50 protein-coding genes (1 of these 50 only partly in view) are annotated in these 57,671 nt (G+C 59.0%); 22 read left to right on the top strand and 28 right to left on the bottom strand.

The annotated features are described in order from the left end of the window. Window positions 1-2,563, top strand: partial view of an nSTAND1 domain-containing NTPase gene (locus BH682_RS28725; RefSeq protein WP_075834977.1) — the 3' portion only. Its footprint begins 1,277 nt before the window's first position; the window shows 2,563 of its 3,840 coding nt (coding positions 1,278-3,840); the start codon falls outside the window, past its left edge; the stop codon is at window positions 2,561-2,563. A 6-nt stretch (window positions 2,564-2,569) separates the two neighbouring features. Here BH682_RS28725 and BH682_RS28720 read toward each other — a convergent pair whose 3' ends face one another. The 3 genes from BH682_RS28720 to BH682_RS28710 are packed head-to-tail and all read right to left on the bottom strand — an operon-like array spanning window position 2,570 to window position 5,334. Then, window positions 2,570-3,349, bottom strand: a complete 780-nt coding sequence (locus tag BH682_RS28720) for a DUF4190 domain-containing protein (protein WP_050656539.1) — start codon at window positions 3,347-3,349, stop codon at window positions 2,570-2,572. A 45-nt stretch (window positions 3,350-3,394) separates the two neighbouring features. Continuing rightward, complete coding sequence (locus tag BH682_RS28715; RefSeq protein ID WP_075834975.1) at window positions 3,395-3,979, bottom strand: GNAT family N-acetyltransferase; 585 nt, start codon at window positions 3,977-3,979, stop codon at window positions 3,395-3,397. Beyond that, window positions 3,979-5,334, bottom strand: a complete 1,356-nt coding sequence (locus tag BH682_RS28710) for a glycosyltransferase family 87 protein (RefSeq protein WP_029256727.1) — start codon at window positions 5,332-5,334, stop codon at window positions 3,979-3,981. Before BH682_RS28710 ends, BH682_RS28715 begins: the two co-directional genes overlap by 1 nt. Before the next feature lie 210 nt (window positions 5,335-5,544). Between BH682_RS28710 and rpsF the strand changes: the two genes are divergently transcribed. The 10 genes from rpsF (at window position 5,545) to BH682_RS37355 (ending at window position 17,495) form a co-directional block, all read left to right on the top strand. Next, window positions 5,545-5,832: a 30S ribosomal protein S6 gene (gene rpsF, locus BH682_RS28705; RefSeq protein WP_003941237.1), complete on the top strand. Its 288-nt coding sequence runs from the start codon at window positions 5,545-5,547 to the stop codon at window positions 5,830-5,832. Window positions 5,833-5,896: 64 nt separating this feature from the next. Further along, complete coding sequence (locus tag BH682_RS28700) at window positions 5,897-6,421, top strand: single-stranded DNA-binding protein (RefSeq protein WP_003941248.1); 525 nt, start codon at window positions 5,897-5,899, stop codon at window positions 6,419-6,421. Window positions 6,422-6,460: 39 nt separating this feature from the next. Next, a complete protein-coding gene (rpsR, locus tag BH682_RS28695) occupies window positions 6,461-6,703 on the top strand; it encodes a 30S ribosomal protein S18 (protein WP_003941245.1) in 243 nt (80 codons plus the stop codon). A gap of 18 nt (window positions 6,704-6,721) precedes the next feature. Next, window positions 6,722-7,177, top strand: coding sequence for a 50S ribosomal protein L9 (gene rplI / locus BH682_RS28690; RefSeq protein WP_007735531.1), 456 nt, complete (start codon window positions 6,722-6,724; stop codon window positions 7,175-7,177). Between the two features lie 507 nt (window positions 7,178-7,684). After that, window positions 7,685-10,342, top strand: coding sequence for a replicative DNA helicase (dnaB, locus tag BH682_RS28685; protein ID WP_075834973.1), 2,658 nt, complete (start codon window positions 7,685-7,687; stop codon window positions 10,340-10,342). Window positions 10,343-10,936: 594 nt separating this feature from the next. Further along, window positions 10,937-11,656 (top strand): TnsA-like heteromeric transposase endonuclease subunit, encoded by a 720-nt coding sequence (locus tag BH682_RS28680; RefSeq protein WP_050656542.1) that lies wholly within the window; start codon window positions 10,937-10,939, stop codon window positions 11,654-11,656. A 176-nt stretch (window positions 11,657-11,832) separates the two neighbouring features. After that, window positions 11,833-13,722 carry a Mu transposase C-terminal domain-containing protein gene (locus tag BH682_RS28675; protein WP_232354226.1) on the top strand — a complete coding sequence of 630 codons (1,890 nt, stop codon included), beginning with the start codon at window positions 11,833-11,835 and terminating at the stop codon, window positions 13,720-13,722. A gap of 110 nt (window positions 13,723-13,832) precedes the next feature. Continuing rightward, entirely contained in the window at window positions 13,833-14,879 is a 1,047-nt protein-coding gene (locus BH682_RS28670) for an AAA family ATPase (RefSeq protein WP_223304567.1), read from the top strand. A 19-nt stretch (window positions 14,880-14,898) separates the two neighbouring features. Continuing rightward, on the top strand, window positions 14,899-17,220 hold the full coding sequence (locus tag BH682_RS28665; RefSeq protein WP_075834967.1) for a TniQ family protein: 2,322 nt from the start codon (window positions 14,899-14,901) through the stop codon (window positions 17,218-17,220). A gap of 32 nt (window positions 17,221-17,252) precedes the next feature. Further along, window positions 17,253-17,495 carry a LysR family transcriptional regulator gene (locus tag BH682_RS37355; RefSeq protein WP_075834965.1) on the top strand — a complete coding sequence of 81 codons (243 nt, stop codon included), beginning with the start codon at window positions 17,253-17,255 and terminating at the stop codon, window positions 17,493-17,495. A 244-nt stretch (window positions 17,496-17,739) separates the two neighbouring features. Here the strand turns inward: BH682_RS37355 and BH682_RS37350 are convergent, their stop codons facing one another. The 6 genes from BH682_RS37350 to BH682_RS28630 all read right to left on the bottom strand — a co-directional run bounded on the left by BH682_RS37350 (window position 17,740) and on the right by BH682_RS28630 (window position 20,938). After that, a complete protein-coding gene (locus BH682_RS37350) occupies window positions 17,740-18,054 on the bottom strand; it encodes a helix-turn-helix domain-containing protein (protein WP_442971968.1) in 315 nt (104 codons plus the stop codon). An 88-nt stretch (window positions 18,055-18,142) separates the two neighbouring features. Next, entirely contained in the window at window positions 18,143-18,436 is a 294-nt protein-coding gene (locus BH682_RS36815) for a DUF3089 domain-containing protein (RefSeq protein ID WP_223304569.1), read from the bottom strand. Between the two features lie 8 nt (window positions 18,437-18,444). Continuing rightward, entirely contained in the window at window positions 18,445-18,786 is a 342-nt protein-coding gene (locus BH682_RS37345; protein WP_075834960.1) for a helix-turn-helix domain-containing protein, read from the bottom strand. Between the two features lie 225 nt (window positions 18,787-19,011). Then, on the bottom strand, window positions 19,012-19,905 hold the full coding sequence (locus BH682_RS28640) for a haloalkane dehalogenase (protein WP_223304568.1): 894 nt from the start codon (window positions 19,903-19,905) through the stop codon (window positions 19,012-19,014). Between the two features lie 81 nt (window positions 19,906-19,986). Beyond that, entirely contained in the window at window positions 19,987-20,442 is a 456-nt protein-coding gene (locus BH682_RS28635; protein ID WP_075834957.1) for a nuclear transport factor 2 family protein, read from the bottom strand. 28 nt (window positions 20,443-20,470) lie between these two features. Beyond that, the gene (locus BH682_RS28630; protein WP_190287629.1) at window positions 20,471-20,938 is read right to left on the bottom strand and encodes a nuclear transport factor 2 family protein; all 468 of its coding nucleotides are present in this window, start codon (window positions 20,936-20,938) and stop codon (window positions 20,471-20,473) included. 587 nt (window positions 20,939-21,525) lie between these two features. On the opposite strand from BH682_RS28630, the gene BH682_RS28625 reads away from it, so the two are divergent. Both BH682_RS28625 and BH682_RS28620 read left to right on the top strand, forming a co-directional pair. Beyond that, window positions 21,526-22,569: an alcohol dehydrogenase catalytic domain-containing protein gene (locus tag BH682_RS28625; RefSeq protein ID WP_083954736.1), complete on the top strand. Its 1,044-nt coding sequence runs from the start codon at window positions 21,526-21,528 to the stop codon at window positions 22,567-22,569. A gap of 91 nt (window positions 22,570-22,660) precedes the next feature. Beyond that, window positions 22,661-23,545, top strand: a complete 885-nt coding sequence (locus tag BH682_RS28620; protein ID WP_190287630.1) for an MBL fold metallo-hydrolase — start codon at window positions 22,661-22,663, stop codon at window positions 23,543-23,545. Window positions 23,546-23,926: 381 nt separating this feature from the next. Here the strand turns inward: BH682_RS28620 and BH682_RS28615 are convergent, their stop codons facing one another. From BH682_RS28615 to BH682_RS28605, 3 genes are all read right to left on the bottom strand, one after another. Beyond that, entirely contained in the window at window positions 23,927-25,378 is a 1,452-nt protein-coding gene (locus BH682_RS28615) for an aldehyde dehydrogenase (protein ID WP_075834949.1), read from the bottom strand. 35 nt (window positions 25,379-25,413) lie between these two features. Beyond that, window positions 25,414-26,238, bottom strand: coding sequence for a mycofactocin-coupled SDR family oxidoreductase (locus BH682_RS28610; protein ID WP_075834947.1), 825 nt, complete (start codon window positions 26,236-26,238; stop codon window positions 25,414-25,416). A gap of 69 nt (window positions 26,239-26,307) precedes the next feature. Next, entirely contained in the window at window positions 26,308-27,066 is a 759-nt protein-coding gene (locus tag BH682_RS28605; RefSeq protein ID WP_075834945.1) for an SDR family NAD(P)-dependent oxidoreductase, read from the bottom strand. 226 nt (window positions 27,067-27,292) lie between these two features. On the opposite strand from BH682_RS28605, the gene BH682_RS28600 reads away from it, so the two are divergent. Next, window positions 27,293-27,982: a GntR family transcriptional regulator gene (locus BH682_RS28600; protein WP_075834943.1), complete on the top strand. Its 690-nt coding sequence runs from the start codon at window positions 27,293-27,295 to the stop codon at window positions 27,980-27,982. 52 nt (window positions 27,983-28,034) lie between these two features. On the opposite strand, the gene BH682_RS28595 is transcribed toward BH682_RS28600, so the two are convergent. Continuing rightward, window positions 28,035-29,000: a PDR/VanB family oxidoreductase gene (locus BH682_RS28595; RefSeq protein WP_075834941.1), complete on the bottom strand. Its 966-nt coding sequence runs from the start codon at window positions 28,998-29,000 to the stop codon at window positions 28,035-28,037. A 238-nt stretch (window positions 29,001-29,238) separates the two neighbouring features. On the opposite strand from BH682_RS28595, the gene BH682_RS28590 reads away from it, so the two are divergent. Continuing rightward, window positions 29,239-30,447 (top strand): cytochrome P450, encoded by a 1,209-nt coding sequence (locus tag BH682_RS28590; RefSeq protein WP_075834939.1) that lies wholly within the window; start codon window positions 29,239-29,241, stop codon window positions 30,445-30,447. Window positions 30,448-30,510: 63 nt separating this feature from the next. Continuing rightward, window positions 30,511-31,977, top strand: a complete 1,467-nt coding sequence (locus BH682_RS28585; protein WP_075834936.1) for an aldehyde dehydrogenase family protein — start codon at window positions 30,511-30,513, stop codon at window positions 31,975-31,977. Window positions 31,978-32,011: 34 nt separating this feature from the next. Here the strand turns inward: BH682_RS28585 and BH682_RS28580 are convergent, their stop codons facing one another. Next, window positions 32,012-34,336, bottom strand: coding sequence for a LuxR C-terminal-related transcriptional regulator (locus BH682_RS28580; protein ID WP_075835543.1), 2,325 nt, complete (start codon window positions 34,334-34,336; stop codon window positions 32,012-32,014). 192 nt (window positions 34,337-34,528) lie between these two features. On the opposite strand from BH682_RS28580, the gene BH682_RS28575 reads away from it, so the two are divergent. Beyond that, window positions 34,529-35,170 carry an aldehyde dehydrogenase family protein gene (locus BH682_RS28575; RefSeq protein WP_075834934.1) on the top strand — a complete coding sequence of 214 codons (642 nt, stop codon included), beginning with the start codon at window positions 34,529-34,531 and terminating at the stop codon, window positions 35,168-35,170. Window positions 35,171-35,292: 122 nt separating this feature from the next. On the opposite strand, the gene BH682_RS28570 is transcribed toward BH682_RS28575, so the two are convergent. From BH682_RS28570 to BH682_RS36020, 8 genes are all read right to left on the bottom strand, one after another. Then, window positions 35,293-36,087: an enoyl-CoA hydratase-related protein gene (locus BH682_RS28570; protein WP_075834932.1), complete on the bottom strand. Its 795-nt coding sequence runs from the start codon at window positions 36,085-36,087 to the stop codon at window positions 35,293-35,295. Next, window positions 36,080-37,351, bottom strand: coding sequence for a CaiB/BaiF CoA transferase family protein (locus BH682_RS28565; protein WP_075834930.1), 1,272 nt, complete (start codon window positions 37,349-37,351; stop codon window positions 36,080-36,082). The genes BH682_RS28570 and BH682_RS28565 overlap by 8 nt, the downstream gene beginning before the upstream one ends. Then, entirely contained in the window at window positions 37,348-38,412 is a 1,065-nt protein-coding gene (locus BH682_RS28560; protein ID WP_075834928.1) for an acyl-CoA dehydrogenase family protein, read from the bottom strand. Before BH682_RS28560 ends, BH682_RS28565 begins: the two co-directional genes overlap by 4 nt. Continuing rightward, window positions 38,412-39,551 (bottom strand): acyl-CoA dehydrogenase family protein, encoded by a 1,140-nt coding sequence (locus tag BH682_RS28555; protein ID WP_075834926.1) that lies wholly within the window; start codon window positions 39,549-39,551, stop codon window positions 38,412-38,414. The genes BH682_RS28560 and BH682_RS28555 overlap by 1 nt, the downstream gene beginning before the upstream one ends. A gap of 79 nt (window positions 39,552-39,630) precedes the next feature. Beyond that, complete coding sequence (locus tag BH682_RS28550; protein ID WP_075834924.1) at window positions 39,631-40,536, bottom strand: isocitrate lyase/PEP mutase family protein; 906 nt, start codon at window positions 40,534-40,536, stop codon at window positions 39,631-39,633. Beyond that, window positions 40,529-41,143, bottom strand: a complete 615-nt coding sequence (locus BH682_RS28545) for a VOC family protein (RefSeq protein WP_075834922.1) — start codon at window positions 41,141-41,143, stop codon at window positions 40,529-40,531. The genes BH682_RS28550 and BH682_RS28545 overlap by 8 nt, the downstream gene beginning before the upstream one ends. 41 nt (window positions 41,144-41,184) lie before the next feature. Then, window positions 41,185-41,787 (bottom strand): carboxymuconolactone decarboxylase family protein, encoded by a 603-nt coding sequence (locus tag BH682_RS28540; RefSeq protein WP_075834920.1) that lies wholly within the window; start codon window positions 41,785-41,787, stop codon window positions 41,185-41,187. Between the two features lie 55 nt (window positions 41,788-41,842). Beyond that, a complete protein-coding gene (locus BH682_RS36020) occupies window positions 41,843-42,547 on the bottom strand; it encodes a GntR family transcriptional regulator (protein ID WP_075834918.1) in 705 nt (234 codons plus the stop codon). Window positions 42,548-42,671: 124 nt separating this feature from the next. Between BH682_RS36020 and BH682_RS28530 the strand changes: the two genes are divergently transcribed. The 3 genes from BH682_RS28530 to BH682_RS28520 all read left to right on the top strand — a co-directional run bounded on the left by BH682_RS28530 (window position 42,672) and on the right by BH682_RS28520 (window position 45,386). After that, window positions 42,672-44,279 carry an FAD-dependent oxidoreductase gene (locus BH682_RS28530; RefSeq protein WP_075834916.1) on the top strand — a complete coding sequence of 536 codons (1,608 nt, stop codon included), beginning with the start codon at window positions 42,672-42,674 and terminating at the stop codon, window positions 44,277-44,279. A 64-nt stretch (window positions 44,280-44,343) separates the two neighbouring features. Continuing rightward, window positions 44,344-44,943 carry a cysteine hydrolase gene (locus tag BH682_RS28525; protein ID WP_075834914.1) on the top strand — a complete coding sequence of 200 codons (600 nt, stop codon included), beginning with the start codon at window positions 44,344-44,346 and terminating at the stop codon, window positions 44,941-44,943. Continuing rightward, on the top strand, window positions 44,940-45,386 hold the full coding sequence (locus tag BH682_RS28520; protein ID WP_075834912.1) for a nuclear transport factor 2 family protein: 447 nt from the start codon (window positions 44,940-44,942) through the stop codon (window positions 45,384-45,386). Before BH682_RS28525 ends, BH682_RS28520 begins: the two co-directional genes overlap by 4 nt. A 195-nt stretch (window positions 45,387-45,581) precedes the next feature. Here the strand turns inward: BH682_RS28520 and BH682_RS28515 are convergent, their stop codons facing one another. Together BH682_RS28515 and BH682_RS28510 are read right to left on the bottom strand one after the other, a co-directional pair. Further along, window positions 45,582-47,171 (bottom strand): aldehyde dehydrogenase family protein, encoded by a 1,590-nt coding sequence (locus tag BH682_RS28515; RefSeq protein WP_083954733.1) that lies wholly within the window; start codon window positions 47,169-47,171, stop codon window positions 45,582-45,584. Continuing rightward, window positions 47,116-48,558 (bottom strand): aldehyde dehydrogenase family protein, encoded by a 1,443-nt coding sequence (locus BH682_RS28510; protein WP_075834908.1) that lies wholly within the window; start codon window positions 48,556-48,558, stop codon window positions 47,116-47,118. Before BH682_RS28510 ends, BH682_RS28515 begins: the two co-directional genes overlap by 56 nt. A 296-nt stretch (window positions 48,559-48,854) precedes the next feature. Between BH682_RS28510 and BH682_RS28505 the strand changes: the two genes are divergently transcribed. Both BH682_RS28505 and BH682_RS28500 read left to right on the top strand, forming a co-directional pair. Beyond that, window positions 48,855-50,663 carry a flavin-containing monooxygenase gene (locus tag BH682_RS28505; RefSeq protein WP_075834906.1) on the top strand — a complete coding sequence of 603 codons (1,809 nt, stop codon included), beginning with the start codon at window positions 48,855-48,857 and terminating at the stop codon, window positions 50,661-50,663. A gap of 63 nt (window positions 50,664-50,726) precedes the next feature. Further along, on the top strand, window positions 50,727-51,518 hold the full coding sequence (locus tag BH682_RS28500; RefSeq protein ID WP_075834904.1) for an alpha/beta fold hydrolase: 792 nt from the start codon (window positions 50,727-50,729) through the stop codon (window positions 51,516-51,518). 814 nt (window positions 51,519-52,332) lie between these two features. Here BH682_RS28500 and BH682_RS28495 read toward each other — a convergent pair. From BH682_RS28495 to BH682_RS28480, 4 genes are all read right to left on the bottom strand, one after another. Further along, the gene (locus tag BH682_RS28495) at window positions 52,333-52,902 is read right to left on the bottom strand and encodes a carboxymuconolactone decarboxylase family protein (RefSeq protein ID WP_075834901.1); all 570 of its coding nucleotides are present in this window, start codon (window positions 52,900-52,902) and stop codon (window positions 52,333-52,335) included. 559 nt (window positions 52,903-53,461) lie between these two features. After that, window positions 53,462-54,253, bottom strand: coding sequence for an IS21-like element IS1415 family helper ATPase IstB (gene istB, locus BH682_RS28490; protein WP_003944771.1), 792 nt, complete (start codon window positions 54,251-54,253; stop codon window positions 53,462-53,464). After that, window positions 54,253-55,794 carry an IS21-like element IS1415 family transposase gene (gene istA, locus BH682_RS28485; RefSeq protein WP_030538069.1) on the bottom strand — a complete coding sequence of 514 codons (1,542 nt, stop codon included), beginning with the start codon at window positions 55,792-55,794 and terminating at the stop codon, window positions 54,253-54,255. The genes istB and istA overlap by 1 nt, the downstream gene beginning before the upstream one ends. 229 nt (window positions 55,795-56,023) lie before the next feature. After that, window positions 56,024-57,463 carry an MFS transporter gene (locus tag BH682_RS28480; RefSeq protein WP_075834899.1) on the bottom strand — a complete coding sequence of 480 codons (1,440 nt, stop codon included), beginning with the start codon at window positions 57,461-57,463 and terminating at the stop codon, window positions 56,024-56,026. Between the last annotated feature and the right edge of the window lie 208 nt (window positions 57,464-57,671).

Raw genomic sequence — 57,671 nt, 5'->3', positions numbered from 1 at the left:
TTCGCACGAGGTCTTGCTGTCCGCGTGGAGTCGGCTTCGCGATTGGATCGACTCGGACCGCGCCGGTCTGGCGGTGCATCGCAGGTTCACCTACGCGGCGCAGGTGTGGGAAGACAGTGGACGCGACCCCGGCGCGCTGCTCGGACCCGCACGTCTTCATCTGACGGAAGAATGGCTGCGTTCGGGCGAACTCGGGCTCCCACTGGAACCGAGTCGGACCCGCGCCGCCGACCTCAATGCCACCGAGCGGGAGTACCTCGCCGCGAGCATCGAGCATCGTGATCAGCAGGAATTTGCCGATCGCCGACGTACACGCGTGCTACGACGGCTCGTGACTGCGTTGGCAGCCGCGTCGGTGATCGCTCTGGTGTTGGCGGTGGTTGCGACCGTCGCCGGTATCGGAGCCAATCGTCAACGTGTCCAAGCAGATACCGCGCGAGACGAGGCGATGTCGCGTCAGGTGGCCACCGAGTCGATCAGGATGCGCGAGCGGGATCCGTCGCTGGCGTCGCAGCTTGCTCTGGCGGCATTTGCGGTCAACGAAACGACCGAAGCCCGCTCGGCATTGCTGGATGCGTCGGGCGTTCATTCGGCTACTCGCATCATCGGGCCGCCCGGCGCGATGAAGGCCCGGATCAACCCAGCCGGAACTGTTGTGGCGGTGGGTGGTTCGGACGGGAAGGTCAGGCTTTATCCGATGGTGGACGGTGTTGCCTCAGCCGTTCCGCAGGCGGAGTTCCTCGGAGTCTCGGAGGGCACGGCGCTCTTTGCCGTCGCCTACAGCCCGGACGGACGGCTGCTTGCGACCGGTGGCGCCGGCGGCGCTGCGCTTTGGGACGTGTCGGATCCCGAGAATCCGGTTCGTGGAACTCTTCCCGTCGACGGTGAACGGGTAGTGCAGGACATGGAGTTCAGTCCAGACGGAACCAAGCTGGTCGCCGGTACCTCGACGCCCGACGTCCTGCGATGGAACATCGACACCTCCACGAATGCCGTTGCTTTGCCTGCTCTTCCGCATCCAGCTGACGGCATTGTCACCGCGACGTTCAGCCCCGACGGACGTTTCCTCGTGGCGGGCGGGCGTCAAGCGACTCTGCGCGTGTGGGACGTCGCGAAGTGGGGTGAGGAATCGGCGCCGATCTTCGCGACCGAGCCGAACGGCACCACCGTCCACCACCTCGGCGTTGCCTTCAGCCCGGACGGACGTGAGCTCGCGGCGGGAACCACTGGCAGGGAGGTGGTTCGGTGGGACATGAGCGATCCGGCGCGCCCCACTCCCCTGCAGGCACTGACGGGATTTTCCAGCTACGTCAACGAACTGAACTACGGCAAAGACGGAACACGTCTTGCCGCAGGAAGTTCCGACAACTCCGTGCGCGTGTGGGACCCCCGAACCGGGGCATTGATCGAAACACTTCCGGACAGTGGGGCGGTGACCACAGTCGACTACAGCGATGACGGCCGCAATCTGGTCACCGGGGGACTCAACGGTGTGACTCGCGTGTGGGCTCTTCCGGGTCCGGTCTGGGCGGGAGCTCGGGACACGATCTTCACCAGTCCCTTTGCCGCGGACGGCTCGCGTCTGGTGGCCGGCGTCGGTGCCAGGGGTGGCGCGATGTTGGCGTGGAACACCGAGGATCTCGATCGCCCCGCGGTGATGCCGGAGTTGAAACCGCAAGGGGCCGACTCTTTCAGCGGTGCGTCGGCGGTGTCGGCAGACGGGAACCTGGCTGTGAGCGGCACCGGCGGCGGTGCATATCTTTGGGACCTGAGTGATCCGGCGTCGCCACGTATCTACGGCGAGCCTGCGGTATATGTGAAGGGCATCGTGGCGGTTGTCGCGCTGAATCCCGCCGGAGATCTGCTGGCGGTGTCCTCGCAGGACGACAACAGTATTGCGTTGGTCGACGTTTCCGACCCGTCGGCTCCGAAACTGTTGTCGTTGACCGATGTCGGCTCCTACCCGCAGATGATGGCCTTTCAGCCAGGTACCGACATCTTGGCGATCGCGAACGCCAAGAACGAAGTGGATCTGTGGGACGTGTCGAACGCAGCGTCGCCCCGGGTGGCCGCGACGGTGGGTGGATTCGAAAGCTACGCATTAGCAGTGTCTTTCAGCGCCGACGGAACGCTGTTGGCCGCCGGAAGTGCGGATCACGGTGTCGCCGTGTGGGACGTACGCACACCGTCGGCACCCGAGGAACTCGCTCGTCTCGTCGGCCCCGAGGGCGCAATCTATTCGATCTCGTTCAACCGCGCCGGTGATCGGCTCGCTGCCGGTGTCGGCGACGGAACCGTCTGGCTCTGGGACATCGAGACTCCCTCGCGGTCAACACGATTTGCGACGCTGTCCGCCTACCCGGGTCGCGTCAACGACGCTCAGTTCGCCGGCGAGAGTGACATGATCGCGGGTAGCGGGTCGGACAAGACCGTTCGATTGTGGGGAATCGACCCCGACGGCGTCGTTGATCGATTGTGCCGCACCGCAGGATCTCCCATCACGGAAGCCGAATGGGAGCGGTACCTGCCCGGTGTTCCCTACCAGGATCCGTGTGCCGGCTGACGCGCTTCAGTTCATCCAGAACTCGAGCGCCGCTTCCCGACCCAGCTCGCCTCCGCTGCCGGTGATCACCAGTCCGGCGGAGGTGAGCTTGTACGTCACGTCCTTGTTGGTGACGGTGAATCCGTTGCCCGTGGGCGTCGGATCGTCGAGTTCGATGGTGGCGCCGTCGCTCAGCCGTTGACCCTTGTAGTAGTAACGCCCGACTCCGGTTTCGCAGATGACGATTCGTGATCCGGTCGTGACGGCGATGGCGACGGCAGGATTGGTGGAGTTGCAGCTGGGGCCGCCGGAGATGAAGCCCTGACGGTTGGTGCCCGAGACGGTCGGCGCTGGTCCGATCGAGGTTGTGACGCGTGGGGGCGTCGTCGTTTTCGGCGCTGTGGTGGGTGCACTCGGTGCCCGAGTCGTGGTCGTGGAGTACGAGTACGGCGTCGTATAGGTGAGACTCCGCGAACTCGCCTCGTTCGCGGCGTTGCCGAAAGCGGCGGCGAGCAGCCCGAAGAACGCGATCCACACGATCACGGCCAGGATGCCGAGTGCGGTGAAGATGTAGCCGATGATCAGTCCGGCAAGGGCGAGTCCGTCGCCTTCTTCGCCGGTCCGTTTGATCTGGCCGCGAGCGATGTGCCCGAAGACGATCCCCAACGGCGCGATGAGGAACGCGAAGACGAGGGCGAGCACCGCGAGTGTGTTCGTCGGCCGCCTGCCGTACGGATCGGGCTGCCCGTACGGAGACGGTTGCCAATTCTGATTGCCCTGGTACCCGTACCCACCCTGATCGCTCATGAGGTGAATCTTGGCATGGACTTGGCCGAAGAGTGCAGGTGATCGCTAGTTTCGGGTACGTGTCTCGAGCTGAGGTGCGATGGTCGGCCAATCGTCGTCGGTCATCGCGAACAGCGCTGTTGTACGCCAACTGCCATCGGCGCGGCGTCGGTGCTTGCGCAGCAGGCCCTCGAACTGAGCGCCGAGCTTTGCGATCGCGGCCCTGGACTGTTCGTTGAACTCGTCCGTGTGCCACTCGACGCGTGCGGCTTCGAGCTGGTCGAAGGCGTGACGAAGCAGGAGCAGCTTCGATTCGGGATTGATCCCGGTTCCCTGAACCGATCGCGACAACCACGTGTATCCGATTGCAAGACTGCGGTTTACCGGGTCGATCTGGTACATGGACGTGGTGCCGACCACGGCGTTCGTCGCGATGTTCACCTGCGCGAAGGCGATCCGATTAGGGTCGTCGGTTGCTGCAGCGATGTACTTCTGTGCCTGTTCCCGATCGGTGATGGGCGATGCGGTCCAACGAAAGATCGCCGGGTCGTCGGCAGCAGCGAGCAGAGCGTCGGTGTGCGCGACGCCCAGGGGTTCGAGTCGGACACGATCACCGGTCAGCGTCGGTGATTCGAACCATGATGCAGTCATCAGGCGTGCTCCCGTGAGTGAGTCGGAAGGTTGTTGTCGGAGTTCGCAATCTGATCGGTCCCACCGGCAAGCGGATACCGCAACGGGACTCGCAGGAACAGGAAGAAGAACACGGCGAGCAGGACGACGTGGCCCCACACGCTCGCCTGGACGACGGCTTCGTACTTGCTCGGATCGAGATTCATGTCCAGTTGGTAGAAGTACCGGAAGATGCCGATACCCAACGCTGCGTCGGCGATCAGATAGGCGACGATCCAGAACCACCGGATCTTGAACAGTACGAGGAAAGGCAGGATCCACAGTGTGTACTGCGGTGAATTGACCTTGTGCAGCAACACGAATCCGCACAGCATCGCGGCACTGACTGCAATCCACGGAAAGTAGCCGTCGCGGACGTAGCGGCGCCAACCCAGATACATCGCGAGCGCGAACGACAACAGGATCATCACCGGAGACAGGATGCTCACCAGTGCGTCGTAGTCGGCGTTGAGTTCGCGAACTCCGAAACCGTAGAAGGGGCGCAAACCCCAGAACCACACCGAGTTGGTGGTGATGTCCGCGCTTCGCTTCTCCTGGAAGCTGAACGACGCGCGCCAGCCTTCGTAGGAAATGAGGGCGAACGGCAGGTTGACGAGGACGACGGTGACGATCGCCGCGCCCGCCGTCATCAGCGCTCCACGAACGTCGTAGCGCTTGCCTTCGGTGCCGCGTAGAAGCACGTAGGCCATGAGCGGCAGCACGAACATTCCCGGGTACAGCTTCAAACAGAAACCGATCGCCAGGATGACGGCCGCCAGAACCGCGCGAGTTCGCAGCGGGATCCGCTCGAACGTCATCAGGAAGATCGCGCCGACGCTGGTGGCCACCACCGGGAGCTCCCAGTTGTGGAATGCGTACAGAACCAGGGGCGGAGTCGCCGACCACACGAGCGCGTACGCGCCGCTCATCTTGCCGAGCATCCACGCCGTGAGCAGTCCGAAAGGAGCCAGGATGAGGGCCGAGTGCAGAAGGAAATCGGTGTCGGTGTGTGAGCCGATACCGCCCAGCCACATCAGAATTCCGCTGAGCACCGGGTATTCGACGGTTCCGCCGGTCAGGAATCCTTCGGGCGTTATCCCTCCGGTGACGAAGGGGAACAGATGCTGATCGATACCTCGTCCGAGCCAGAGCAACTGAATGTCGGAGTAGCAGACGTCGATGTTCTTGTTGACGTCGAAGTTCAGGCTTCGACCGTCGGGCGCGAACGGTGCACCGCCGCATCTGGCCTTGTTGAAATAGCCCAGCGCCATCGTCAGCCCGCACAATCCGACGACCAACGCCAGGATCGACGCCGGGGTCTTGCGGTCTGTTCGCATGATTCTCACCCTAGGGGGCGCAGTGGCTCGCGGGGTGATGCGTCTGCACCACGCGTCGCGCATCGACCTGGCGGTCTTCCCGGAGGGCCGGGACGATTTCCCTGGTCAAGGCCCCTCGTGTAACCTACGAGGGTTGCTGACGCAACGACCCTCCTGCCACGGATAGTCCGTGGCCGTTTTCACTTAGTCCACAGGAGGTGATGAGGTCTTATGCGTCATTACGAATTGATGGTCATCCTTGACCCCAGCCTGGACGAGCGCACTGTCGCTCCTTCACTGGATACGTTCCTCAATGTTGTGCGCCAGCACGGCGGCACGATCGACAAGGTCGATGTCTGGGGTAAGCGTCGTCTCGCCTACGAGATCCTGAAGCATGCTGAAGGTATCTACGCGGTGATCGACATCAACGCCACTCCCGCCACCGTCGCTGAGCTCGATCGTCAGCTCGGTCTGAACGAGTCGGTTCTGCGCACGAAGGTTCTGCGCCACAACAAGTAATTACTGTCGGTAGCGAGCTCTACTCTCGCGCCCAACGGTCTTACATCAATGCAGGAGGAACCACATGGCTGGCGACACCATCATCACCGTCATCGGAAACCTGACGGCTGATCCTGAACTTCGTTTCACCCCGGCGGGTGCCGCGGTTGCAAACTTCACGGTTGCTTCCACGCCCCGCACCTTCGACCGTAATTCCAATGAATGGAAAGACGGCGATGCGCTGTTCATGCGTTGCAACATCTGGCGCGAAGCAGCCGAGAACGTCGCGGAGAGCTTGACCCGTGGTTCACGAGTAATCGTGAGCGGCCGGCTCAAGCAGCGTTCGTACGAAACTCGCGAGGGCGAAAAGCGAACTGTCGTCGAGCTCGAAGTCGATGAAATCGGTCCTTCACTGAAGTACGCCACGGCAAAGGTCAACAAGGCCAACCGTGGTGGCGGCGGTGGAGGCGGCAACTTCGGCGGTTCCTCCGGCGGATCGGGTGGCGGACGTCCGAGCGCTGCACCTTCGGGTGGAGACGATCCTTGGGGCAGTGCGCCTCAGGCTTCGGGCTCCTTCGGTGGTGCGGGCAGCGACGAACCGCCCTTCTGATCCGTACCTGATCAGGAACATCCAGAAAAGAGCAAAGACATGCCGAAGCCGCCCTTGCGCGACAAGGTTATGAAGAAGAAGGTCTGCACCTTCTGCAAAGAGAAGAACACGCAGATCAACTACAAGGACACGACGTTGCTTCGTAAGTACGTCAGCGATCGCGGAAAGATCCGTGCTCGCCGTGTCACCGGCAATTGCGTCCAGCACCAGCGCGACGTTGCCATTGCCGTCAAGAACTCACGTGAGGTAGCACTGCTGCCTTACGCCACCGTGGCTCGCTAAGGAAAGGGAGGAAAGAACATGAAGCTCATCCTCACCGCTGACGTGGACAACCTCGGTGCGCCTGGCGACACCGTGGAGGTCAAGGACGGCTACGGCCGTAACTACCTGCTCCCCCGCGGACTGGCAATCGTCGCCACCCGTGGCGCCGAGAAGCAGGTCGAGGGCATCCGTCGTGCACAGGAAGCGCGCGCTGTGCGCGGCCTGGATCACGCCAAGGAGCTCAAGGCAGCTATCGAGGGCCTCGAGTCCGTAACGCTGACGGTCAAGACCGCCGGTGGCTCGGGCAAGCTCTTCGGTTCGGTTACCGTCGCTGACGTCGCTGCTGCGATCAAGGCTGCCGGTGGACCGGTTGTCGACAAGCGCTCCATCGTGTTGCCGAAGGCTCACATCAAGAACACGGGCAAGCACGCCGTGGTCGTGAACCTGCACCCCGATGTGGTTGCCAAGTTCAACCTGAACGTCGTCGGCGCATAGTCGACTGTTCGTCTCGCCGGGCCCCGCACACTTCGGTGTGCGGGGCCCGACGTTTGTTTCGGGGTGCGGTGTGCCGCCTGTCAGCGTCCCGAATCGGACCTGGGGATAACTCTCACACTGTGATGTTCGACTTGGTGATCAGTGACGAATCGGGCGAGGCAACACGCCCGACACGCCGACGCGCCGACTGTGGAAAAACTATTTTCATCAACAGGCCTGTGAAATTGTGGATAGCCATCTACCTGGTCTTTTGTAGCTACTAGGCAAAGTAGTCCCCAAATGCTCCACAGGCGGTGCACACCGTGGGGCGGGAGTTTCCACAAAGCATCCACAGGTTTATCCACAGTCCGGTTTGTATGCGGACCTACTAGTCCCTAACGTCATCTCGGCGTCTATCTACAGCCCGGCCGAATGCGGCTAGGGGATGTCGGTGGGGGCAGGTACAAATGATGAGGGCGCTGCGGTTTCTGGCAGTGTCGTCGAGTGTTTTACGGGAAGGTCTCGCTTGTGGCTGTTGTAGATGATCGAGGACCTTCCGACTTCTCAGGGCCGGACTACCCGGGCCCTCCCGAGGCCGAGCCCGACCAGGAGTTCGGACGCCAGCCACCTCAGGACATGACTGCCGAGCAGTCGGTGCTCGGCGGCATGCTGCTGAGCAAGGACGCCATCGCTGACGTCCTCGAGGTACTGCGTCCGGGTGACTTCTACCGGCCCGCCCACCAGTCCGTCTACGACGTGATCCTGGACCTCTACAGCCGTGGCGAGCCCGCCGACCCGGTGACGGTCTCCGCCGAGCTCGACCGTCGAGGTGAGCTCCGCCGTATCGGTGGTGCTGCCTACCTGGTGACGCTGACCCAGACAGTGCCCACAGCCGCCAACGCCGCCTTCTATGCCGAGATCGTGGCCGAGAAGTCCGTGCTGCGTCGTCTGGTCGACGCCGGTACTCGCATCGTCCAGTACGGCTACGCCGGCACCGAGGGCCAGGACGTGGCCGAGGTTGTCGACCGCGCGCAGGCCGAGATCTTCGAGGTCACCGAGCGTCGAACCACCGAGGACTTCGTACCCCTCACCGAGCTCCTCCAGCCCACGATGGACGAGATCGACTCCATCGCCAGCCGCGGCGGAATTTCCCTCGGTGTGCCCACCGGATTCAAGGATCTCGACGAGATCACCAACGGCCTTCACGCTGGTCAGATGATTATCGTCGCGGCCCGTCCTGGTGTGGGCAAGGCGCTTGCCCTCGATACTCCCCTCGCGACGCCTAGTGGCTGGACCACGATGGGTGACGTTGCTGTCGGCGATCTGTTGATCGACAACCACGGCAAGCCGACGCGGGTTGTTGCCGCTACCGACGTGATGGTTGACCGTCCTTGCTACGAGGTCGAGTTTTCCGATGGAACAGTGTTGGTGGCCGACGAGCAGCATCAGTGGTTGACGGAGACGCGTGCTTCGCGCCGTTCAGCGCAGAACGCCAAGACAGGTTACAACCGCTATAAGAATCAAAAGACATTCGCCGAGGTCCGAACCACGGCGGAGATCGCATCGACGGTGCGATGCGCAACGGCGGATGGCCGCGTTAATCACTCTGTCGTGAATGCCAAGCCGCTCGACCTACCAACGCAGGATCTCCTTGTCCCGCCCTACACACTTGGCGCTTGGCTAGGTGACGGTTCTACTGCCTGTGCACAATTCACCACTGCTGATCCCGAGATCATCATGTTGATCGAGGCCGAAGGCCTGGTTGCAGTTCCGTCCAAGTCGGCGCATTTGCGCTACAGCCTTAAATTAGCCCCGGAAGATCCCGTCGCTCCGCGCGATTGCGTTGTGTGCGGAAAGAGCTTCGTGCCGTTCACCAGTCAGGTGCGAACGTGCGGTCAATCATGCGGCGGCAAAGCACGTTTCATGTCTGACCCTGTACCTGCGCCAACCTGTTCACACTGTGGTGGACCTTCGATCGGGCTGCGACTGTGCCAGAAGTGCCGCAATGAGTACGGCACGGTTCAAGGACGCCTACGTACGGTCGGTGTTCTGGGCAACAAGCACATCCCTGTCCAGTATCTCCGTGGGTCCGAGGCACAGCGTCGTGCGGTTCTTGCCGGGCTTCTCGACACTGATGGAACTGTGACTGCCGGTGGCTCCGTTCAGTTTTCGGTAACCAACGAGCGCCTCGTCCGCGATGCCCAGGAATTAGTGGTCAGTCTTGGCTATCGCTGCCAAATGAGCACAAAGCGAGTCAACGGTCGCACCGAGGCTTCGTCGACTGCATTCACCTTGACCTTCTCGACTGATGACGAAGTGTTCGGTCTTACGCGGAAAGCGATGCTGCACAAGGAGCGTCGAGCGAGTAAAGGCATTGCGCGCAGCGGGTCGCGCTACATTGTCGATGTTCGACCAATTGCGAGTGTTCCGGTTCGCTGCGTCGAGGTCGACAACGCCGACCACATGTACCTGGCCGGTCATTCGATGGTCCCGACGCACAATTCCACGCTCGGAATGGATTTCCTGCGTTCCTGCTCCATCACGCACGGCATGGCCAGCGTCATGTTCTCCCTGGAAATGAGCAAAACCGAGATCGTCATGCGTCTGCTGTCCGCAGAGGCAAAGATCAAGCTCGGCGACATGCGCTCCGGAAAGATGACCGACGACGACTGGACCAAGCTCGCGCGTCGCATGAGTGAGATCAGTGAGGCGCCGCTATTCATCGACGACTCCCCCAACCTCACCATGATGGAAATTCGCGCAAAAGCGCGGCGACTCAAGCAGAAACACGACATTCGCCTGATCGTGATCGACTACCTCCAGCTGATGAGCTCGGGTAAAAAGGTCGAGTCCCGTCAGCAGGAAGTCTCCGAATTCTCCCGTAGCCTAAAGCTTTTGGCGAAGGAGCTCGAAGTTCCGGTTGTCGCGATCTGTCAGCTCAACCGTGGTCCCGAGCAGCGAACCGACAAGCGTCCCCAGGTCGCCGACCTTCGTGAGTCCGGTTCACTCGAGCAGGACGCCGACATGGTGATTCTGCTGTACCGCCCCGACGCGACCGAGCGAGACGATCCCCGTGGCGGTGAAGCCGACCTGATTCTGGGTAAGCACCGTAACGGCCCGACCGCGACAATCACTGTGGCGCACCAACTTCACCTGTCCAAGTTTGTGGACATGGCCCGGGGATAGTGGCTGCCTGTAGATTCCGGATCTAAATGACAGATTCCGGACCTATATATTCCGTATTTGGCATAGTTACGTCCTATATGTCATTTTTGGACTTGTTTTGGTAACGGTCGCGAAGCTCTTGCGGGCATGCAGTGCCGTTGTGTAGCGATAAACATCAGGTGGCTCGGTTGCCTTGGTTTTGCATCCGTGATTGGGGATGTCCGGTTGGGTGTGTTTAATCATCGGTGGTCGCATGCATGCCAGTGTCTGGAGAACTCAATACAGACTGGATCGGCGACCGTCAGGTTCTGTGGGCGACGCAGTGACCTCGAATGGCGATGGATGAACCTCCAGGCTTGCGCCGAATTAGCTCGCTGTGCCGAAGCAAGTTTAGAGCAAATTTCGAATCAATTTGTTGCGCATACTTGTCAATTACTTGCTTCTGCAACGCAATAAAGTCTATCGACAAGTGAAATGTCCCTTCTATCATAGGGATTGCTGCGTTGGGGTCGTGAATTTTGTTGGCCGGCTTGCTGAGTCGGCAGTATCCGGCATGATGATTTTTCTGGTTTAGGCCCAGATGGTGTGCTGTAATTGATTACAGCGAGGCTAGTCATGGACGGGTACGGCGGCGATCCAATCATTCGGATCTTGGATGGCGATTCGATAATTGAGTCGCCGTTGAGTTGTGTGTCGGTAGACGAGATTGCCGCCGCGCGCCCCATCCGCGCCTTGTCGTGGTACTCCGGTCAGCGGAGTTTCCCGGGGTGGTATTGGTCATCGACGGTGGGGGAGCATGTTCCGTACGACTCGCGTTTAGAGCTCGCACGGCTTTTGCTAGCCGACTTCGATTGCTCTGTGGAAATCATTGTTGCGCAGCCCTTTCAGCTTGTCGGGGAAATTGGGTGCAAGCTGTGTCGGCATGTCCCTGATTTTCTGCTGGTACGTGGGGATCGGACTGTCACGGTAGTGAACGTCAAGACTGCGATGGCACTTGAAAAAGCAAAAGTACGAAGAACATTCGAGTGGGTTACGAGAGTCTTGTCCGGACGGGGTTGGGATCACGAGGTGTGGACGGGAAGCAATTCGACGTTCCTCGCGAATGTGCGGTTTCTCGCAGGGTTTCGCCGCGAGCACTACCCGGTTGCCCTATTGGAGGCTATCGAAGGCGGAGCCCCAGGCCACAATTTTCCTGAAGCCGAACTGGCGGTCGCCCCTCGCTGGGATCGGAGAGAAGTGCGTGCAGCGATCCTGCACCTTCTTTGGTTGCACAGGCTCGTAGCCGATCTGGATGTGCCCTTGTCGACCCGCACTGTTCTGGAGGCGCCGCCATGATGGTCAGTACAGCTGCCTTGAGGATCGGAACGAGGATTCAACGGGATGGCCAGTTGTGGACTGTGGGAGAGTTGCATGCGAATCGTGTGCAGCTTCGATCCGGGTCTGCGGCGATTGTGGTCTCGGTCGATGAGTTGGTTGATGATCCGCATACCGGATTTGTTGATTGCCAGTCATTGGGGAGCAACGATATTGGCGCAACAATCGATGACCTGACCGCCGCGCAGAGGCAGCAGTGGCTCGAGGTGGTCGGTCACGTACACGAGGTGCTCACTGGATTTCGATCGGGCGAGGCCGCGGATGCCCGCGCTGGTGAACCCCGCAGTTGCTACCTCCCCGACGTCGAAATGGATGTCCGATACCGGGCGAAGGCCGAAGAGATCGGAAAATCAGTCAGGACGATAGCTCGCTGGGTGCACAAATATCGGTGCGAAGGTTCCGGCGCACTCGTCGATCACCGTCGCACCCGAACGAAGGGGGTGCTCGACTCCTGCGATCGGCGCTGGGTAGAGATGTGCTCGACTGTCAGCGCGGAGTTGATCTCCGAAGCCAGTCATTCGAAATCCTACGTTCTGCGTATTGTCCAGGGCCGCTTGATCGACGAGTTCGGACCCGGAGTCGTGACGGTCCCGAAGAAGACAGCCGCATATCGCGCTCTTGATGAAATAACTAAGGGCACCAACATGTTCCGCGGAAGCGCGAAGGGTCGACGAGAGATCGCCACCCGCCCTGACGGGGTATACGGTCAGCTTCGAGCAACTAGGCTCGGTGAGTACGTCATTCTCGATACGACTCGTTTGGACGTATACGCCATGGAGAAGGTCACCTATCGCTGGGTGAATACCGAACTCACGGTTGCGATCGACCTGTACGGGCGGATCGTGTGCGGACTTCGGCTCGCGCCCATATCCACTCGCAGTATAGATGTCGCATCCGTGCTCTACGAGGTGATCTGTCCGCGCTCCGAGTCGGATCCGAAGGTCATGCCGTACATAGGGTTCCCCGAGTCTCTGCTGGTGCCGACTAGTTCCGAACCCGATCCTCCCGGCGCTGCGTCGATACCGATCGAGTGCGTCGTCATCGACCATGGCCGCGTCTACATGTCCCAGCACGTCAGGTCGGTCTTGGAGCGATTCGGTATTTCGATTCAACCGGTTCGTCTCTACCAGGGGTCGGACAAAGGACCATTGGAACGGTGGTTCCGCACATTGAGGGAAGGCTTGCTCGAACACCTCGACGGATACAAGGGCCCGGATGTGTACTCGCGAGGTAAGGACGCCGAAGTGGGTGCCTTCTACTTCGTCGATGAACTTGAGCAGATCATCCGGAACTGGATCCGTACCGTTTATCACCGACGCCCTCACAAAGGGCTGGTCCTTCCCTCGGCTCCGCGGCTGGAGCTTTCCCCCGAGATGATGTACGAGATCGCGATATCCACCACCGGGTTCCGCCGAATACCGACCAGTCCCGACGCCGTGTACGACCTACTTCCCATTTCATGGCGCAAGATCCATCACTACGGAATCGACTTCCACAAACTTATCTACAACGACGCTGTTCTCGTCGACTTCGCTAACGCGACAAGCCCATTTCGGGGTTCACATCCCGGCAAATATCCCATCCGATACGACCCCGGCGACATCAGCGCTATCTACTTCCAACATCCGCATCACCGAACTTGGCATCGAATCGAATGGATACACGCCGCCTCTGTACGGGCGCCGTTCAGTCTCGATGCGCTCGACATCGCACGCAAGTTAGCTACCCGCCGCCATCCCGACAGGTTTCCCGACGACAAGTTGGCGCTCACGGAACTACTGAGACGGTGGAGTCGATCGACAACGACAGATCGACGTGAACGCAAAGTTGCTCTGCAACAGTACGACGACTACGCGAGCCTACTGCGTCGTGATCTGGACACCCGCGACGCCGCCGCGTCGCCCATGCCCACAATCGCCGAGCAGATGGACGAGCAGGTCTCAGACGATGACGATGCCGCAGACCTCGACGAAGAGAAGCTAAGCGAGGACGACTACTACCTCGACGCGATGGAGATCCTGGAATGAAAACCCAACGCAGACAGCAGCAAATAGAGCCACAAGCAGACCCGTCACCATTGTGCAGGAAAGAAGGATGGTCCCGCTGGGCCGAGGCACCGGCCCCGAAGAAGCCACCGGTGTTGACGACCTCGGAGCTCAAAAGCCTGAGCAGCGACGAATTGTTCGAGTACGACGAGCGACGAAGAAATTGGCACGCGAATATCGGACCTCTGGCCACACCGCAAATGATCGAGGCCCATGAGTCTTTATGGGAGATCGTCGACAGTAACAGGCAAAGCGCTGGCCATCCGCGAGGCGCAGTCGCTATCGACGCGTATCCAGGTCTCGGTAAGACCACGATCGCTGACAGCTTCGGCTTCGAGTTCCACCGCATCCTCAAACGCCGCCATGGACCCCGCACGGATGCAGGGCACGACCGCATTCCGGTCTGCTGTATCGGTCTGACTTCGAACACGACCATGCGCCAGCTCAACGTCAAGCTGTGCAGATTCTATGGACACCCTGGAAAGACTGGGAGTGCATACGCTTTCGCCGATCAAGCATTGGACTGCATCCTCTCGTGTGACACTCGACTGGTCATCGTCGACGACGTCCATTTCCTCAACATGCGAAACAAGGACGGACTGGCGATCGTCAACCACTTCAAGTCGCTCGCCAACGAATTCCCGGTTACGTTCTTGTTCGTCGGAGTGGACCTGCGCGGCCGCGGGCTGATGACCGAAGGTCTCAGCGCTGCCGGGACTTCTCGCGCGCAAACCGCGCGCCGTTGGACACGCATCCCCGTGCTGCCCTTCGAGATATCGAGCCAGGTGGGCCGCAAGAACTGGCATCGTCTGCTCTTGGGGATCGAGAAGAACATCGTTCTGTCGAATTCGCACCCCGGAATGATCGCGGACGAGTTGTCCAACTACCTCTTCGCTCGGAGCACCGGACACATCGGATCATTGATGACCCTCATCACCAGAGGCTGCTACCGGGCCATGCAGAGCGGGGAGGAAAAGTTGACCGCCGATCTCATGGACCATGTCAAGAATGACGAGGCATCGGAGCAGGCGCGCCTTCAACTCCAATCGTCCTTCGATCTGGGGTTCTTGACTACGAACCCAGTTCAGCGCGGTCGTACACACCGACCTCGCCGCGGACAGCGAGGTAACGCAGCGTAAGTGCCGAAACGAAAAGCTCATGACTGCAATACCGCGCACGATCCCCATCCGATTCCAGCCCGTAGTAGGGGAGTCCCTCGAGAGCTGGTTGTGGGCCTACGCCCATCGACTGCGGGTCAAGCCAATCGAGTTGCTCGACGCACTACAACTCGTACACTCTCGCTTGAATACGTTCCCCGACTGCACAGTGCGGTTGCTCCCTTCTGAGCTCAACGACCTGTCGACGATTACCGATATCGATGCCGGCATCTTCCGCGCAATGACTCTCGATCGATTCCACAAGCGGGTGCTGTTCGTGCGAGATGACAAACCGCGATCCATCGACCGCTACCACCTCTGGGCTCGTCCCACCGGATCTCGATTCTGTCCGTACTGTCTGGCCGACTCGGGTGGAAGGTGGCAACTCGCTTGGCGACTTTCCTGGACATTCGCCTGCGCCGAGCATCGGTGCCTGCTCCTCGACCGGTGCCCGTCGTGCGGGGCCATCCCGCGTGGCTACCAGGGGGTCGGGTATCTCGTCGCGCCCGGTTGCTGCACTGCCAGGCTTGCCGGACAACATCGCTCGGCACGGTGCCGAACAAATCTGAAGAAAGTGAAGGCGCCGATCCTTCGCAGCGGGAGAGTGCTTCGCGCACAGGACTGGATCAACACACGAATTGACGGATCAGAGCCAGACTCCGCGGTTCGCGACGCACTTGTCGATCTCAGTTCGATAGTGGGAAGGATCTTCAACCAGCATCGCGCGGACCTGCTGTACGGCATCGGGAAACGGTTCGGTGACGCGTTCACCAATGCCGAGAAGTCCGGGAATATCAAGCTCCATCGGTCCACCTTTCCCATAGTCGATTCGACCCTGACAGCCGGTGCCCTCACCGTCGCCGTCGAGGCGCTTGACGTGATCGATCGAGGAGAGACGTCGCGCGCGGTCAAGTCGATCGTCGCACGCGACCACGAGAGCCGGTGGGGCACCGCTCCGAGCAACTACTTCACGGAATGGAACTTCGGATCAGAGCGCTTGCGTACAGCAGTGATACAAGCCCACTCGGCGCGATTCACCAACGTGGACGGACTGCGCTATCGCATCGCAACTCCCACGCCACGCGTTCCCCGAAGTACCCGAGAATTCGCTGCCCGGCACATCAAGATCCCGCAGATGTGTTGGCGTAATACAGCACTCGCACTCAATCCAGGCGTGAATCCGAAAGTGTTCCGGCCCGCGCTGAGCGTTGCGCTGTTGCTCCCGGGTAGTCCTGGGCGCGATATCGCGCCGTCGTCGGCGAAACTAGAGAATCCTTTCGCCAGACGTGTCAGCCAAGTGCTCCGACAATTGAAGAAATGCACAGGCGCCGCCGGTGTGCAAGCGATCTGCGCGTTGGCCGACTACTTGGATTCGATCGAACCGATCATCGACTATCAACGTCGACGTCGACTAATCGGACCGAACTTGCTCCCACCAGGGAGGTGGAAACGATTGTGTGGCCGAGTCGGTTTCGAGTCAGGCCGTGACAGGCGAGACAAACTCGCCCGCTCCTACCTCTACTCGCTACTGAGCGGCAACGCTCTGGATGCCGCTCCAGAGCCGTTCGGGTTAGCGAGACCCTACGAACGGGCGGGATACAACACCTTCCTCTATTGCATGACGTCGGAAATCTATGCAGCACTCAATGAATACGCACACGAGTACCTTGTTGATCGCGGAATCGACGGCGAACCCCTCACATGGGAGCCGCCTATCGAGATTTTCTCCGGTCTCGCACTTCCCGGCCCCGGACCCGACTCGATCGACTGGCACACGGTGCACGAGCAGATCGACAACGGCGACCCAACCTGCTCGGTGCTCGCACACCGTCTCGGTACCAGCGAAGAGCACGTCTGCTGTCTCCTGGCCGATCATCCGCGTCCCCCGAAGCCTCCGTCGCCGAGGACAGTCGCATCTGCCTCCGCCCGCTACATCGAGGTACAGAACGCGCTACCGCCTCGAACGTTTGCCGACCTCGCACAAGACGGATACACGTCCGTTCGCGGGATCTCGGCGCGCACAGGTATTAGCCGCCAACTAGTCGCGCGCAGGATGCGTGAGATCGGAATCGCAGTTCCTGAACCAGGAGGCCGCGCCAGAGTGATCGTCAACCGAGAGTGGTTGTGGCGGAGATACATCGACAATCACCGCACCACCGGGCAGATCGCGACTGAACTTGGCACCACGCCACCGACGGTACAAAGGCTCCTCGCCTCGCATGAGGTCCCCCACGGCCGCGCGGAGGGGCGAGCCACATCGCGCATCTCCGAATCCGCGACGATGCACCCCGGGGCTATCCGGAACCACTCAAGCTCACCCTGACCGGGCAAGGCGCGTGGACCCGACTCGCACGGTTGGATGCCATTGTGCGCTGTCGCTCATTCAGAGGCGCAGCAGCAGCCCTCAAGGCCGATCAAAATGTGTTGTCGACGCAAGTAGCGCGACTTGAAAAGGAGACAGGGTGCAAACTCCTCGAGCGCAACAACGGAATACACTCCGTGGTTCCGACGCAGAATGGGCGGAAACTGATTGCGCAGCTTCACCAATTTCGGCGCAATGGAAGCAGGCAATTAGGATCTATCACGCAAAGTGTGTAAGCGCCGTCATCAACCAGTTGCTAACAGGTTCGTCAACATCTGTGAAACAGATGAAGCAATGCGATGCCTATGTCGCTGACACGGGACGTTGTCAAGAAGTATCGAATGAAGACCGCACCATGACGATGCAGGCACGCACCGCGATCGTCCACCTGTCCGCGCCGATTTTCTCGACGAAGACGTTGGTGAGCGTGGTTTAGGTGGGCAGGCCTGCGGTCGCGTCGGCATCGCTAACTTCGGAGCTTTACGGGCGGAGGCCGATGCCTTGCTCCTCCAGATAGGAGTCCAGTTCAAGGAACTGGAGTACTTGCTTGCGGATTTGCTCAATGTTCTTGCCATTGTCGGGCCGGGCCGCACATTCGACTCGGTCCGCCATCGTGGAGGCGCCTGTCAGGTCGGCCAAGTTGCAACCGGTGGCCATCGCGACGGCGAGTAGCTCGTTCGCCTTCGCGGGCCGCGTGCCGTCGATGATGCGGGAGAGAGTGGCGTTGGAGATGCCGGCCCTGGCAGCGAGTTGCCGTTGGCTCGTGAAATGAGCGGCGCGCCTTGCCTCCTCGATCCGCCCGCCGATCGAGAGTGTCGTTATGTCGGTAGCCTCCTTGCTTAACTAGTCGGCAATCGAGTTCAGGGTAAGTCCAACGATGTCATCACGGCAAGAAACGTGCGCTTTCCCTCTCGCGACTGTCTGAGTACGCGAGATCGAGCGGCCCGTCCAAACCGCCCAAGGCGGGAACCATTCCGGGGAGGGAGACCTGTCGGTACACCGGTGCGAACACCCTGCAGATGTCAGAGAACCGGGCTGCTTGGAATCTCGCGATCGACTGCACTTCCGGCGATGCTGCAGGATCGGCACTGATCGCAACCTGATTGCTGACTGTCGGATAGAGGTAGAAGCAGTCGACGGGTCTGTCGGTTGCACTGTCTGCCGTCGGCGGTTGGATCTCACCGGTCAGGAGATCGGTGGCGTCGGAGGGGAGATCGCACGGGTCGGAAGTGAGGCCGGGGCTGCAACCCAGCCGAGAATCATCGCCGCAATTTCATTTCTGTTACTCGCTTCGAGCTTACGCAGCGTGTTTCGCACATGGAAACGCACGGTATTTACCGAAATGAAAAGATCATCTGCAATGGCTACATTAGACTTACCCTTACTGACAGCGAATGCTATTTCTCGTTCTCGTCTTGTGAGTCGGCTGCCAATATTGCTGCCCGAGAAGGAAGTCGGCCGATCGTTGACCAAAGTGAGCGCTTCGCTAAGGAGTGTACGACACCGGTTTCTTCTTTCCTCGTCCATCGGGGATTGGAGATGAATTTGTAGTGCCAGTAGGATTCCCCTAACTGCCTCTAGGTTTACGTGCGTGGAGTTTTTGTTTGATTCTGAGGGCGGGTGACGTTCCTCTGCGGTTCTTGTCGACATTCCAGAAGATATATCACGAGAATTTAAAGTACCGGGCATGCTATCTCAGTTACAGGGAAGTGAACTATCAAAATTTTCGTTTTGGCCTCGAATCATTTCAAGTTACTTTGAATTACAAATACTCTTTCTGGTTCGTGAGTACCAGTCAGCAATTGCGCGTCCGACTTCCTCGGGGGCGTCTTCTCGAACAAAGTGCTTGGCTTTGACTGTCACAACTTCCTGGTTGCTCCATTGTCTCACCCATTTCCGAATCTTCCCGGTAACTATGAATCCTGGATCCGCGTCGATGAAAAGTTTCGGAATATCGGTGTCGGGGAGCCAATCCGCATAGCTGGCGATAATCTTGTCTACGTCAGCTGGGTGACCTTCGAATGGGATTTCGCGTGGCCAGCTGAGTGTGGCTCTCCTTGCTTCGCCAGAGTCAAGGAAGGGACGTCGATACTCATCCATTTCTTCCTCTGAGTATTCCCTAAGTGTGCCGTTTGGCATTGTATATTCTACGAAGAAGTTGCTGTTCAGAATCATAGCTTCGCCCTCATTGGTACGAAGCGCAAGAAAATTGGCCAATCCGTCGTCGGGGATCGGGAATTCGTCGCGGGTCCAGGCGCACGGTATCGATTCGGTGTGTACTATTCCTGCTGTTCGTGCCTGATTTCGGTAGGCCCAATCAAACGCCAGTGCAGAACCCCAGTCTTGCCCTACTACGACTACTCGATCGCCGATATCGATTTTTTCGTACAACGCGTCTAGGTATCTTCGGTGATCGACGAATCTGTAACTGCTCGGGCCGGTGTTAGGCAGCTTCCCTGAATCTCCCATTCCGATCAAATCTGGAGCGATGCACCTTGCGTGAGGAGTAAGGTAAGGAATTATATTCCGCCAGATGAACGACGATGCAGGGTTGCCGTGGAGTAAGAGAATTGTGTCCCCGACGCCTTCGTCGATGTAGCTCATCTGTGTTCCGAGTACGTCAACGCTTTTCTTTTCGTACTGCAAATCAACCGCCTATATGTTCGTATCATCTCGGTAGATTAGTTTTCGGAAAATTTGTGAAGAGGTGCCGTCGTTCGATCGGTCCTATATCGCGGCGACGACCGTAGGGGAGGCAGTCTTGGCTGCTCCCTGTGGCGGGGAGTCGAACAGGGCTTCTTTTGTGTGCAGGAAGTCGAGGTACTCGTGAATCAGCACAATTTTTCCATCCCGTACCTCGATAAGGAAATGAAATAGATTGTTGTAACTACGGCCGTTGGCTAGTGGTCCGAAGCATTCCGTCTCCACAGCGACAAAATCACCTTCGGCGATCATCGATCTGACCTCGTGTCGGATTCCGTTTGGCAAGAGCGACGCCATGGCAGGGAATAACGCCAAGTATTCGTACTTGCCCATGACCTTTGGAAGAGGAAGACTCTCGTTTCTACTCATGAGGTGGATTTGGGCATCCTCTGCGAGCATGGGTTGTGAGCTGGCGCCACTCATATCCGAGTAGGCAATTATGTAGTTGCGTACGATCTCTTTATTTTCGGTCGTCGACATTTGCTTCCAACTCTCATCAGGCGTTGAATTATTGAGCAGGCAAGGGCTGGAATTCGGAAGTTAGAATTACTTCGCCGGTGCTCAGATTTGTTGGAACCGAGAGGTGTTGATGGGTGACCTGCCACTGGCCGTCAGTTTTGACGAAAACATCCGTCGCTCTGATGATGAAGTTGAGTGGTCCTCCTGTGGAGTCCGAAATGTAATTCTGGATACTGAAGGCGTACGCGACAGTCTCTCCTGCAACAACGTCGAGTTCAAGTATGCGTGTCCTGATGTTGGATACGTTCTTGAATTGTTCTCCGATTTCTTCGGTTGCTGCTGTGCGTCCGCGGAATCGCCCGGGTCCAAAGTCGTAGTAGACGGCATCGGCAGACCAGAGTTGGGTGATGGCGTGTACATCTTGCGCTGCTGCCATCTGGATTTCGAGGTCAACGATCGTCTTTTCGTCATCTGACAGGTTGCTGGCGTCGATGGGGTTGGTGGGGACGGTGGTCACTTCTGATCTCCTTGGGGGTTTCGTGGTTTTGATGCTTACGAGTTGTGCTGCCTCGTTGGCAGTTTGCGAATCGTCATGGCATCCCATGAGGTCATGGACAGGAAGGTCCTCGACGGGTTGCGGCGAGTTGACGTCCGGCCGTAGTAGGACGGCAGGGTGAGGTCGTACTAGTCGAAGTGCAGGCGAGCGGCTCGACCAACTATTTGGAATCGCGTGTTACTTCTCTGACTATGACGTAGACCACTCAAAGTGTCAACAGCTGACTTTTTGGACGGCAGACGGCGATCTGCCGGCGAAGGGCGGGCTAGCCTGTCTAACAATGGATTTAGTCGACTCGTGTACCAACCTGCGATGGTGGTTTTTGCCCAGCCATTGGGAGCGTGAACGTGAATGGCTGCATGCAACCAACTGTTGACAGTACTCTGAAACCTGTGTGAATCTTTCTGAACCCGGTCCTCATCACGCGGGGATGGTGTCCGCAGACCTAGCGGGCGCGAGGCATCCAATGTCCGCCCGTGATTCCTTCGCTGGGGGCTTGTGGAAAGACTCGCGGAGGCCGAACTCGACATGCCCGACGAAGGGATGAAATGCCAGAGAAAATGTCTGCCTACCGGATCGTCGAACCTGGAGGTCGCGGCCAATGGGACGAGGTCGATATTCCTACGGCAGGGCCTGGCGAGATTGTCATCAAGGTCGATGCCGCCGGTCTGTGCCGAACCGATCTGGAGATGATGGATCGCGGAGCCTCGTACTCGCCCTGGATTGGTCCCTTCACTCTCGGCCACGAGAACGCAGGCGTAATTACTGAAGTCGGACAGTCGGTTCACCGACTGTCGGTGGGGCAGTCGGTATTGGTCACGGCAAACAGTAGCTGTGGTCTCTGCCGCACGTGCATGTCCGGTAAGGACGCATTCTGCGTAGACCGCCCACCCAACTATGGATATGCCGACAACGGTGGGCTCGCACCGTTCATGAAAGTGCGTGCGCGAGATGCGATGGATTGTGGCTCGCTCAATCCTATTGCCGCAGCACCGCTGGCGGACGCCGGGTCCACAGCATACGGCGCAATTTTGGATGTCAGACCCTATGTGCGAGATGACGGTTCGGTGTTGGTCATCGGAATAGGGGGTGTAGGGAGCACCGTCGTGCGGTTACTTCGAGCGCTTACGAGCGTCGAGGTGATTGCCGTAGATCACCCAGACAAGATGGAATTCGCTGCGCAATGCGGCGCACATCACTTCGTGCCCACCACCGAGTCGACAGGTGAAGGCGCAGGGAAGGTGATGGCTATGACGGGTGGGCGAGGCGTTGAGGCGACCATCGACGTTGTCGGGTCAGATCAATCCCTTGCTTTCGCAGGCGCAGTTACGGCATCACTGGGCGCGATTTCCATTGTCGGCCTCACTGGAGGGACTTATCAATACGGCTGGACCAGCCAGGCATTGGGAGTTCGCTTGTTTTCCTCATGCACAGCGTCGTTGAACGAACTTCAAGAATTGATCCGGATATTCGAACGCACGGGAATGGAAATCGAAACCAGCAAGTATCGATTCCAGGATCTGGAGAAGGCCTACGAAGATCTACGCGCGGGCACAGTAGTCGGGCGCGCAGTTATCGATTTCGACCAGTAGTCATAGGCGATCTCCCTGCAGGCTCTAACCAGCCATCGGGCGGAGCTTACTTTCACGAGCAATGCTCTGTCAACAGAACTTGGAGAACCGTGTGAAAGACCTCGGCAACATCGCACTCGCCGTGCTGCACGAATGGCAAGGAAGCTTCATGACCCGTGAAGCACTATTTCCCGGAGTCGATCGGTCCGTGTGGGAGGAGGGGGAGAGTTGGCTGGCACCCGACTTCTGGGAACCGCAGTCAGAGGCGATGCCCATGTTTTTTTCGACGTATTTGATCGAGAGTGATGGCCGGAAAATAGTGGTGGACACCGGTGTCGGCAATGACAAGAAGCGCCTATTCCCGCAATTCACCAATATGAAGACCAATTTCCTCGACCGGATGGCAGAGGCAGGATTCGGTCCCGACCAAGTGGATTTGGTGGTGTGCAGTCATCTGCACTCTGACCACGTCGGATGGAACACAAAACTGGTAGATGGCGAATGGGTCCCTACCTTTCCCAATGCGAGATATCTTCTGCCGCAACGTGATTTTGACTTCTGGAATCCGGAGAGCGGATACCGAGCTCGCGGGGCGGCTGCAGCCGAGGGCGTATTCGAAGACAGCGTGCTGCCCCTCGTGCAGCATGGCTTGGTCGATCTGTGGGACGGGGACACGTGTACCGTCGATTCGAACATCGTCTTGATCAGCACACCTGGGCACACACCCGGCAATGCAATTGTTTCGCTCGACACCGGTGTCGGTGAGGTATTGCTGGTAGGCGATTTGCTTCACAACGCGCTACAACTCGAACGACCGCATTTGCACTCGTGTTTCGACGAAGACTCCAGTATAGCTTCGGTGTCGCGCCGAGCGGTCCTCGCCCGCGCGGCGACCGAAGGGGCAATAGTAATGCCGAATCACGTTGGTGGCGAACAAGGTTGTGTGCTGAGGCAGTCCGGCTCACACTTTGATCTTGAATGGCGCAGCGTGATCTAGCGGTACAAATTGGCGTTTCTGAACAGCCGTGGTCAGGGAGTGGTGGCGCCTTCGGTCATCGAATTTGTTGTTCCGATGTGAGTAGAGGGATTGACGAGGCAGACGCTTCATTGGCGGCCCAACAGGGCACAGGTCTGCGATGGTCGTCTCCGAAGTCTCGGAGACGACCATCGCAACCAAGTACGGTCGCGCCTCATTTGCGAATATCCCAGCCGCTAGGTGGTCGTTTTTTCCGATCCACACTTCGAGCGCGACTTCCCGGGTTGGCCTCGCGCATTCCCATAGGTGCCTCATCCTGCTCGCCCGGCTACCGTCACCGGTTCCGGTGAGCGGCACAGCCCCATAATCCTGTGCGAGGGACAGGGATCCCCAGAGGGGAGATCAGTCGTCGAACAGGCTCTCGACGGAGGGGGCTAGGTTAACGGTCTTCAACTCGTAGAATGAGTTCAAGCCCTCACGGCCGGTGTCTCTTCCCAGTCCCGAGTTCTTCACCCCTCCGAACGGTGCCTCGGTGTTGTAGACGAAACAGTTGACGCTGAAGGTTCCAGATCGTACGGCGCGCGCAACCGAGACAGCCTTGTCGTCATCGGTGGTAAAAACAGCCCCATGCAGTCCATACTCGGAATCGTTGGCAATTGAAATTGCTTCGGGCAGATCACGGTAGGAGATGAGTGACGTCACCGGTCCGAAGATCTCTTCTTGGCAGATTTTCATCGAGTTGGCGGCCGAGCCGAACACGGTCGGCTCAACGAACCACCCTTTGGGCATGTCTTCGGGGCGCTTGCCTCCGGTCAGGACTTGTGCGCCCTCACCAATTCCGGAAGCGATATAGCGTTCTACCTGGTTCCTCTGACGTTCCGATACGAGGGGACCCATGACCGTGTCCGGATCGGTGGGGTCGCCAACGGTTATCGATCGAGCCTTCGCGACCAACGCATCTGCAAACTCGTCGTACCTGTTCGCAGGCAACAATATGCGACTCAAGGACGAACAAATTTGGCCACTGTTGGCAAAGGCGCCGCGAGCGAGGGATTCGATCGTCGTATCCAGGTCTGCGTCTTCTGCGACTATGGCCGCCGACTTGCCTCCAAGCTCGAGTTGAACGCGCTTGAAATCACGGCCGCACACCTCGCCGATCTGACGGCCGGCAGCAGTTGACCCCGTAAAGCTCACCTTGTCGACATCCGGATGCGCCACCAGTGCACGTCCGGTACCGACACCGCCTGTGATGAAGTTGAATACTCCTTCGGGAACACCGGCTTCGAGAAGCGCGGCCGCGAAGTAATAGCCGTCCAAGGGCGTTTCGGGGGCAGGCTTGTAGACCGTGCTGCACCCAGTGACGAGAGCTGGAATGGACTTGGTGAGGATCGAACCGAACGGGCCATTCCACGGAGCGATCGAGGCAACCACGCCCACGGGCTCTTTCAGGATGGCTGCAACTGTGCGCAAACGGCGGACTTCTCGGACTGGTTCGTCCCTGGCCACAGACAGAAAGAATCTGGCGGTGGCCAACGCACCCGGAATCTGGAGCTCGGCGACCCGCGCCGGCAGACCCATCTCGCTGGTAACGACACGACCGATTTCATCGGACTGCGCATCCAAGATCCTCAGCGCCTCTTCAAGAATGTCCGCTCGCTCCCCGACATCCATGGATCGCCATGCACCCTCGTCGAACGAATTACGCGCTGCCACGACAGCCGCGTCAACCGTTGCGGGCGTTACGTCGGGAACGCGTGCGATGACTTCTTCGGTTGACGGTGAGACCACGTCGATTGTTCCGGCGTCGGTGGGTTCGATCCAGTGGTTATTGATCAGTACTTTTCCGTATTGCACCGTTCGTCTCCGTTTTTCGCAGCTGATCTGTCAGGTCATCGGTTGAGGTAGCCGCCGTCGACCGGCAGCGTCACACCGGTGATGTATCGAGCTTCGTCCGATGCCAGAAAAACCATTGCGTTACTGATGTCGGCGGGATCGTTCAACCCGACGGGCATGGGTTTGCGAAAGTTTGCCGAGCCGGCGATATCTGGAAATTCGGCGGCGAAGGCTTGGTAACCCTCGTTGACCACCATTGGGGTATCTGTCCCGCCGGGATGGACGGTATTGACACGGATGAGGTTCTTCGCCAGTTGAGATGCGTACAGTCGCATCATGCCGACGACCCCGTGTTTGGCCGCATTGTAAGCAACCTGTCCTGGGAGCGTATTGAGGGCGAGGCTGCCGATACCGGCCGAGGAGCTGGTGATGAGGATTGAGCCGCCCTTGTCGCGTTCGATCATTCCGGGGAGACAGACTTCGATTGTGTGCCACACGCCTGTGAGCATCGTTGCGATCGCATCATGCCAGGCCTGCTCCTGCGAACCTTGCTGTAATACGGGCATGATGCCTGCGTTGGGAAGGACGGTGTCCACGTGGCCGAATTCGCGAATTCCGTTCTGGTAGGCCTCTTCCAAAGAGTTTCGGTCTCGAACATCGGCGACAGCGGTGATGATGCGACCACCTGCTGCGGCGACCAATGATGCCGTTTCGGCGAGGTCTTCCTTGGTGGACATCGGATAGAACACCGTAGGGATCTGTTCACAGATATCTACGGCGACAATTGCGGCGCCCTCCGACGCCATGCGTACGGCGTGCGATCGACCCTGACCGCGCGCTGCGCCGGTGATGAAAACAACTTTGCCGTCAAGTCGACCCATTTGTGCGTCGCCCTCCTATGAAATAGATCTTTTTTGAGCAGGTTCGGTGTAGGTCGCGCAGGCTGTGGTCTAGCGGACCATATTCTTGCCACCATCGACCGAGAACGTCTGCCCTGTCATGAACCGTGATCCTTCGCTGGCAAGGAATGCGACAACGGGCACCAGATCGGTGTAGATATCACCGAGCTTTCCTCCAACGGGTATCATGGCGCGCATTTTTGCGTCGTGAGCTGAAAGCTGCTCGGGAGACATTTCGCTACGTGTCTTGTCGTACATGGAAGTCCAGATCATCGGCGCCATTGCATTGGCGGTGATACCGTACTGCGCCCATTCGACGGCTATCGATCGAGTCCAAGCCAATACAGCACCCTTTGCTGATGCGTAAGCGGACTTGCCTGGGTATCCGTTCATTCCCGCCCCGGACGCGAAATTGATGATCCGTCCACCATTGACCTTCAGGTATTCGAAGGCAGCTTTGTTTGTCAGAAACGTGCCGGTGGCGTTGATATCCATCACGCTCTGCCAGAGTGCGGTCTCGGTCTTCTCAGCGGGAACCGCCGGAGCGACTCCTGCTGCATGGACGAGGACGTCGAGGCCGCCGAGCTCGGTCACTGCGCTGCGGAAGGCTTCCGCGACCTGCTTTTCGCTCGATACGTCGCAACAGTGGAAACTGGCTCCAACTTCAGCCGCGATCTGCGCTCCGAGTGCGGCGTTGACGTCGAGCGAGGCAACAGTCGCCCCGTTCTCGGCAAATGCGCGCACGATGCCTTCGCCCATTCCGCTGGCACCGCCTGTGACGATGACTTTCCGTCCGGAAAGGGATTCCATAAATAGCTCCGATCTAGTCGCAACTACGTGCGATTAGCGAGGGTGAATTTCAAATAGGATTACGCAATCATCTACTCGACAACTGTCGCCTGTCAACAGATGACTGCCAGTTTTAGATGATTCTTTATCTTCCGGCAGAGTCAGTTCATAGGTGCTGACGGATGGCAGCAGGCGAGTACACTGTCGACAGTGTTATGTAAACGGTAGGCCCATCGAAGGAGCGCACATGGCTGCAAGCACATCGATTGCAGAGTCGGCGAACTTACTTGCTCGCATACCTCTGCGCGATCAGGCCGTCGAGGTCCTGCGCGACCTGATCGTCCGTGGAGTTCTCGAGTCCGGGACGCGAATCAACGAGGTCGAACTTGCTGCGAGCCTGGGTATCAGTCGAGGCCCGCTCCGCGAGGCCATCCAGCGCCTGAGCGCCGAAGGGCTCATTGACTCGCAGCGCAACCGAGGGGCGTTCATCAGGGAAATCACCCTCGAAGATGTCCGGCACATGTACGAGCTTCGCCAGGTCCTCGAAGTGACTGCGGCCAAATTTGCCGCGACTCGGGCTACGGAGAGCGAAATTGCCGAGCTCGAGCAGCAGATTGCCGAAGTAGACGAGTTACTCAATGCAGGGAGCGCTGCTGCCTACCCCGTCGACTCAGACTTCCATCTGACGGTGTTGGATTTATCCAAGAATCCCTATCTGAAGCAAGCTGGTGCCGAACTGCAGGTTCAGTTGCGGCTCGCTCGCCTGCGCGCCGGCGGATCCCCCGAGAGGGCACGCGAGGCGCTGAACGAGCATCGAGACATCCTCGCTGCAATCGCTCGTCGCGACGCTCGCGGGGCGGGCAAGTCAATGGCACTTCACTTGCGCAATTCGCTCGGTCGCTTCACCGAGATGGCAGCCGCGTCAGAGAGTTCCTGATTGAGCGACTGGGACCTCGATCGGCACAACAGGGATGACCCGCTTGAGTGGCTCAGATGCCCAGCACCAGTCGACTGCATGACGCTCGCGAAACGCAGACGTACATGCGGTCGTTTGCTGCCTGCTCGGCTGGCGACATAATCGAATCTCGATGGTTCACCTCGCCGGAGATGACGGGTGTCTCGCAGGTCCCGCATGTACCGTCCTGGCAGGATGAATAGACCTCTACGTCTGCTTCTTCCAGTACTTGGAGTACGGATTTCTCGGAAGGAACGGTCAAAACCATTCCGCTTTCGGCCAGTTCGATTTCGAAAGAGTCGTCCCCGGCCACGGTTTCGAGCACCTTCGGCTCGAATCGCTCGACATGAACGCTGTTGATCGGCCAGTTCGACGCGCGAGCTTCCACAGCTTCAAGCAGAGGGCCAGGGCCGCAACTGTAGACAAGAGTGCCGAGTGCAGGCGTGTCGAGAATTTTTCCCAAATCGATCAGCCCTACTTCGTCTTGGGGATACAAAATTACGCGGTTCCCGGGCAGTGATGTCAACTCCTCGACGAATGACATCGAGCTCCGCGTGCGCCCGCCGTAGTGCAGCTCCCACTGTGCCCCTGCATTCATCGCAGCTGTGATCATGGGCAGAATGGGAGTAATGCCGATACCGCCGGCTATGAAGATGTACCGGGACGACGGCAGAAAAGGAAAGTGATTCCGTGGCCCCCGAACGGTCACCGCATCGTTTTCTCTGATGTTGTCGAATACGTACTTCGAGCCACCGCGACCATGGGGGTCGCGCAGGACGCCTACTCGGTACACGGTGCGATCCGCTGGATCTCCGCACAGAGAATACTGACGGGTTACGCCATCCGGAAGGCAGAGATCAATGTGCGCGCCTGGTTCCCACTCGGGTAGTGGTTGACCGTCGGCACTTTCCAGCTCGACGACTACGACGTCGTCGGCGCCGAGTCGACGGGTTCGCGTCGTGAGCGAAATTTCTGTCTCGGCATTGCCTGCAGTGGCCATTGCGAGCTCCTTGTGATCAGGGTGGCGTTGGGAAGGATTGAGACAGCGTCAAGCACCAGGCGATCGAGCGACATGACTCTCTGCCACTAACGTATGCAGGTGACTGCCAAGTGTCAACAGTTTGCGACTTGATGGCAGTAATCAGTCATCTGTTGACAATTGTCTTTGAAGTTGAGACGCTCAACGTGCCGACGGTCACAGCTGGCCGACGTAAATTCCCGCATACTAGGAGTCAGCCATGGCGTACGACGTCACCAGGAGTGAGAGCGACAACGACTGGGAACCGGAAGAAGCTCGCTTCCCCGGCGGAGCCCGCAGCCCGGAATTCATTTCCGAATTGGCGGACCTGCGAGAGGGATGTCCGGTAGCGCACTCCGACATGTTCGGTGGATTCCACACTCTGTCCCGGTATGCAGACGTCTCGAAGGCCGCTTTGGACTTCAAGAATTACCGAGCAGGGCGCCCCTTCGTCCGAGTTCCAGAGATGAAGGGACTGATCCCTAGCGGCCTGAATCCGCCGGAACACGGTATCTACCGCCGTGTTCTCAACAAGTACTTCACACCCGAGCGAATGGAAGCGATTCGGCCTCGTTTACGTCAGTACGTCGTCGATGCACTCGACCCGTTGATCGACGCCGGCTCCGGTGACGTCGTTCCGGCGCTTTGCCAGCCCTACCCTGCCCGCGCATTGTCCGCTCTCATGAATCTTGGCGATCAGGCTCATTTGGTGCTGATGGAGCACTTCGCGCGCTTCGCAGAAGTGGGCTGGGATCCAGAAGCCATGAACGAGTTGATGTTCAAGGTTTTCGCCGAGCACATCACCGACGTCGTGGCCGAACGTCGACAGCATCCGCTGGATCCTGAACAGGACATTCTGAGCGGCATCATGGCTATGGAGATCGACAACGAGCCGATCGCGGACCAAACCGCCGTAGCAGTAGGCGTTGCCCTGATCGGTGCAGGACACGCCACAACCGCCGATGCCCTGAGCACCGCCATCTACAGGCTTGCAACCGATCCCTATCTCCAGAGTCGGTTGCGTCGTGCACCAGAATTGATCCCACAGGCCATCGAAGAATTCCTCCGACTCGAATCACCACTCCCTGAACGCGGACGTTTCGCAGGCGCCGATATCGAGTTGCACGGCTCCACGATTCCCAAGGGCTCACTTGTTGCTCTCAATTTCGGCGCGGCCAATCTGGATCCGGAGGAATTCGAGAACCCGGAGTCATGCATCATCAGCCGTAGCCCCAACCGTCATCTAGCCTTCGGTCATGGTGCACACAAATGTGCCGGTGCACCTCTAGCCCGAGTTGAACTTGCTGTTGCACTCGAAGAACTCCTCTCCAGGACAACCAGTTTCGAGTTGGCCGGCCCCACCAAGAACGCCGACGGTTTGATGCTCAACGGAATCTCAACCCTCCCACTGCGATTGACGGCGGTCTAGAACCTTGGTTTCAGTCCTCACTCATCGCTGAGCGGCATCGATTCGATTCAGGAGAAAACTCATATGATCAGTCCACTCTCGTCCCTGTCCGTCCCATGGTCGGAGGACATGTTCATCGATGGAGAACTGGTTCGAGGCGAAAGCAGCGAACGGCTCACGGTAGACAATCCAGCAACCGAAGAGGTTTTCGCTGATTTCCCAGCGGCGTCCACAGCCCAAGTTGGACAAGCCGTAGAGTCTGCGCGACGCGCGTTCGAATCCGACGCCTGGAAGAATCGTTCTCTCAGACGTGAAGTCCTCCTCACGATGGCCCGCGTACTCGAAGAGAACGCGGAAATGCTGGCCGCTTCGATCGTTCGTGAAGTGGGCACCCCCGTCACACTTGCCCGCGCTCTGCAGATCGGCGAACCGATCGCCCTGTTACGCGCTTTCGCTGATCTCACGATGATTGATCGCGATCGCGCGCTGGGCATCAAAGAAGGATCACCGCGCAGCGACGCAACGATCACATACCAACCATCGGGTGTTGTCGCAGCTATTGCCGCCTACAACTACCCACTGTTGTTCATGGCTACCAAACTCGGGGGAGCCCTGGCCGCAGGCTGTACCGCAGTCCTGCTTCCCAGCCCGCAAGCGCCGATGTCAATTCTGCTCTTCGCACGTCTTCTCGCAGACGCAAACATCCCACGCGGTGTTGTCAACATAATCGCGGGCGGCATCGAGGTAGGTCAAGCGCTTACTACCCATCCTGATGTGAACAAGATCAGCTTCACCGGATCAGTCGGGGTAGGGCAACAAGTTATGGCGCAGGCCGCGCCCGGACTCAAACGAGTCGCGCTGGAGTTGGGTGGTAAGTCTCCCTCACTGTTGCTGCCGGGAGTGGACATCGATTCGATCACCGATCAGGTACACGCCCGCTACCTCCGAAACGCCGGCCAGGGCTGCTCCTCACCCACCCGGATCTTGGTGCACGAAACGCAGTACGAGGAATTCGTAGAACTCAGCCAGCGGGCTTTCAATTCACTGAAAATAGGAGACCCTTGGGATGACACTGTTGTCGCAGGACCGCTAATCAGTGCGAAGCACCGTGATCGCGTCGAAGGCTATCTGGAGCGCGCAGTCGGTGGCGGCGGGAAGATCGTGGCCGGAGGCGGACGGCCAGAAATGCCCAACGGCTGGTTTATGAACGGCGCGCTAGTGGGCGGAGTGACCAACAAATCCGAGATTGCACGCGAAGAGTTATTCGGACCGGTGGGGGTCGTACTCCCGTACCAAACCGTCGAGGAGGCCATCTCGATCGCGAACGATTCCGACTTCGGACTGGCAGCCACCATCTACGGCGACATCGCCACCGCGAGAGGCATCGCGCCCCAATTGCGCGTCGGCACGGTGATGATCAATGGCTGGATACCCCGTCAAGACAAGGCAGGCGGCGGATTCAAAATGAGCGGGATGGGTCGAGAAATCGGCGAAGAAGGCGTCCGAGAGTTCTTGGAGACGCAATTCATCGCATGGCCCGAACCCGCATAAATTCGCTTTGCCAAGCAGCGCGGAGGCGAACGGCTCAGCCACCCGTCTCCGTGCTGTGCGCATGGACCCAACTCGAAATCTGCACTCGCGATGAAAAACCGAGTTTCGTGAGAATATGATCGACATGAGACTCGGCTGTTCGTTGTGAAATGACCAGTCGGAGACCGATGTCCTTGTTAGACAATCCCTCTGCGATCAATGCGGCAACCTCGCGTTCCCTGCGTGTCAACTTCGATTCATCCGTCTTGCGCTTCTGACCTGGCGCGGAAGTCGGAGCCGGTTTGTTCAGGGCGAAAGCTATGGCAGATGGCTGGTCGAAGTTCGAACCGGTACGCAGCGCGCTACCCATCTCGTCTGGCCTAAGTAGATTCGTCATCGCGCTGATGCAGGCATCGAGCCTTTCACTGCGCCCAGGCAACGCGTTTGACGGTAGCCCAATGGAGGCATAGGCCTTTCTTGACGCTCCAATCAGAATCGCGGCACGATTCGGCGACGACGGTGCGGTTACGAGGGCGAGTGACTCGAGGCACATCGCGATCCCGAGCCCGTCGTCCAAATCGAGCTTCAACTGAAGACTCTCCTGCACGTACCGCACCGCCGAATCCGTATCGCCCATGTGAAATGCGAGCATTCCTGCCGTGTTCAGGGAAAACGCGCGAAAGTACGATTCCCCAACGCGCTCGGAAATTTCCATCACTCGCTCGTGGCACTCCATTCCACGCTCTATCGCCTGCGAGAGTTCGCAAGCGATTCCCATGGGGCACAAGGTTTGAAGCAATCGAAAGTCGTCTTCGAGTTCGCTGAAACCGCGCGCCGCTTCCGTGAAATGAGCGAGCGCTTTTTCAGCCTCGCCGGCATAGAGAGCGTGGACACCTCGGGCTTGCGCGAGCAGATATTGTGCATATTCAGAGTGGACGTAATTCGCAACGCTGGCCGCACGGTCGAGCAGGAGCGCGCTGGACTCGTGATGGCCACTGATCGAATCGAGCCACACTCCTACGTGGAGAGCTTCCAAACTGAGCTGTGTGGGGGCCGGCGCGAGCTCCAATAGTCGATCGAGCCAGGTGCGGCCTTCGCGTATGAATCCGAACGCAGACCATAGCGTGAGAAGGTTTGTGTACATCGCCATGCCGACTTCGGCGCCCTCTGCCGTATCGACGCAGTGTTTAAGGGCCGCACGAAAATTCAACTGCTCACGATGCAACCGACGAAGCCATTGAACTTGGTGACTGCTGAGCCATCCGGCTTGAGCGCACCGCGCGAGTTCGACGTAGAACGTCACGTGGGCATGTTCGACAGCTGCCATACCACTCGCCTCACTCAGGCGCTGCTGGCCGTACTCCCGGATCACGTCGAGCATTCGGTAACGCACCTGATCGGAATGATCTTCGCGCACGAAAATCGACTTCTCGACCAAGGACAGCACACACTCGACCAACTCAATTTCACTGGCGTTCGGGTGAATTCCGGTTATAGCGTCTATTTCGAAACCGCCAGTGAACACACTCATGTCGGCCCAGAGATTTTGTTCCTCTGGCGTGCACAACTCGTAACTCCAATCGACGCACTTACGGAGGGTGCGTTGTCGGTCAGGTGCACCACGCGGGCCACTTGAGAGCAACTCGAATCGATCGCGCAGACGGAGGGCGATCTGGGCGGGCGCTAGGCCTCGCAAGCGGACCGCGGCGAGTTCGAGTGCAAGCGGAATGCCTTCCAGATAGCGGCAGATGGTCGCGACTTCACCCACATTGCGTTCGTTCAATTCGAAGTCCGGCAGCACTGCTCGCGCGCGGTCAAGAAAGAGGGCCACACTTTCGGTCAGCTCGGACTGGGCAACTGTGGAGTCTTCTTCTCCCGGTACGGCCAGTGGCGGAACTTGTAGAACATGCTCGCCAGCGCAGCCGAGCGCTTGGCGGGATGTTGTCAAGATGTGCAACGGATGGCAAGAACGAAGAAGTCGTGTTATCAGGTCCGCGCATTCGTCGATCACGTGCTCGCAGTTGTCGAGCACGAGAAGTGCGGCTCGGTCGGCGAAGAAAGTACTGAGATCTGCAGACAGGTACTGAGAAAGCGGTCCACGAAGCCCAAGGCTGTTAGCAATGGTGCCAGTGATCAACGGCGGTGACTCCAGGGAACCCAACTCGACGAACCAGACCCCACCTGGAAACAATCGGCGCACTTCGCTCGCTCCGCGCAACGCTAATCTGGTTTTTCCAACTCCGCCGGGCCCCACTAGCGTGACTAAGCGCGCAGTCGCCAGCGTTCGTTTCAGGTCTGAACGCAGTTGGCGCCGGCCCACGAAGCTCGTCAGGTCCGCAGGCAAATTACCGGCGACCGGCGAGTCTGCGAGATTCGTCACGTACACACCTTTGCTTCTCGCGAGTGGGCCTTCCCGACACATACTTGGGTGACCGCGCCGACGCCTGCTGCCTGGTTGGCCCTTCCCTGACCAGAAATACGTATAGATCTACGTATTGTGCTGATGACGACAGCCTCGCTCAAGAGTGCAATGTGATTCAGACCATACAAATTCTCGTTTGCGGAGGGCACCATGTTCCGGATCACCACAGATTTCCGCCATCTTCTCATCGGGGGTCGATGGACGGCGACCTCCTCAAACGAGTGCATAGACGTTGACGTCCCTGAGCAGGCCACGACCATCAGGTTCCTTCTACCTTCCGTCCTCGACGTCGACGACGCTGTCGACTCCGCATCTCTAGCCTGCCACGACGAATCGTGGTCATCTCAAACTGCGGACGAACGAACCTCGCTGGTGGAAAAATTCGTCGATGAATTCGACGCATACAGCCCCCGCATCATGGCATCCCATGCATCAGCAGGAACGCCGCCGGTTGCCGATACGGCAGTCCTCAAGCACATGGGGCCGGAAGCACCAGGGCATGGCTGCATCACGGTGGTGCGATTGACGTGGAACTTCTCACTTGCACATTTCGTCAGAGTTGTGGCTGATGCGCTTCTTGACGGACGAGCGGTGATTATCAGTATCCCTGCACGCTCCGCGCTACTCGGGCGTCTGCTCGGCGATTTTCTGGTCGGCTCGAAGGTTCCGGAAGGAATGGTGAGCGTCCTTGCCGCGTCGGATGCAGTGAGCAATTACCTGTATACGCATCCGGAAGTTGATGCCACAGTGCATATCGGCTCCGGAGATCCGTTGTTTGCCGTGGCGGGCTAGCCACGAATCGGCATTGCGCCATGGTCGTCCCGCGTACTCTCCGCTCGATCCAACTGTGCCGCTGCAGTGTGTGACACTGCAGCGGCACAAAGGATTTCGTCAGAATGTGGCGACGGCGCAGGTCAGCGTTCGGCTACAGCGCGAGCAGGCTTCTTCTGCCAGCCGGCCTCAGTCTTTCGGCCGAGGGACCACATCTGTACGCCGCGTTCGACCTCCACGGCCGCGGCCCAGCTGACAGCCTGTGGGCCGAGCTCTACTTCGGCGCTCCGTTTGATTCGTCGGGCGAGATCAGGGTCCTCGGATACGCCGCGGAGGAGCCTCAGAGCTTCTTGCGTGATCGTGTCACCTGGATGCGCGCTCCATGCCAGACCGAGACGGACCGCCTGGTCTCCAGAGATTGGTGCCCCCAGCATGCCAATCGCCATCGCCTGCTGGCGTTTGAGACTCCGACCGAGGAGCGAGAAATGGCCACCTCCGGGATGGATACCCCGTGCCAAGAACCCAGAATCGAGGACGCAGTCGGGAGTCACGAGTAGGACATCTGCAGCTAGCGCAAGATTCAGGCCGGCTCCGACTGCGCCACCCACGACGGCTGCGACCGTTGGAACCGGCAAGGTGCCTACACGTACGAAGGCCTCGTAGACCGCAGATGTTCTGAGGAGTGCTTCAGTCGACGCAGGCTGCGATGACGATGCGGCCAAGTCCTTCGTGTCGGCGCCGCTACAGAAATAGTCTCCGACGGAGTCCACGACGGCACCACCGATAGTCGTGTCGGTTTCGACTCGATTGCAGAAGTCGTCGATCATTTTTGCCATATCCAACGAGATGGCGTTCTTCCGCTGCGGATTCGCGAGAGTCAGGCGGGCGATCCCGCCCTCGAAGGAGACGCGTACCGGTGCTTCTGGCTGATTAGACATTAGTTGGCTTCCGATGGGGGGCTTCGACGGCGGTTACAGGCGGTCGCGCGTGCAAGTGTTCGCGGTAGGAATCTTCATCCGCGGCGGACGGTAGACCCAACCGGCTGAGAATTTGGGCTGTATGCGCGCCTTTTCGCGCGGGCGGCACCGGCTTCTGCGACATCGATCGGCTCAACTTGATGGGAACGCCGACACCGCGATAGTCGCCGTCGTCGATGAACAGATTTCTGTGCAGAGTTTGTTCGTCGGTGAGGGCCTCGCCGATTGTCTTGACAGGGCTGGCCGGGACACCTGCGGAGTTCAGTTGGCGTGACAATTCGTCCAGATCGCGATCGGCGACCGCACCTGCGATCAGCTCGCTGAGTTCCGCGACGTTCGCTACGCGCAATGGATTTGACGAAAATCTGGTGTCGTCGGCAATTTCTGGCCGGCCCAACACTGTCATCAAGGATCGGAACTGCCGGTCGTTGCCTGTCCCGATGAAGAACTCCCCGGACGGTGTGTCGAACGTCTGGTATGGAGCAACGGAAGGATGAGCGGCACCCGTTCGAGCCGGGTCAGTTCCCGTCATCGCCCAGTTTCCGGAGTGAGGTACGAGGAGGCTGGAAACAGAGTCCAGCAAGGAAATATCGACAAACTGGCCGAGCCCTGTGCGGTGTCGGTCATGTAACGCGAGGAGAATCCCGCTGAATGCGAGGTTCGCAGCGACGATGTCGACGATAGGTACACCTACTCGGAGTGGTCCGCGGTCCGGGTAGCCGTTGATGCTCATGAGCCCCCCGTAAGCCTGGAGTACGGCGTCATAACCCGGCATTCCACCCATGACCCCGTCGGCACCAAATCCACTGATGCGGCAGTAAACCAGTTCGGGTCTTGCCGAAGCGAGCACGGAGTCGTAGTCGAAACCCCAGCGTGCCATCGTGCCGATCTTGAAGTTTTCGACCACCACGTCGGCTTCTTCGAGGAGTTTACGAAGAACATCTTGGCCGTACCCTGTTGTCAGGTCCAACTCGATGTTCTGCTTGTTTCGATTCAGTCCGTAGTAGTAGCTGCTCGAACCATCGGGCGACAGTGTTCCCCACTGGCGGGTCTCGTCACCCATCGGTGATTCGACTTTGATGATCGACGCTCCGTGATCGCCCATCATTTGGGCGCAATACGGCCCGGCCAGCACACGGCTCAGATCGAGTACTTTAATGCCGCTGAGAGCGCCGTTGGAGTGTTCATCGAACGTCCACGGCGATGTGGTGTTCGTTGCGGTCATGCGTTGAGCTCCGTTCCGCCGGCGAGTGTGTGATCGCTCAGGAGCCCCCAGACGTCGTCGTCCTGCAACGCGACCAGATCGGCAATTCGGTTCTGCCAGAACATTTCGCTGCCGAACTCTTCCCTCCATGACCACATCCGAGTGGTGTAGGCACCTAGCTTGTGTTCGGTTGTAAAACCCATGGCCCCGTGCAGCTGATGTCCGACGGCGGTAATTCGACGCGTCAAGACGGAGGACTCAGCCTTTGCGGAGGCCACCAGTAGTTCCGCTTGCGGGGATCGTTCACATAAAGCCAGTACTGCAGCTTCTGAACCCGTAGCGATTGTCACGACGTCGCCGGTGAGTTGTGCCAACTGGTGTTGTACAGTTTGAAATTTCACGAGCGGTCGACCGAACTGATTGCGCTCGCTGGTGTGACGAGCAGCGGACTCGAGCACAGCTGCACCGGCAGCTGCGATTTGCACCGCCCGGCCGGCAGCACCGTACTGCATCCCGAGGCCATCCCACTCGGGTGGCAGGTCGCGCAATGTCGCTGGTCGAACCTCGGAAAGCTCGAGAGTGTCACGCGGTTCGCCAGCAATATTCGTTCCTGGTTCGATCGATGCTCCGCCGACTCGAGGATCGATTACGGCAAGTTGTGGTCCTTTGTCCCCGATGAAAATCAAGACCACATAGTCGGAGTTCCGCAGCCACGGAATGCGTGTGACGCGCCCTGAGAGCGTTCCTTGCGGTGTTACCGAGATCAGGGCCGCCGTTGTCGCAGCGGTAACCACCCCTCCCGGCCAGGGGACACCCGCCGCGGTGAGGGCCGGTACCGCGAGAAAGTTTGATTCAATAAGGGGGAAGGCGGCGGCCACTCCAGCCTTGCAAGCAATCGCCGCGTCTTTGAGATTTCCATCCGATCCCCCCAGCGCGGCGGGCAGCGCGAGATTGGTGAATCCAAGTTGGTCAAGTTCGCTCCACCCCCGTGGATCGAACGAGATCTCGACGCACGTAGGTGCGGGTGACGCAGCCAATGCGCCTTTCACCGAGTCGACTATTGCGTCGAAATGATCCGACATCACAGAACCGCCTTCGCAACTATGGAACGCAAGACCTCATTGGTGCCGCCGCGGAGCGTAAAACCCGGGGTGTGCAGGACTGATTTCGCCAGCAAGATCGAGAAGTCGTCGCCGAATGGATCTGGCTCAATGCCAGAACGCGCGCGGATCGCTTCTACGAGATCGCCCTCGTAGACAGTTCCCAGATCCTTGACCAGAGCAGCTTCTACCACAGGATTCTGACCAGCTTCCAGTTGTTGCGCGACGGCCATCGACAGTTGACGTAGGACTGCCATTCGGCCGACAAGCCTGCCGAACTCAAGCCGCGAAACCGGGTCTTTCTGCAGCGTAGGGTTTTTCGCCCACGCACGTAGTAGTGGCAGGGTCGACAGGATGCGTTCGGGCCCGGATCGTTCGTTGCCGAGTTCTTGCGTTACCTGACGCCACCCGTCGCCGCGTGCACCCAGAAGTGCGGTTGTTGGAATCAATGCGTCATCGAAGACGACTTCGTTGAAGTGATGTCCACCGTCGATTGTGATGATGGGTCTGATGTGGATATCAGGGTGGGGAAGGTCGATTAGGAACTGGGACAGCCCTCCGTGGCGGCTCTCTGACGCGTCGGTTCGTGCAAGCAGAACCATGTTGGTGGCTACATGGGCACCACTCGTCCAGAGTTTAGTTCCGGTGATCCGCCAACCGTCAACGCTCTCCGTCGCTTTGGTACGGATCGCGGCAAGGTCAGAGCCGGCGTCAGGTTCGCTCATCCCTATGCCGAAATATCGTTCTCCACTGGCAATTCCAGGGAGATACGTATTCTTCTGGACCTCAGATCCATTTCGAAGTATGCCCGGAACCATCTGGCGATCGGCGATCCAGTGCGCCGCGACTGGTGCTCCCGCGGCAAGTAGTTCTTCGGTGACGACATAGCGCTCGAGGTCGGTCCGGCCGGCACCGCCGTACTGCATCGGAATAGTCATCCCGACCCAACCCCGGCTGGCCAGTCGACGGCTGAAGTCGCAATCTATCCCCGACAACCATGAGTCCGACTCTGGGGTGAAGCGGTTTTCGGCAATCTCCGTGTCGAGGAAAGCGCGAACGTCAGCGCGCAGGGCGGATAAGTGCGGTGAGTAACTGTCCACAGCCGGGAGCGTCAAGTTCATTCCCGACTCCAGTTTCTGCTTCTGTGCCGACCGGTCCTGTGCATCGTCATTCCCATCGTGCTGCTTGTTTCTGGAGTATTCAGTTTCCGAGTACTACTTCATCCCGAGACAAGGCGGCCTCGGTGGGGGTAGCTGTCTCGTATCGTCCACTCATGTCGTCAAAGAAGTTGCTGCGTACCGTTTTTTGGCGCTCTGACCACGTTGCGATTGGTTGAGCGGCGGTCAGCTCGTCGCCCACCTTCAGACTGCCGAGTACATTTCGTACGGCGTAAATGCTGGCCAGGAGAGGTAGGTTGGCATACAGGAGGATCGAGAAGCCCAATTCTTGGACCCGCTCCAGCGGAAGCGCAGGAGTCTTTCCGCCCTGAACTATGTTAAGGACTTTCGGCCCGGGCACTTCGGATGAAATGATCTCGATTTCGGATGTCGATTGTGGAGCCTCTACGAATGTCACATCGGCGCCGGCTTCTCGATATAGCCGAGCACGCCTGCATGCTTCCTCCAGGCCTTGGCCGGCGCGAGCATCTGTGCGAGCAATGATCAACAGGTCCGGGTCGGTTCGCGCCTCGACGGCCGCCCTCACCTTGTCGACCATCTCTTCTGCGGCCACTGTGGACTTTCCGGAGAAATGCCCGCACCGTTTCGGGAAGGTCTGATCTTCCAGTTGGATCGCTGCTGCACCCGCACGCTCGAGCGTGCGGACGGTATGCCAAGTGTTGATGGCGTTGCCGAAACCCGTGTCAGCATCCACGATGAGCGGTGTCTCGACTGCGGACCGGATTGCCGTCACATGCGTGGCGATCTCGGTCAAGGAGAGTAGCCCTATGTCGGGTACGCCGAGGAACGTATTCGCGACGCCAGCGCCGGTAACATAGGTGGCAGGGAATCCCGCTTCCTCAATCAGTCTTGCAGTCAAGGCATTTGCCGCCCCAGGTACTACGAGCGTGCGACCAGACTCGACCTCGCGGCGGAAGCGATCACGCATTCGTCACAGCCGCCTCGTCGTTGGAGCGAGGCACTGCATCGTTGGGCCAGTTCTCCCAACCGGGCAGCCACGCATTGAACTCGATTTGAATTCCGCTTGGGTCCGTAACATAGACCGAGGACATCAAAGCGCCCTCGGCAGGAGCCTCGTACTCGTTGAACTTGTTCACTGCACGCATGGCCTTCGGACGTGCAGGATCGAAGTATCGGACGGCGTGGCGGTACGGAACATCCAACTCTGCCAAACGATTGCAGTACTCCTCGATTCGATCCGCGTCTACGCGAAGATTGAGGTGAAGCATGGACCCCACCGGCGTGGCGCGATGATTCGCGGGCTTAGCAGTGGGCAGTACTGCCTCGTCGGGTAGGGTCTGGTAGCCGTCCTTCCACCAGAACATGGCCAGATGGGCTTCGGGATTGCCGGGATCGCCTACGCCGAAGAACCAATGCTGACCGACGAGTTCGTCGTCGTCGTCGAAGTACTCCAGAGTATGCAGGACGGGCATGCCCAGCTTGCCGTGATAGAAATCGACCGTCGCGGCCATGTCATTGACGATCAAGGCGACGTGATCGAGACCTTTGAAATCGAATCCGGTGCCAATAGACACGTTGTCTCCTAACAGTTTTGGTGGGTGAGATGACTTGACGGTCAGGAAGAACTGGGAAGTTTGTCGGTGACGGGATCTGGGATGTCGTCGAATTCCAGGCGCAATGCGCGACAAATCGTCGATGACTGGACGTATGTGGTGACCATGTAGGTCAGTTCGAGAATCTCCACGTCGCTGAATTCGGCTCGCACTGAGGCGAAGAGGTCGTCAGGGACTCGCCCGCCGCCAGCTACCAACGAATCGGTGTAGGCGAGAACCAGTCGTTCCTTCGAAGTCCAGATCGTGAGCGATGACCAGGCCGGTATCGAACTGACTTTGTCTGTCGCAAAGCCCAGGCGACGCAGCAGTTTACTGTGCTGGGTGAAGACGAACGATGAGTTCGCTACCCACCCTGTTCTAGCCAGCGCGAGTTCCCGCAATGTCGGGTCCAGTTTGCGTTCTGTGCTGAATTGCCATGCGTGCCGGTCGAGCATGGTTTCGAACAGATGCTCGTCCAACGCGAAAACTGTCCACCAGTTTCCGGGAGTGCCCGAAAGGCTGCCGGGTTCTTCGACCGGGTCCTTGTCGCCGAAGTGCTTCTGGTATGTCTCGATGACGCGTTCCGACACGAGGTCGACGCGGGATACTTCGTCAAGCCTTGGCATAGTTTTTTACCTCTTTCGTCTGGGTGCTGCCCGCACTGTCGAACGCCGTGGTGGTTCAGTCGTGGGGCTGGGTCGCGAGTAAATGGCTCAGTGACGCCTTCAAATGCACGGTCATCGCTTCGGCTGCAGAGGCAGGATCGCTTGCCGCTATCGCAGAGATAATCCAATGATGTTCGGCGAGAGCCTCATTGGCGCGCTCGGGCGAGCTCCCGGAAGTAATTCGCGAAAGGCGCACGCGGGTGTGCAGTTCCATGCCTGCACGGCTGAGAGATGGGTTCTCCGCCAGATCAAAGATCACTTCGTGAATGTCTAGGTGGTTTTGATGTTCTCCAGTGAATCCGCCGCGCAATTTCTCCTCGGTTTGGTCGATCGCAGCAGTCAGTCGTGCCACTCCGGACTCGGTTGCGCGCTCGGCGGCAAGCCGAGCTGCCGCAACTTCGAGAATCTCGCGAGTTTCGTACATATGCCGTACGTCTTCGATAGTTACTCGTCGTACGAACGCCCCGCGATTTCTCAGGAACTCGATGTACCCCTCGGCGCCAAGTCTCTGAATGGCCTCACGTAGTGGTCCTCGACTGATTCCAAGTCTCATCGCCAGTTCCGCCTCGTTGAGACGTGCGCCCGGTGGAAGCGATCCGTCGGCAATCAGATTTCGGACAACGGTGACAGCTTGATCGCGTAGTGGCGTCCGAGTCAGTACTCGTTGTGGCGCGACGCCCGATTCGGGAGGAGCTTGAGGTCGCGCATCGCCCACGGTCATATCGTCAACTGTAAACAGACAGCACTTCGCTGTCAACGAATTGCTTTGGGTGCATTGCCTTCGTTCATCAGCCGCAGTATCGTCAGCGACTAACAGATGGCTGTCAACAGTTAGCGAGGATTTAATGATCGAGGAGACATCCGTTCTGGTTATCGGAGCGGGGCCCGTGGGCCTATCCATGGCGCTGGAACTGGGGCTGCGGGGTCAGGACGTAGTCGTCCTGGAGGCGGGTGACGGAGCCGTTGATCACCCGCGGGCTGGCGGATTGTCGATCCGCACGATGGAATTCTGCCGAAGGTGGGGAATCCTGGACGATGTGCGCAATTGCGGTTTCCCCGAGGACTATCCACTCGACATCGTCTTCAGCACTGCCCTTCAGGGGTACGAGCTCGTTCGCGAGCATTACCCATCACTTGGCGAAATGCCTGTCCCCGCGGAAAGCCCGGAACGCCGTCAGCGATGCCCACAGCTGTGGTTCGACCCGATCTTGGCGCGCGCTGTGTCACGTCAGCCCTCGGTGTCGCTTCGTTATCACGCGAAGGTGGAGGAAGTCGTCGAGAACACCGACACTGGGGCGGTGGTGCGCTACACAGACGCCAACACGGGTGAGGAACGGTTTGTACGCGCACGGTTCCTGGTTGCATGTGACGGCGCCATGAGCAATGTGCGACGCGCATTGGGGATCGAGGTCAGCGGAATTCCGGTTCTGAACTACTCGATGGGCGTCTACTTCAGGTCGCCGGACCTTCTGAGTATCAGCAAGCAAGCGCCCGCCGCACGCTTCATCTTCGTTTCGCCAGACGGACCAGTCGGCAACCTCACGGTCGTCGACGGCCGAGAACTCTGGCGCTTCACATATATGTTGGGTGACAGTCGGCCCGAGCTCGACGAACTCGCGGTCGAAGCCACGATGAGACGTGTTCTGGGCGACGACATCAAGATCGAGATACTGTCTGTTGCCCCATGGCGGCGATCGCAAACCGTGGCTGATCGATACCGCGACAAATCGGTTTTTCTGGTTGGCGATTCGGCTCATACGATGTCACCTACGGGAGGCTTCGGCTCGAACACAGGAATTGGCGAAGCCGTCGACCTCGGCTGGAAACTGGATGCGGTCCTGCGTGGATGGGGCGGCGAACAATTGCTCGACTCCTATGAGACCGAACGGCGCCCGATCGCAGTGCGCAACAGTTCGGCAGCAACACGAAACTTCAAGGGCTGGTACAGCACTGCTGATCTTTCCCGTCTGCTCGAGCCCGGGGAGGTGGGAGATCGCCTTCGGCAATCCGTGGGAGAGGAACTGATCGAGGGAACCCGCGCTGAATGGGAATCCAAAGGAGTAATCCTGGGATACAGGTACGAGGATTCGCCGATCTGCGTCGGCGACGATTCGTCAGCGCCACTAGACGATTATCGCGTGTACGAGCCTACGAACAGGGCGGGACACCGAGCACCACACGCGTGGATCGCGGACGGGGTATCGACGCTTGATCTTTTCGGAGAGGGGTTCGTGCTCTGTGACCTCGGTACCGACGAGCAGACCGCCCAACCCATCTCCGAAACCGCGGCCCGACTCGGCGTTCCTCTTCGCCGTGCCGAACTCCCCGAATCGGTTGCTTCCTTGTACACAACAAGGTTCACGTTGGTCCGGCCGGACGGCCATGTCGCTTGGCGCGGGGACGAACTACCCGATGACACGACGGCACTTCTGAAGACCGTCTCAGGCCACTAACCACAAAGCATACAAATCTGTATTCGGCGCCGTGCCGGATACGCGACAGGACAGGAAATTCGTTATGCCGCTTCACATCGATCCCGCCAACACTGCTCTCCTGATCATGGACTACGAACCCGTAATTCTGGGATTCCTCGACGACACGGCTCCGCTCGTGGAGTCGGCGGCTCGCACAGCTGAAGTCGTTCGAGGGGCCGGAGGAACAGTCGGATTCGTTCGGGTTGGTTTCACCGATGCCGACTACGACGGCTTTCCGGAGGGGCACATCATGGGAGACCGAGTGAAGGGCAGTCGTCCGAATATGGACGCGGACTCGCCGAAAACGGCGCTGTTCGAAGGCCTCGGGGTGCGTGAGGGGGATATCGTCGTGCGGAAGAGGCGCGTCAGCGCATTCTCCACAACAGATTTGCACGAGCAGCTCACTAACGCCGGAGTCTCCACTCTGATCCTGGCGGGTGCTCATACCAGCGGTGTCGTGCTCACGACAGTACGTGAGGCTCATGATCTGGACTATCGTGTTGTCGTGCTCTCTGACGCATGCGTCGATCCGGATGACAGTGTCCACTCCTTCCTTGTCGAGAAAATCTTTCCCAAGCAGGCCGAGGTTGTCGAAACGGCCGAGTTTATTTCGGCCCTAACCGCAGATGTCAACGCGGGGTGAACGAAGCGTTGAGCATTGAAAAGGTAAGCGGGGGAGAGGGTTTGGAGTCAGCTGACGAGACGGCCGTCCTGCGCCTCTTTCAGCAGTATAACCATGCTATCGACAGAGGTGAGGCGGAATTGTGGGCGTCACTCTGGACAGAGAACGGCATTTTCGAACATCCTGCGCGAACATACGTGGGGCGGTCGGAATTGGTTCAGTTCGTCCGTGACCGAGCCACTGCCGGCCAGGCCGCTTCCGTCGGAGACCTGGAGCACTGGAATACCGACATCGATCTGCAACTCGACGGCGTAGTCGTGCACGCCACGTGTCGGCTGTTGGTAGCCGGAGTCGACCGGGCATCAAGGGAGGCCGTCGTCGCTGCCACCGGCCGCTATACAGATTTGATTGTTCGTGAGGACGATGTCTGGAAGTTTCGGCGGAGGAGTCTGAAGTTGGGTTGATCAATCGCTGACAGTTCGGATAAGAAGAGGGTGGATCACGCAGACCGAACAGTCTCGTCATCCACCCTCTATCTTTACAGTCTCGTCATCCTGTGTATTTTAAGTTTCTACTTCCCACAAAGCATGTGGCGCGAACCTCTGTCGTTCAAGGTTCGCGCCACATCCTTTTCCGGTCTTGTCGACCGAACCAATGTTTCAACGATGGCCCGCCGGTGCGATCACTCCATTCATGCGGCGAGTGATCTCATCAGGGTTATCGCGTCGCGCTTCTCGCGGCAACCAGCTGTCCTGCACCCCTTGAAAGGTAATTGGGCGAGTGAAGCGTTCGAGCGCAGCGCCTCCAATGGATGTGACAGCGGGATTGGAGGTTGACGGCCAGGGGCCACCGTGCTGTTGCGCCCAACCGTGTGGCGCGCCGGTGGTCCATCCATTGACGATCACGCGTCCAACCTTGGACTCGAGGACATTGAGTATGTCGGGCACATCGGAATCGTCGGGTTGCGTGAAGACCGCCGAGACCAGCGAACCCTGCAATTTCGCCAGCGTCTCGGACAGTTGGTCGACAGATTCGTACTCGCACACCAGAGCAATCGGGCCGAAACACTCCCCGAGGAACCGGCTACCTGGCTCCAAATCACCCAACTCCACGGCCAAAACTGCAGCGGGAGCGGAAAATCCGACCTCACCCTCCACGATCTCAGCAATGACGCGTGCACCCGCGGCCCGAAGGTCATCAAGGCCGGCTCGCGCGGAGTCAGCGATAGCCTTGGTCAGCATCGTCGACGAAGGATTAGTCGCGCGCAGTGCCTTCGCGACACGTTCAGCCCCGTTGAAGCCGGTGGGTACGAAAATGAGCCCAGGCTTGGTGCAATATTGTCCGCCGTTTTGAGTGAATGTATCGACGAAGCCCTTTGCCACGTCATCGAACATCTCATCCGCCGTTCGCGTGACGACGACGGCGTTTACGGTGCCCATCTCCGCATAAACCGGGATCGGGATGTCGCGTTCGTTCGCCGCACGCCAGAGTGCCATGCCCCCCGACTGCGATCCGGTAAATGCGACGGCCTTCGTTTCCGGAGCGACGACCAGCGCCGATCCCGCGTCACGGCCGACGACGATATCGAAAATTCCGGTCGGTGCCCCTGCGGCAGCGAAAGCGGTGCAGGCGATCTCGGCGAGTCGAATGCTGAGGCCGATATGGGCAGTGTGCGCCTTGACGACGACCGGGCATCCGGCTGCAATTGCTGCTGAGGTGTCGTGCCCGAGAACACCTAGAACGAAGGGGAAATTGCTTGCTCCGAATACTGCAACAGGACCGAGCGGACGATTCACCCGGACAAGATCCTGGCCCCCGTCGACACCCTCGTCGATGGATACGCCGAGGTACGACCCTTCGACAGCGACATCACCGTAAAAGCGCGTTTGGCCAATCAGCTTGTCAAACTCACCATTCAATCTTCCTTCGCCGAGTGCAGTTTCGGTGTCTGCGAGGCGGATCAGTTCGCTTCGGGACTCCTCCAGCGCGTCGGCAAGCGCTCGGAGCCATTGCCTCCGCTCCTTGGGGGACGCGTCCCGCAACACTGGGGCCGCGTGAGCCGCCCTATTGGTGATTTCGGATAGTTGGGTGGCAGTGGTCGTAGCCGCCGTGCTGACTGGATCGCCAGTTCGAGGTGCGTATGAAATTACGGAAGTCAAAGTGCTCCTAGTGATCTGAGTACTGTCCTGGGCATCAGGCGATCTTGATGCTCTTGGTCTGCTGAAATTCGCGGATACCCTCAAGATCATTCTCGCGACCGAAACCGGATTGCTTGTATCCACCGAAGGGGGCGAACAACGACGGGCCGATGGTGTTGATGGACACGGACCCCGAACGCACCCGATCGGCGATATTTCGCGCCAATTCGAGGTCATCGGCGTATACCGTGCCGGCAAGGCCAAATTGGGTGGAGTTGGCGATGTCGACGGCTTCGTCGATACTTTTGTACGTCAGCACTGCCAGGACAGGGCCGAATATCTCTTCTTGTGCGACGCGCATCGAGGATGTCACTCCGGTGAAGACGGTCGGTTCGATGAAGTAGCCGCGGTCGATTCCGGAAGGCCTACCGCCTCCGCAGACGAGGGTGGCACCTTCGCCCTTAGCCGTCTCAATGTAATCGAGAACCTTGTCGTACTGTGCGCGCGTTCCGAGGGGGCCGATCACCGAGGAAGGGTCTTCCGGTGAACCAACAGTGACTGCAGCAAGACCGGCGACCACGGCTTCGACGATTTCGTCATGACGGTCTTCGGGGACGATCAGACGGGTGAGCGCAACGCAGATTTGACCTGCGTTCATGAAAAAGGCAGGCAACAGCGTCGGGAGTACCTTATCGAGAGCGATATCGTCCGCGATGATGGCCGGTGACTTACCTCCGAGTTCGAGGGTTACCGGAGTCAAGTTGGTCGCGCATGCCGCCATGACGCTCTTGCCTGCGGCTACGCTTCCTGTCAGGCTGACCTTGTCGACGTCGGGGTGGCTCACCAAGTGCACACTGACATCTGTCGAGGCAGCCAGAACGGAGATAACGCCGGTCGGGAACCCTGCTTCGTCGGCTAGTTCGGCGATGATGCGAGCAGTGAGTTGCGACTCCACCGCAGTCTTGACGATGACCGAGCACCCGGCTAGCAGTGCTGGCACCACTTTTGACACCAGATACAACGCCGGCCCATTCCACGTAGTGATCGTTACCGCGACGCCGTACGGTTCGGAAACCACATCGACCGTTCCGTCCGGGTAAGTGCGTCGCTCGACGACCGGGGTTCGCTTGGCAGTATCGACGATATCTCGCCAGATACCTACGACAATGCTATTCAGAAAGTCCGAGTGTGCCCGGGTGGATCCGCTCTCAGTGACCCAAGCCGTTGTCCAATCGGACTGACGCTTTTCGAACAGGTCGCACATTCTGCCGACAACGGAAGCTCTGTGCTCCATCGATGCAGTAGCCCAGACGCCATCATCGAAGGCTTTCCGCGCCTGGGCGACAGCAGCATTCGCATCTGCAATGGATGGAAGGTCTACAGTCTCGACCAGATTTTCCGTGGCAGGAGAAACCACCGCGTAGTGGTTTTTCGACGCGGTTGACACCCACTCTCCGCCGATGAATATCCGGTCGGTGTGGGGAACAGTGATGCTCATGTGGGGTCCTCGCGGGGTCGGTGTCGCGGCTTTTCGGCCGGGAGAGTCGGTGCTTCGTTCTCCGGTAGCCGTCAATACTCGAACAGGTATCCAAGTGTCTCGAATCACAGTATCGACGCCATCTGACAACTGTCAACTGCTCACAGGGGGTTGGCATTGAGAGGCTCTACTCAACGATCTGATGCAAGTTGGCTGTTGACAGTTGGCTGATGGGGTGATTCGATCCACACAAGGCCGGACGTGTGAGAGATGTAGCGGTCCGAACAAGGAAAATTCGTTTGAGGAGCGGGAACAACGTGGATCAATCAACGGTAATAGACCTGGCGAACCGGTGGATCAGCCTTCTTTCTTCCGCTGTCGCGGAGCAGGATGCATCAAGCTTCGGCGAACTACTGAACGACCCCTGCTATTGGCGAGATCTCGTCGCGCTCACCTGGGATACCCAGCAGCGATACGGATATGACGCGATCGCACCTGAGTTCCTGACGCAGGCCAAAGAGCGCGAGGTTCGAAATCTTGCATTAGACCCCACACGTCCGGCGCCGAAGCTGCTCGATAATGGAACCACCGTCGAAATATTCATCGGGTTCGAAACCAAATTCGGTAAATGCAGGGCATTCGTTTCCGGTTCACTCGATGCCGCCTCGGTCTCGGGGATGCGAGCCACCCTGATCTCCACGGACATGGTCGAGATGTTTTTCGACAAGCCCACCCAGAGTCAAAAGATGGAGCGTTACGGTTACGATCCAGCACACCCGGGTGAAACGTGGGCGCAGGCACGTGCTCGGTTGAGCGCTGCGGACGAAGATCCCGAAGTCCTAGTTGTAGGTTGCGGCGAATGGGGCGCCAGCATCGCTGCCGAATTGGACCGGGTGGGAGTCACCAACCTTGTTGTCGACGCCAGCAAGGAAGGAGGCGCGAGCTGGCGCACACGCTACGATTCGCTTGCCCTGCACACACCGCTCGTTCGAAATAATCTGCCGCTGCTGCACTTTCCCGAAACCTTCCCCCAATACTTGTCCAAAGACCAGTGGGCGAACTGGATCGAGATGTACATCAAAGCGATGAACATCAACGTATTGTTCGAAACCCGCCTCACGAATGCTGCGTATGACGAGCAAGCACAGGTGTGGGAAGCGGCGCTCGAAATGGCCGACGGGTCAGAACGAATTCTGAGGCCCCGCCATGTCATTCTCGCGGTGGGTATCGGTGGGGCAGCGCGCATCCCTGACCTACCTGGCTTGAAAGATTTCTCCGGACGAATCGTCCACTCCAGCGAATTCCGTAGTGGATCCGAATACAAGGGGAAGAAAGTTCTCGTTGTAGGAGTATCGACGAGTGGACACGACATCGCGTTGGACCTGTACAACCATGGTGCACAGGTAACAATGGGGCAACGAAGCCCTGCTACCGTGTGCGACATCGGAACTGCGCAGGTCGCGTTCATGGCCACGTCCACTGTGCCGCTGGACGAAGCGGACCAACGTAGTCTCGCCAACCTGACGCGACCGGTGATCGAGGCATTCCTCAAGGACTACACCAAAAAGACCGATGCTCTCGACCACGACCTCCACGAGGGACTGCGCAAAGCGGGCATGCAGGTGGATGCGGGAACCAACGAGTACGGCTGGCTGTACAAGACGTACACACAATTAGCTGGCTACTACCTCAACGTCGGTTGTTCGGAGGTTATTGTCGAAGGTGGCATTGCCGTCGCTCAGATGGCCGACTTCGACCACTTCGTCGAAAATGGAGTTGTTCGAAACGATGGTGAAGTTCTGGAGTTCGATGCAATTGTGATGGCGACCGGCTTCGAGAGCCACTCGGCGGTCATCGAATCTCTGATGAACGCCGAAATAGCTGAAAAAGTCGGTGTGGTAGGCGGATTCGGACCCGACGGTGAGACAAGAAACCTATGCCGGCCGACCGCGCAAGAGCATCTCTGGATCGGCTTCGGGGGCATCATCGACGCGAGAAAGTACGCCAAGTTGCTGGCGTTTCAGATCAAAGCAGAAGTTGCAGGGATCGTACCCACGTTGGTTCGACTCCCAGATGGAACCGTGGGCACCGCGCGCGAGACAGCTCACGACTTGATTCGCGCGTAACCTCTTCAACCCATATCTGCGGGGTTCGAGTACCCGCCGATTCTGCAGAATACGAGGGCGTTTATGACTTACCTACACGTCGACGATCAGAAGATCTGGTACACCGATACCGGTTCAGGATCGGTGCCCATCATCTTTCTACATGGTTTCTTAATGGACGGAACTATGTTCGATCAGCAGGTGAATACTCTTGGCGCGCAATTTCGTTGTATTACCGTCGACTCGCGGTGCCATGGGCAGACGGAAGAATCTAGCCATGACTTCACCCTGTGGGACCTCGCAAATGATGCGATCGCCGTCCTGGACCACCTCGGCATTTCGAAGGCAACCGTGGTGGGGATGTCACAGGGTGGAATGGTCGCACAACGAGTAGCGCTCGCACATCCTGAACGCGTTTTAGCACTGGTCCTCATCGGAACCGAGGCTCGCGGCATGACCGACGAGAGTCGCCAGTTGCGTCTCGATCGCGACGCGGCCTGGGCTGCCGAGGGTGCGGATGGCTTTGCGCCACAGATAGCTTCGGTCGTGTTCGGGGATCCCGATCTGGAAGCAGAGTGGGTTCCGAAATGGATCGCGTGGGACAAGACTCGGCTTCCCCAAGCATCTCGCGCACTGTCATTTCGGGACTCGCTCGTTGATCGACTGCCGGAGATCGCATGCCCGGTGCTGCAGATACACGGGGGGGAAGACAAAGCGATCGAATTGACATGGGCCATGGAGCTCCGCGACGGTCTCAGCGACGTCGTTTTCATCACCATCGACGGCGCGCACCATTCCCCGAACATGACTCACTCGACCGAGGTGAATCGGGCGATCTTCAACTTCATGGCAGAACTAGCCAAAACGCAATCCTGATCGGTCGGTAATCGAAACGTCGGTCACAGAGCGTCCGTTGGGCCCGATCCTGTTGGGTCGGCCCAACGGGCATCGTTCATGTCCGCAGGCCATCAGCGGCACATCTTCGCCCTGCAAAGTCCACTGCCCGGCGACGTAGGAGTGCCGTTGACGTCGTTCATGAGATCGATGGCTGTTGCCATGGTTTCGCTTGCATTGACTCTGAATGTACGCCAGCCGGCGATAGCGAGCAGATGGGCATAGCCGATTCGCTCGAATCTTCCGCTGCAGCGATCGTTTGGCTTGCTCTAAGATTTGACCGTGGGCAGGCCAGCACCACCGCCGGAGATCTTTCCGACCTCCCCGGGGTCGACTTGTACCGTCTGTTAGTGCTGTTAGTGCTGTTAGTGCTGTTAGTGCCGGTGGATTCGACGTTGGCAACGAACTCTACCGCCGGTCGATCAGGCATAGTCGTCCCTCAATGCGAGTGGCGATTGTGTTGTGCCGCAGGGCTGATCTTTTCTTTCTTGGTCGAGAACGGCCATGTCGCGGGTCCCATACGCGCGCTTGGGACCGGCACGTCAACCTTCAGTCCCGCCTCAGCGGCGTCCCTACCCGCAATGTCTGATGAGAGCAGCTTTTAGGGATCGACTTGCGCCGCTGAATCGATTGTCGCCAGACTCGGGTTGTTAGAACCCTCCGGGTTGTTAGAAACCTCTGGCGTTGATCTATTTCGGCTGACTAGCTACGGGACGCTAATTTGTCTCAATCGGAAAGACATCAGCACGTCTGTGCCATCAGATGTTCGGCCTCCGGTGTCGCTACTACTGGCAAACTACTCGGCTACGCCGCCGGTTCCGATCCGCCGGTCCTCGAGTTGCGCACCAGATGTCTCCATCATGCGCGCGATCATCCACCAGTTGCCGATGACGAGAATTGCCTCGACGATCTGGCTTTCACTGAAATGGGCACGCATGTCTGCGAGAGCTTCATCGCTCGCGCGGCTCGTGGCAAGCTGTTCGTCCACGAAGGCCACGAGGGCCTGCTCCACAGAATCAAGCCCCTGCGGTTTTTCGCAGGCGAGAGTGTCGATCTTGGCTTTGGCTACACCAACGCTCTCTGCCAAAGATGCGTGCTGCACCACTTCATAGATGCTGTTTTCCACGTAGCCGACACGTACGATGATCATCTCACGATGCTTGGCTTCCAACGAGCCTTCCCGTAGGAGCGCTCCAGACATGGCTGACATGCCATCGCGCACAGCGGGATTGAGATGAAGCGATACTCGTTGCCCGTTGGTGAGCGGCCCGTAAACACCGCTTGCATCTTCGCTTCCCGAGGGTGCGGCGATGCGCTGTGGATAATCGGTCGTCATTTCCGCAACACCGGGCAGCAAATTGTCCATTGGGCATTTGGCATTAATCACTGTCGTAGGTCCTGATTCATGTGGAGTTACTCGGGGTGCCTCAGCGAAGGCAGGAGGAGCAAAGGAAAGTATCAGCCCCAGACTGATGCCCGATACCTTTCGGGGCAATGTCATTGGATCGTCCTCCTAGCTCGAACGTGCTTTTCTGTCTCGAGCACAATGGCTTTGGGATCCAGGGGTACGCCATCGCTTTCCGAGGCAAGCCGACAGTTCATGTCTTCCCTGAGATATTTGTTGATAATGACCTGAAACCTGTTATCTGTCAACAGATAGCTGCCTGTAATAGGGTTGGGCTGTTCAATGTGGGAAGGGCTTTGCTCTTGCTGAGGCCCTGCGCGCCATCGTGAGCAATTTGGTTCCCTCAAGATGAAGCAGGCCTTCAGTCAATCGCCGTTTCTTCATCGTCGGGCTTGGATGCGAGGCCTGTCAATGGCCACGAAGTTCTCCCCGTAGGCGGCCAGTAGTTCTCCCCGCTGGTGGCCACGGGTTCTCCCCGGTGGCGGCCAGTTGTTTTTCCCCACCCGCTTTCTGATTTGGGTTAGCTGAAGGGCTTCACCCCCTTGCCGGTGGTGGCTTCGGTGAGGCGGAAGGAGTCGCCGTCGGTGACGACGACGTGCGCATGGTGCAGGAGCCGGTCAACGGTGGCGGTGGCCAATGTTTTGGGCATGATCTCGTCGAAGCCGGAGGGGTGCAGGTTGCTCGAGACGGCAATCGCTCGGCGTTCGTAGGCAGCGTCGACGAGGCGATAGAATCCTTCGGCGGCGTCTTCAGAGACCGGGAGCAGACCGATGTCGTCGACGATGATCAGGTCGGAGCGGATGATCCTCGTCAGGGCTCGGGCGATGGAGTCGTCGGCACGGTGCCGGCGGACCAGGGCACCGAGGTCTTCGATGGTGAACCAAGACACCGCCAGCCCAGCTTCGACTGCGGCCTGCCCGAGTGCCTCGGTGAAGTGAGACTTGCCAGTTCCCGAAGGCCCACAGACGCAGAAACATTCACGCCGCCCGACCCACTCCAGGGTGCGGAGCGCGTCCTGGGTGGCGCGGGGAATCGACGATTTCGTTTCGTCCCAGTCGCCGAAGGTCTTGCCGGTAGGGAAACCCGCGCGTTTGCGGCGAGTGTGCAGGTTCGCCCGGTCCCGGCCGGCGGCTTCCTCAGCGAGGAGAACCCGCACGACTTCGGCGGGGTCCCAGCGTTGGGCTTTCGCGGTCGGGATGATATCGCTCAAGGACCTGCGGATATGGGGCAGTTTCAGGCGTTTAGTCAGGTCGATCGCCTCGGCCAACGGGTCGCCGTTAGCGCTGGTAACAGTGCGCAAAGGGGTGCTCATCAGGCGTCATCGCTTTCATCGTCAGTAGTGGCTGGGCTGGCCGGCGCTGGTGTCTGGCCGAAGGTGGACCAGGCGGCGGTGCCCGGTTGCAGAGTGTGGTTCTCGCTGCGACGGACCGGATCAGCGTGTTCGTGGGTGACTTGGTAGTCGAGGATCGAGATCAGGTCCCGATCGGCGAACCGGCCGGTCATCGCCGCCGTCCCCAACGCTCTGTCGACTGCGTCCGGGGAGTGCAGCTTCGAAAGGTCCACGGCCTCGGCCATCTTCGCCCTGATGCGGCGCGCTCCCGCGGCGGCAGCCTCGACCAGCCAGCTGTTGGCACCCTGGCCCAACTGTAGGAAGGCGAGCTCGGCGGCGGTACGAGGCTTGGGCACCCGGTCGGCGGCGTCGCGGTCTGGGCGGGGTGGGTAGTGGTCGTTGTCGAGGACCGGTGAACCGGGTTGGCCGCGGCGGTGCCGCGCGACTTCGACTGCACCGCCATCATTGTCGACGGCGGTCACGATCAGCTCCTCACCATGGAAGCGGGCCCAGACCCGAGTGTCGATCAACGTGTGCGGCACCGAATACCGCACCCCTTCCACCGAGATCGTCGACTCCCAGTTCACCCGCCGGGTAGTGCCGAACACCGCGGTGAACGGAGATTTCGGCAGCGGATGCAGCCGCTGCAACTCTTCGGCCAGCCGCTCGACCGGCCGCCGCCGAGTAGAGCTGTGGACGCGGGTGTTGACGTCGGTGCAGAACTGCCGGCAAGCCGACTCGAGCTCACCGAAAGAGTGATACTGCTCGCGCAGGTTCACCTCCTTCGGCAACAGGTCGGCTTTGGCGATCCGCACCGTCGCCTCACTTCCTCCCTTCGACTCCGGATCAGCAGGTAAACACGTCCGCAGCGTCGTGCCGTAATGCCGTGCCACCTCCACGATCTCCGGATTGCGGACCGCGATCCCGGCCACGTGATCGATCGTCGCGGTCTTCTCGTTGTCGGTGAGGACATAGACCGGAACCCCGCCCAAGCGGCGGAATGTCGCATCCAAACACGCCGCCACCGTCGGCAATGTCTTGTCCCAGATCGGGATCACCACCCGAAATCGCGACCACGCCAACCATGCGCAGAACAACGTCGTCTTCCGGCCGGAAATCGTTGGCCCGTCACCGAAGTCGTACTGTAACCACAGCCCAGGTTCGGTTACCCACGGCCGATACACTCGCCGCCGACCAGCCCGAAACTGGGCCTTCGCCTCCGCGACCGTCCGGCGCGTGGTCCGCTCACCGCCGGTGAACCCCAGCGCGACGATCCGTTCGTGGATGACATCCGCGCGGACCTTGCCCTGCGAGCGGACCACCAACTCCTCGATCTTCGGCAGAAAGTCGTCGATCGCCCGCGCTCGATGCCGCCGGCGGTCCGGCGGCTGCCCCGCAGCGCGCATCTGCACATACCGGGCCACCGTGTGGTGATCACACCCAGCCAGCTCCGCCGCCGCCCGATAACTACCCGTGAGGTCGTACGCCTCCAAAATTTCCATGATCTCCCTGCTCGATTTCATCCACCCAGCGTTGCCGGGACCGAATCTGACTCACAGCAGGTGGGGAACTATCTGGCCGTACGCGGGGAGAAACCATGGCCACAAAATGCGCCATAAATGGCCGCCAGTGGGGAGCTTACGATGGCCGTCGACAGAGGCCGAAAGACACCCAAACTGTTTCACCGAAGAACAATGCGCGTGAAACAGATATCAGGCGGTTGCGCGTCGACCTGCAGGACTGCCCACACAACTAATTCCGAGGCTTCGCTGTTCGAATCATTATGCACATGCAGGCGCCGAGAGCGCTCATAGTTGTCGCGAACGCAAATAGACTGAAATATGTTGCGGAGGATGGAACATTCCCGCCAGTTACTGCGACACCCGTGAGAAATGCAGTGGCGACTGGGGTGCCAGATGCCTGTCCGACCGTTCTCACCATCGTGTTTATCCCCAAAGCAGTCGCGATGTGTGCTGAGTCGACCAATGTGGGGACGAACTGGGAACAGCAGCTGAAACCAATACCGATGCCCGCACCCACTGCTACATAGGCAACGGCGATTGCCCAGACGGACGAGTGTCCGACAGCCATCACAACCGCTCCGCACGCTAGGCAAGACATGGACAGAATTGCAGTTGCCCGTTCGCCGAAACGGTGTACGAGATTCGTAGCCAACCGACCACCGATGAAAACTGCCAGGGCGTTGGGAACCATGTAGAGGGTCGCTTCGACCAGCGGTAGACCCATTCCGCCCGCTTGTTCGGTTCCCAGCAGGATGATCGGCACCGCGATATAGAACAGAAACGATATGAACCCGATCAAAAACGCTAGGGCATTGACGAGTCCCAGATTTCCCTTTACCAACAGCCTTACATCCAATAGTGGTGCAGCGGTTCGCAACTCAATGGCAACCAACGCACACGCTCCGATCGTGGCAACTGCAAATGCCGCGGCGATCTGCAGCGAAAGCCAGCCGAAACTGTTCCCTTGCGATACACCGAAGAGGAGACTCGAGAGGGCGATGACGAAGACTGCGGTTCCCAACCAGTCGATCGGCGCTCTCAACCTATGTGGTCTCGATGAGCGAGGTACGAATAAGTAGCATCCTGCCCATGCCATCGCCCCGGAAAGTGCCATGGTGCCGAACAAACCGCGCCAACCGAACAGGTCGGTGATGATTCCGCCGGACAAAAGCGAGACTGCCGATCCCAACCCCAGGACTCCGGACAGCCAGCCCATTGCCGATCTCTGGGACTTGTCGGCGTAATTGAACTGCACAATGGTGAGCGCGAGTGGAAAAGTACCGGTGCCTACTGCCTGTGTGGCCCGTGCGATCAGCAAGACTGCGAAATTGGATGAGAGGGCGGCGAGGGCGGCCCCCGCAGTCATCACAGCTATAGCCGCGAGCAAAACCCGCCGATGCCCGAAACGGTCGCCGAGAACTCCGAGGATCGGAACGAAGACGGCCCCGAACAGCAGGTTGGTTGTCACGATCCAGCCCACCGCAGTTGGGCCGACCGAAAGCGCAGCAGCCAGGGACGGCAGGACAGGAACAACGAGGGTTTGAGTGAGGAGAAAGCTGAATACTGCCAGGCATAAAACAGGCAGGGTTACTTTGCCCCGAGTCGAATGTCGTTGTGCTGTTGATGTTCTGGTCACCAGGAGCCGCCCAAGCGGGTCTCCGGAGCACATGGAGGCTCGGCATATGCTGTGGAAATCCAATCGAGTTTTCTCATAACTGCTTTCGGTTTGAACGCGCCTATTCCGGCATCTCACTCGGCTCGGGGGAGAGCCGGTCACGATCCTCCGACTGTCAGGGTGGTGCGGCGAGACAGCACCCAGTAAACCAGTATCGAGAACAGATCGCAGCCAACTGTTGACATTTCCCGTGCCCCCATGC

Source organism: Rhodococcus sp. YL-1 (genome assembly GCF_001942025.1).
Classification (GTDB): domain Bacteria; phylum Actinomycetota; class Actinomycetes; order Mycobacteriales; family Mycobacteriaceae; genus Rhodococcus_F; species Rhodococcus_F qingshengii.
The sequence above is the reverse complement of the archived record's forward strand: the minus strand, read 5'-3'. Positions and strand labels throughout refer to the sequence as shown.

What these genes read in the sequence shown, in the direction of transcription:
- BH682_RS28720 (WP_050656539.1), bottom strand. Translation starts at nt 3,349, where the DNA reads ATGAGCGATCAGGGTGGGTACGGGTACCAGGGCAATCAGAATTGGCAA.
- BH682_RS28715 (WP_075834975.1), bottom strand. Translation starts at nt 3,979, where the DNA reads ATGACTGCATCATGGTTCGAATCACCGACGCTGACCGGTGATCGTGTC.
- BH682_RS28710 (WP_029256727.1), bottom strand. Translation starts at nt 5,334, where the DNA reads ATGCGAACAGACCGCAAGACCCCGGCGTCGATCCTGGCGTTGGTCGTC.
- rpsF (WP_003941237.1), top strand. Translation starts at nt 5,545, where the DNA reads ATGCGTCATTACGAATTGATGGTCATCCTTGACCCCAGCCTGGACGAG.
- BH682_RS28700 (WP_003941248.1), top strand. Translation starts at nt 5,897, where the DNA reads ATGGCTGGCGACACCATCATCACCGTCATCGGAAACCTGACGGCTGAT.
- rpsR (WP_003941245.1), top strand. Translation starts at nt 6,461, where the DNA reads ATGCCGAAGCCGCCCTTGCGCGACAAGGTTATGAAGAAGAAGGTCTGC.
- rplI (WP_007735531.1), top strand. Translation starts at nt 6,722, where the DNA reads ATGAAGCTCATCCTCACCGCTGACGTGGACAACCTCGGTGCGCCTGGC.
- BH682_RS28680 (WP_050656542.1), top strand. Translation starts at nt 10,937, where the DNA reads ATGGACGGGTACGGCGGCGATCCAATCATTCGGATCTTGGATGGCGAT.
- BH682_RS28665 (WP_075834967.1), top strand. Translation starts at nt 14,899, where the DNA reads ATGACTGCAATACCGCGCACGATCCCCATCCGATTCCAGCCCGTAGTA.
- BH682_RS37345 (WP_075834960.1), bottom strand. Translation starts at nt 18,786, where the DNA reads ATGGACGAGGAAAGAAGAAACCGGTGTCGTACACTCCTTAGCGAAGCG.
- BH682_RS28635 (WP_075834957.1), bottom strand. Translation starts at nt 20,442, where the DNA reads ATGTCGACGACCGAAAATAAAGAGATCGTACGCAACTACATAATTGCC.
- BH682_RS28625 (WP_083954736.1), top strand. Translation starts at nt 21,526, where the DNA reads ATGCCAGAGAAAATGTCTGCCTACCGGATCGTCGAACCTGGAGGTCGC.
- BH682_RS28610 (WP_075834947.1), bottom strand. Translation starts at nt 26,238, where the DNA reads ATGGGTCGACTTGACGGCAAAGTTGTTTTCATCACCGGCGCAGCGCGC.
- BH682_RS28605 (WP_075834945.1), bottom strand. Translation starts at nt 27,066, where the DNA reads ATGGAATCCCTTTCCGGACGGAAAGTCATCGTCACAGGCGGTGCCAGC.
- BH682_RS28600 (WP_075834943.1), top strand. Translation starts at nt 27,293, where the DNA reads ATGGCTGCAAGCACATCGATTGCAGAGTCGGCGAACTTACTTGCTCGC.
- BH682_RS28595 (WP_075834941.1), bottom strand. Translation starts at nt 29,000, where the DNA reads ATGGCCACTGCAGGCAATGCCGAGACAGAAATTTCGCTCACGACGCGA.
- BH682_RS28590 (WP_075834939.1), top strand. Translation starts at nt 29,239, where the DNA reads ATGGCGTACGACGTCACCAGGAGTGAGAGCGACAACGACTGGGAACCG.
- BH682_RS28585 (WP_075834936.1), top strand. Translation starts at nt 30,511, where the DNA reads ATGATCAGTCCACTCTCGTCCCTGTCCGTCCCATGGTCGGAGGACATG.
- BH682_RS28575 (WP_075834934.1), top strand. Translation starts at nt 34,529, where the DNA reads ATGTTCCGGATCACCACAGATTTCCGCCATCTTCTCATCGGGGGTCGA.
- BH682_RS28570 (WP_075834932.1), bottom strand. Translation starts at nt 36,087, where the DNA reads ATGTCTAATCAGCCAGAAGCACCGGTACGCGTCTCCTTCGAGGGCGGG.
- BH682_RS28565 (WP_075834930.1), bottom strand. Translation starts at nt 37,351, where the DNA reads ATGACCGCAACGAACACCACATCGCCGTGGACGTTCGATGAACACTCC.
- BH682_RS28560 (WP_075834928.1), bottom strand. Translation starts at nt 38,412, where the DNA reads ATGTCGGATCATTTCGACGCAATAGTCGACTCGGTGAAAGGCGCATTG.
- BH682_RS28555 (WP_075834926.1), bottom strand. Translation starts at nt 39,551, where the DNA reads ATGAACTTGACGCTCCCGGCTGTGGACAGTTACTCACCGCACTTATCC.
- BH682_RS28550 (WP_075834924.1), bottom strand. Translation starts at nt 40,536, where the DNA reads ATGCGTGATCGCTTCCGCCGCGAGGTCGAGTCTGGTCGCACGCTCGTA.
- BH682_RS28540 (WP_075834920.1), bottom strand. Translation starts at nt 41,787, where the DNA reads ATGCCAAGGCTTGACGAAGTATCCCGCGTCGACCTCGTGTCGGAACGC.
- BH682_RS36020 (WP_075834918.1), bottom strand. Translation starts at nt 42,547, where the DNA reads ATGACCGTGGGCGATGCGCGACCTCAAGCTCCTCCCGAATCGGGCGTC.
- BH682_RS28530 (WP_075834916.1), top strand. Translation starts at nt 42,672, where the DNA reads ATGATCGAGGAGACATCCGTTCTGGTTATCGGAGCGGGGCCCGTGGGC.
- BH682_RS28525 (WP_075834914.1), top strand. Translation starts at nt 44,344, where the DNA reads ATGCCGCTTCACATCGATCCCGCCAACACTGCTCTCCTGATCATGGAC.
- BH682_RS28515 (WP_083954733.1), bottom strand. Translation starts at nt 47,171, where the DNA reads ATGATCTTGAGGGTATCCGCGAATTTCAGCAGACCAAGAGCATCAAGA.
- BH682_RS28510 (WP_075834908.1), bottom strand. Translation starts at nt 48,558, where the DNA reads ATGAGCATCACTGTTCCCCACACCGACCGGATATTCATCGGCGGAGAG.
- BH682_RS28500 (WP_075834904.1), top strand. Translation starts at nt 50,727, where the DNA reads ATGACTTACCTACACGTCGACGATCAGAAGATCTGGTACACCGATACC.
- BH682_RS28495 (WP_075834901.1), bottom strand. Translation starts at nt 52,902, where the DNA reads ATGGACAATTTGCTGCCCGGTGTTGCGGAAATGACGACCGATTATCCA.
- istB (WP_003944771.1), bottom strand. Translation starts at nt 54,253, where the DNA reads ATGAGCACCCCTTTGCGCACTGTTACCAGCGCTAACGGCGACCCGTTG.
- istA (WP_030538069.1), bottom strand. Translation starts at nt 55,794, where the DNA reads ATGAAATCGAGCAGGGAGATCATGGAAATTTTGGAGGCGTACGACCTC.
- BH682_RS28480 (WP_075834899.1), bottom strand. Translation starts at nt 57,463, where the DNA reads ATGTGCTCCGGAGACCCGCTTGGGCGGCTCCTGGTGACCAGAACATCA.